Below are 43,926 nucleotides of genomic sequence, written 5' to 3'. Positions count from 1 at the left end.
CGCGGTCCGGAGACAGATCCTCGCCCTCCAGGTCGGCCAGGATGATCCGGGCCCGTTCGACCACGCTGCGCGGCAGACCGGCCATGCGCGCCACCTGGATCCCGTAGCTCCGGTCGCTCCCGCCGGGCATCACCTTCCGCAGGAAAACGATCTGGTCTTCCTGCTCCCGGATGGCCACGTTGTAGTTGGCGATGCGGTCGAGGCTCGACGCCAGTTCGATCAATTCGTGATAGTGCGTGGCGAAGAGGGTCTTGGCCGCCCGTTCCGGCGTGTTGTGGAGAAATTCCGTGACCGCCCAGGCGATGCTCAGGCCGTCGAAGGTGCTCGTGCCCCGGCCGATCTCGTCGAGAAGGACGAGGCTGTTCGGCGTCGCGTTGTTGAGGATGTTCGCGGTCTCGTTCATCTCGACGAGGAAGGTGCTCTCGCCCCGGGCCAGGTTGTCGGAGGCGCCCACGCGGGTGAAGATCCGGTCCACGATGCCGATCTTCGCGGAGCGCGCCGGGACGAAGGAACCGATCTGGGCCATGAGGACGATGAGGCCCACCTGCCGGAGGTAGGTGCTCTTGCCGGCCATGTTCGGCCCGGTAATCAGGGCGATCTGTTTCGTCCGGGTGTCGAGCTGGGTATCGTTGGGCACGAAGGCCTCGCCCTGCAGCAGCTGCTCCACGACCGGGTGGCGGCCGTCGTCGATTTCCAGGACCGGACCGTCCACGATTTCCGGGGCCACGTAGTCGTTCTGTACGGCCAGTTCCGCCAGTGAGGTCAGAAAGTCCAGCTGTGCGATCGCCCGGGCGTTGCCCTGGATCTCGCCCAGGCTCGCGGCCACTTCCTCCCGCAGTTCGAGGAAAAGCGCGTATTCCAGTTCGCCGATCTTCTCCTCGGCGCCCAGGATCTTCTCTTCGTACTCCTTCAGTTCCGGCGTGATGAACCGCTCCGCGTTGCGCATGGTCTGCTTGCGGATGTACTCGCCTTCCAGCCGGTGCAGGTTCGGTTTCGTGACCTCGATGTAGTAGCCGAAGACGCGGTTGTAGTCCACCTTGAGGGACTGGATCCCGGTACGTTCGCGCTCCTTCTGCTGCAGTTCGGCGATCCAGCGCTTTCCGCCCGAACTGATCACCCGCAGGTCGTCGAGTTCCTCGTTGTACCCTGCGCGGATGAGCCCGCCCTCCGTCAGCGAGAGGGGCGGATCGTCCACCAGGGCCCGCTCGAGTTTATCCGCCAGGGGCCTGAGCTCCTGAAGTCCGTCCCGGAGGTCGGCGGACAACCCGGCCTCCAGGTCCGCGAGCTTTTCCTTGATGACCGGGATCACGTGCAGGGCGGCCTTCAGCGCGATCAGGTCGCGGGCGTTGGCGCGCTCCGACCCGACCCGGGCGGCCAGCCGTTCCATGTCCCCCATGGACTTGAGCAGGCTGGCGAATTCGTCCCGCGCGCCGTGTTCACCGTGGAGTTCGCCCACCGCATCCTGGCGGGCCACGACGGCTTCGGCGGAGACCATCGGCCGGGTGATGGCCTGGCGCATGAAACGGGCGCCCATGGGCGTGTAGGTCCGGTCCATTACGGAAAGGAGCGTCCCCTCGCGGCCGCCGTCCCGCAGCGAGGTGATCAGCTCCAGGTTGCGCTGCGTCGCCGAATCCATGAGCATCGCGTCGGCGACGTCATGGCGCGCCATCGTCTTCAGGTGGGCCAGCCGGTTCTTCTGGGTCTCCCGCAGGTAGACCAGCATGCCGCCCGCCGCGCAGACGCCGGCGCTCATTTCGTCACAGCCGAAGCCCTTGAGCGTAAGCACCTCGAAGTGATCGAGCAGGGCCTGGTGCGCCTGGTCGAAGTCAAAGGCCCACTCCTCGAGACGGCTGATCGCGATGTCGGGAAAACGGGGCTTGAGGAGGGCCTCGGCCTGCTCCGCCCGGTCGTAGGACACGATCGCCTCGGCGGGGTCGAGGCGGCTCAACTCGCTGAGCAGGTCGTCCTCGCTCAGTTCCGCGGTCCGGAACTCGCCCGTGGACAGGTCCAGAAAGGCCAGGCCGCGGGCGTCCTCGTCGAAGGCGAGGGCGACCATGTAGTTGTTCTCGCCGGGATCGAGGGTCTGCGCCAGCATGGTCGTCCCCGGCGTGACGACTTCCACCACGTCCCGCTTGACCACGCCGCGGGCCTTCTTCGGGTCTTCGACCTGTTCGCAGACGGCCACCTTGTATCCCGATCCCACGAGTTCGGCGATGTACTTCTCCACCGCGTGGTAGGGCACGCCGGCCAGCGGCGTTTTCTCCGCGCCGCCGGTGCCGGAATTGCGGGCGGTCAGCGTGATGCCCAGGACGCGGGAGACCAGCCTGGCGTCGTCGTCGAAGGTCTCGTAGAAATCCCCCATGCGGAAGAAGAGAATCGCATCCTTGTGCCGATCCTTCATCCGGGCGTATTGCGCCATGGCGGGCGTCAGCGTTCCTTTGGATCGGGGCATGGGCGGGATTGGATTTTGGGGCGAGCGGTCGGCTTCCGGCCGGTGCATTTACGATGTTGAACGATAGCCATGCCAGGCCCTTGCGTCAAGGTGTTTCTCTTTCGCGAAACCGGCTGGATAAGGCCTTGCGGGATGGGGTGTAACGGCCGATGGGAGCACTGCCGCCGGGCGTTCAATCCGCCCTTGACTTTCGGGGCCCGAAACGCGACTATTCATTATGGCTTATGTACCCAGGATACTCGCGTTTGCGGGCAGTGCGCGGACCGGGTCTTTCAACCGGAAACTGGTCGGTATCGCGGCGCGCGGCGCGGAGGAAGCCGGGGCCGAAGTCGACCTGGTCGACCTGCGGGACTATCCCATGCCGCTGTATGACGGCGACCTGGAAGAACGGGATGGGCTGCCGGTTAACGCGGTCCGATTCAAAGCGCTGATGATGGCCAGCCAGGGCCTGCTGATCGCCGCGCCGGAATACAACAGTTCGATCACGCCCCTCCTGAAGAACACAATCGACTGGGCATCGAGGCCCGCGCCGGGCGAGGAGAGGCTGGCGGTCTTCCGTAACAAGACGGCCGCGCTGATGAGCGCGTCGCCGGGGTCGTTGGGCGGTCTCCGCGGACTCGTGCACGTGCGATCGATCCTGAGCAACATCCACGTGATGGTCCTGCCGGATCAACTGGCGCTACCGGGCGCGCACGGCGCGTTCACGGAAGACGGGCAATTGAAAGACGAGAAGCGCCAGGCGTCAGTGGAGGGATTGGGACGTAACCTGGCGGAGACGCTCGGGAGACTGCACGGCGCGACGCGGCCGTTTGCGACCTAGTTCGCCAGCAGGGGAAGCACGGCGGATTCCAGGTTCTCGTAGGACATCAGGCCAACGTGTTTCTTGTGTACCATCCCGTCCCGGTCAATGATGAAGGTGGTCGGGATGGCGTAGACGCCGCCGAAATTCGAGGCAGATTTCCCTGCGGTGTCGATGAGTGTCAAGTAGGTCATGTTGTGTTCCTCGACGAAGGGCTGCACGATTTCAGCGCCTTGTTCGTCGAGGGCGATGCCGATGACCTTGACTCCCTTGTCGCCGTATTCTTCATGGAAGGCCTGAAATTCGGGTATCTCGGCGACACATGGACCGCACCAGGTGGCCCAGAAGTTGACGATACGTACCGCTTCCAGCTTGCCGATGGTCACTTCGTTCTCGTCGAGGTCCGCCAGGGTAATATCCAGGTCGACCGAGTAGGGATTCGAAGATACGGCGCCATCCGCATCATACACGACGGCCACTTCAGGCGATCTCATTTCGCCCACTATGGCGGAGATCAGTCCGGCCAGTATCAGGATCGCGGCGAGGACGTAGATAATGCTGGCGCGGGATTTCGTTTCCATGGTTGTTTACCGCCTGGGAAGGGTGAATCCGGTGCGTGAAACGTTTGCGGATTTCAATGAAATATAGCAGGAAACCCCATGCGGGGCAAGGGAAATAGGGGACACGAGCGATGTGTAAAAGACAGATGCGCAAACGAGCAATGCGTACAGGAAAATGGAGTACCCTGATGACTGTTGCGCTGACGGCAGTCCTGTATACTGGAATGGCCGAAGCGCAGGGAGGTGGTATGGTGGATCACTCCGTGTACGACGGTCTGCTGAAGAAGTACGTCGACGACCGGGGCATGATCGACTACCGGACCTGGAAGGCCCGCGACGTGGGCACGCTGGACGGCTACCTGGAGATGATCAAGGGCGTCGACCCCGCCGGGCTGAAGGATCGGAACGAGGTCTTCGCCTACTGGATCAACACCTACAATGCGCTCACGATCCGCGGGATGCTGCACTTCTATCCCACCAGCAGCATCAGGGATCATGTCAGTCTGCTCGGATACAGCATCTGGAAGGATTACAAGATCGAGATCCAGGGCAGGGAATACTCGCTGGATGACATCGAGCACAACATCCTGCGCAAGATGGACGAGCCCCTGGTCCATTTCGCCCTTGTGTGCGCCTCCATAGGATGCCCGCCGCTCATGACCGAAGCGTTTACCGAGGATGACGTGCAGCGGCAGATGAAGGCGAATACCCTTGTCTTTTTCGCCGATCCCAGTAAGTTCCGAGCCGATCCGGAGGACAATACCGTCTGGCTTTCGCCGATCATGGATTGGTACAAGGACGACTTCGGGAAGAACCAGCGGGAAGTCCTGGATTACATCGCCCCCTACGTGCCCGATGACGCGGCCCGCGCGCTGCTGAATCGCAGGGACGTGGACGTGGATTACCTGCACTACGACTGGGGCATCAACGAACAGCCTGCGGAATAAGCGCACGGATTCATAAACCCATGAAAAAACCATACGCGCCGTGTCGCAGTTAGACCCCGGCGAGGGAACAGTCGAGGGTACCGGCGAAGCCGCTGTCGAGGACACAGGCGAGGGAGTCGTCGAGGCCACCGGCCAGAAGCGACAGTTCGTCAAGCCGGTCATCCTGCTCGCGATCGCCTTGTCCGGCTTTCTGGCCTACAGCTTCACGCCCCTGGGCAACTATCTCCAGCCCGTGGTAATGGAGGGATTCTTCGAGTCGATCGAGGGATTCTGGTGGGCGCCCCTGGTGTTCATCGGCGTCTATGTCCTCCTCACCGTGCTGGGCGTGCCGATGGTGATCCTGACCTTCTTCGCGGGTTTCACCTTCGGTGCGCTGGAGGGCGCGCTGTACGTCATGATCGGCGCGAACATCGGCGCCAACCTCGCCTTCGACCTGGCCCGGTACCTGGGCCGCGATTTCGTATCCCGCTACATAAAAGGGCCCATTGACCGGATCGACCGTCGACTCCGAAAAAAGGGGTTCCTACGCATGCTCCAGCTCCGGCTGATCCCGGTCATCCCCTTCAACGTGCTGAACTTCGCCGCCGGACTCTCCGGTCTACGCAAGCTCCACTTCGCGCTGGCGACGATGATCGGGATCACCCCGGGCACCTTCATCTACGCCTATACCGCGGCGTCGCTGATGCAGGTCTACCTGGCCGGCGCCGCACTCGACGAGGTGACGCGCGCCGCTCTGCGCACCTCGGCCCTGACCAACCTGGCCATCGCCCTCGCCTTGCTCATCACCATCTCCATGGCCCCGGCCATCTACCGGAAGCTTCGCGGAAAACCGATTCAGGCGGGTTAGGGCGAACTGGAAGTCGCTGGGTCCCAGCCAGAAGTGACGTCCCGTCAGGAATCCCCAAACCGGATGGAAAACAGGTCCGCGTCCTTCAGCACGAAGCGCAGACGAACCGGCGTGCCGTTCAGGCGGGACAGGTTGGACTGGCGGCCGCCCGGGTCGCCCGAGCCACCAAGGCCACCGCCCTGTGCGCCGCCCTGTCCAGCGCCCTCTTTCCACGCGATCGGGGCGTCGAGATCGTCGCCGAACAGCGGTTCCATGTCCCCCGCGGTGAATCCATCCAGGGGACGGCCCTCCGCGTCCTGGATCTCCACGGACACGCTGCCCACGGCCGACGTCGAGTAGTTGATAAACAATGTCGATCCGGTGAAGGTCACCGGCTTCGTGAGGAGCTCCCCGCCGTGGTAACCCGCCCGTACCGAGGCGAAGCCGTGGGGGCGGACGGTCACCCGACGCACGGCGTTGGTGTTCCAGCCGTAGTGCTCGGCGACGTACATGGACCATTCGTCCGGCGCGGTCGGAATGATCCCCGCGGCCGGCGTCTGGTTGCGATGGGTCCAGTTTCGCTGGTCCAGGCCCGCCCGCAGCCAGGCGTCCATGAACGTACGGTCCCACTGGACGCCGTCCCGGCTTGACATGAACACCGCGTCGGAGATCCCGCCGCCCGGGTAAACCATGCCCTCCGTATCCTTCGTCCGTTCCGGCACGAACCGCATGGGAAAAGACAGCAGGATGTGTTCCGCCCCGGGGCAGAGCGTAGTGGCGTTGGTGTAGAAATGCTCGAACGGAACGCCTTCGTCGTACACGTGATGCTCGGGCGTGGTCCAGTGGATGAAATCATCCGAGGTGCAGCTCTGTATGGCACGGACCCCGACGCCGTCCTCCCCGGTCTGTTCGAAGTAGCGGCTGAAGATGCGGTAGCAACCCACATAGTCGTCCCACATGGGCACGTTCACCGAATCGAAGGCGCCCTCTATCTTGAGGGGACCGTCCACGATGGATTCCCAGACGAGCCCATCGGGAGAAGTAAACCCGAACAGCCTGTTCCTGCCCTCGCCGCCGATGGCCTTGAAACGCTGTTCGGGCGGCGCGGACGGATTGCCGTCCAGAAAGACGCAGAAATTGTGCGCCTGGGCGCCACGGATGAGGATATTGTTGTCCGTGGATCCCTCCGCCTCCACCAGGCCCAGGCCGGGCCGCTCGAAATGGATGCCGTCGTCGCTGACCAGCAGGTTCGTCGTCTGCGTCTGCGCCCAACCCTCGGGCAGATCCTCGTGCTTCCCCGTGGGGTGATAGCCGCGGTAGTACACCAGGATCTTTCCGTCCACCTGTACCAGGTTGTAGCATCCCGTGCAGGCGTTCTCCAGGGGTTCGACTACCCGGAAGACCGTCTCCTTTCGGACGGGTTCGTGCAGGTGCAAGCGTGCACCGGAAAGACTGTCGATCAGGTAGGGATCTACAAAAAGTTCACGTTGCGATCCCAGGGCGATGGGAGTCATGGGTTGTCCTTTGTATGTTATATCTTAAGCGGTGCGCATTTACCGGTTTTAGTTGGAACGGGACTCGTTAAGCATTGACCTATCGTCACACTCAAAGTCAGGCGGATCGCGCATGGGCTCGCGTGGTGGGATCTCCAGATCAACGCCACCCAATGGTGCAAAACGGGCACGGATCGCCGATGCCAGGTTGGCTGGGGGATTGTCTTCGCCAACGTCATCGTTTGGTTTACTGTTCGTAATGTAACTCCTATTTGGGATGTATAACCACACCTTGGGATTCAACATCGCCAGACAATTAAACTTATACCTGAATAGCATTCAACAGTTGCGATCTGATGGTCTGTGTGTCAGCCGCAAGATCAACGGTTTTAAAGTGGATCCGATGACCCTGAATATCTACCCATTCATTGAACATCTCTCCCACCGACGGATGGAGAAACATCCCTTCTGCTTTGAAACTTATTGGCTCTCCATCTTTTTCCTGAGATCTCAAATAGGCGTAAATCTGGTACATGTATCCGCTTCGTATACCATCATTTCTATACCAACCCTTCGATAAAACCGAGTTAAATTTCGTGTCGATCACGATTCGACGACATTCATCGACATTATCTAACACGATGTCGGTCTGCATAGAGGGGAGTATCTCATCGACTCTTGAACTTCGCATCCCCTTAGGCCAACGAATTGTTTTACCGGAGTCCACCTTCCAACCCTGATCAGTTAGCACTAGATCATAAAAGCCAGCAACACCCTTTTCATAGAGTTTGCGTATCCAATATTCATCGCGGTCGGGTATGGGGAGGTGACTTAGACCAGCCGCCTCGGTCGGAATGGCCATTTCGAACGCGAGACGGGCAGCAGACACCATCTTGCGGTCTGTTGAATCATGCCGGCCGAATCGTTCAATAGAAGTCTCCTCTCGCCCAGGTCGTTCTCCAACGACTCCCAGTCGCCTTAGACTTACAGCCAGGGATCGGCAACGATGCGCGAGTTCCATACTTCGCACTATCTTGGATATCATCTCGAGTGCGGAGCGTACGTATCTGTTCCTTGGCGTGTCGACAGTCAACTCGTCAAATCGGCAAGCAACCATTCCCCGTTGCAGCAACTGATGACTCTCTGTGTAAAGAAGGTCTATGCGTCCGCGAACTCGTCCGAGTACTTCATGTCGATACTGGTAACCATAACTCAGATTGCGTTTTAACCGACGCTCGACCGCAAGCACGAGGATCTCGGCAATGAGATCTGGAAGGTCATCGGGATTATCTTCAAAAGAGCGCTTTTCTGACGTATCGAGTTGCCTGACAAGATCCGAGGCATAAAGCATGAGTAGCCACAGATTACGTATGGGAATCCGTCCAATGTGGCCAATGCTTTCAGATGAGTTACCTAATGTGCCGTCGATTGCGCCACTAACCACTAAAACCCCTCCAACAGTTTCTTTTTTGCCGAGTTAGACTTTTCAAGGTCGTCGTACCAGTATTCGTCAAGAAGGCGCGCGATTTCTGTGTCGACTGCTTGCCGAAACCAATCTCTCCCATCGTCAATCGGGGTATTCTGTTGAGGTGTGACAAAGCTGTGGCCTACACGGTACTGTGGGCCTAGAGTGGCGTCTTCTTTGATTGTTTGATTCAGATCAACAATACGATTCTCAATGTCCCTAAGTGTATTCATGTCAATGCCAAACTGCGAATGGACCCACTTCCGCCATGGCTCGCCAAGGCTGGGCTCAAGGTCGACAAACGCAAAACGGCGGCGAAGGGCCAAGTCTACAAGAGCAAGGGAGCGATCCGCAATGTTCATCGTACCAATAACATAAACGTTTTCAGGTATATGAAACTTTTCGTTGGAATCCCTTTTATAAACAAGCTCCAAGGCTTCGCTGGGAGTTCTTTTGTCTGCTTCCAGTAGGGTCAACATCTCTCCGAAAATCTGGGCCGGATTACCCCTGTTGATTTCTTCTATAACCATCACATACTTCGTGTCTGGGTCATTCTCTGCCTCATTCCGCAGGACGACGAAAGGGCCATCCACCAGAGTGAGTTTGCCATCTCCTGATGGCCGCCACCCGCGAACGAAATCCTCGTAGGAGAGATTGGGATGGAACTGTACCGGCTTTATCTTACTGTCGTCTTGACGGCCAATAAGGACAAACGCCAGTTTTTTAGCAAGCCAGGTCTTTCCGGTTCCTGGCGGACCCTGAAGGATCAAGTTTTTCTTCTTACTTAGACTTTCAATCATAGTCTTCAGTTTGCTTCTATCGATGAAGCAACCGTCCTTTACTATGTCGTCCAACGTGTATTCAGGCAAAGGTGGAGGTGGTGGAGGTAGAGGTGGTGGCGGTGAAGGAGGGGCGACTTTACGCTTCCAGATCTCATAGCCGAGGTGCGGAAAAGAATTGATAGGGTAGTTCTCTTCCTTGAACCTTGTTTCTAAAGAGTCTCGGACATTCAGATAGTCGTTCGCGTTGCAACGGTTTTTGGGGCCGTTATGACCGATTTCAGTATCAAGATCATTTTCTATGTAGTCCCTGGCCAGATTGTCGAGGGAAGGAAAAGACCAGGGCCGAATCCAATACAGACCAAATGATAGTTTCCAACCAACATTAGATACCTTTAATGCGGAGTCATAGGCGGAGAGGAATGCAGAACGCGAATTGGAATCTTCCGAATCTGAAAAGGAGATTGCACAGGAGAATACATCCCATAAGACATCAATATCGTCTGGATTCCTATCTTTTTCGTAGTTAAAAAACCACGAACTTTGATTGTGTACTACGGGGATGCCTTCGAATTTATCATCCGGTATCGTCTCAGGCACGCCCAGTTGGTTAGCCAGTTCTGTAGCAACGATATACCTATTGGAATTCGTTATTCCCCTGTTGAACATACCCATGATCGTAAACGGGCATATGTCTCTTAAAGGTCCAGACGTGCCATTAGCATACTGATCCTGCACCAGGTACATTGAGTTTTCTTTGGTAGCAACGGCATGTATCCTATTGATCAGATCGGTGCGCCTGTCTTTATATGCGAGCAACTTATTCGCGAAAGCCTCGTAGAAATCTGTCCAAGCGTATCCCTTGTATCTCTTCCCCCAGTAGTCGACCTTCAAGAACCGATCGATGTCCTGTTTAGCATTCTCGAATGCGAATCCAATCAAGGCATCGGAGTACCAGTCGCTTCCCGGTGTGACCTTCCAAACCGTTCTTATATAGGTGTTTAGGTACCATTCACGTATGGGATCGACTGGCGTCCAGTCGACCTTGACGGTATGGCCGTTGCCGACATTCTCCACAATCGTACCAATGGCTTTGATTGCCATCACAGATACAGGCCGACCGTTATTTTCAAATGGCAACCCCTTTCTACGAACGTAGGTTGCCTTTATCGCAATACGGTCACCAGTCTGCATGGTCTTAGTCATCGCGACAAACGGATGATCGTCGTCGAAATCGTTCTCCCAGATTCCATCCTGGAGGAACCGGTCGGTTTGATCTTCGGACCTGTTGTAACTTGCGCCTACGAACCAGCAGGGGCGGGTGCTGGATACATCCGAAATTGTATTCACTGGAATGACGTCCTTACTTTTAATCCTGATTCAGAGTGTTCTCATCAATCTCGTACAAATTGGGAGATAAACGATGTACACCTATCCCATGCTCCATTAGGAGTAGTACCAACTGTTTACCATTCATAAGGGCAATTGGAGTTTTGTCACTTTGGGCAGCTTCTTTTACTGCCCCTGCGCTGAAGTCACTGGTTGTTATGATTAATCCTTGTTCGTGGACACCTAAACTGCCTCTGACTTGTTGAACAACTGGAGCCTGTACGTTATGTTTCCAACGCTTGACCTGAACAGCTAGCTTCATTCGAACTACATCGCCAACAACTAGGATTCCACGTACATCAATACCACCATCACCCCCAGTTTTGGTTACCTCCACTTCGACAAACCCCATTTCCGGAAGCAACTGCGAAATCAACTCTTCAAATTCCTTGGGTTTCATACCGAGCAACCGTTCTCTCAGCGTCTTCCGTACTTTTTCATTGTACTGTTGAATCTGAAATGATAGCCCTCTTGCCTGCCATTGGCTCAAGCCGACATAACCACGTCCATGCTGTACAAACCTTGGAGATTCCCCTCGACTCTGTCGACGCTTTATCTCCGTGATTACCTGGGCATACATCGACGCTTCAGGCGTTTTCCCTTTAGTAACTAACCAACCTTTTTCTAACGCCTTTGATGTGATGTCTTTGTAGTGCATTGGGTTTTTACTACCGAATTCCTCAAGCACTTTCTCAGCACAGTCGGTGAAGGACATGCTCGAGGTGCCAGAAACGTGTTTAGTGGATTCCTCTGCAACTGAATCGACATCTGAATTCTCGTTATCGACCATGTTGTTTTCCAGGTTTTGCTCGTCGGCTTCGTAATCTTCACGCATAGCAAAAACCTGTGGTTTGACCTTCACAAACTGTGATGCATCACCATTACTCTTGATATCCGAATATAGGCGTGCACCTATAGTTGCGGTGGGTGTCTTTCCATTCGTTTGCCAGAGTTTCCTATCCATTATTTCCTTATATATCTGAATGACGTGCAGGGGTTTCTTGACGGTGCTAAGGACTTCAATTATGGCATTTAGAAGTGTCATATTATCTCCAAGGAGAACTCAATCGGTTATCATTAATAACAACTAAAAATACCACACCAGACAGCTACTACAACCGACGTGTTCTAAGTTCGGTTGTCGTTGTTGTTGGGTAGAATACCAGAAAATCACGTGGCAACAAGTATGGCAGAACCCACCTACACCACCACCCCACGCTTAAACCGCTGGCCATACCTGGCGTTCGGCGCCTCGAGGATCTGCTGCTGCCGTTCCGTCAGTCCCTCGTACTTTTCGGCTTCGTAGTACTCCGCGTACCAGGATACCGAGTTGGGCGAGTACTTGTAGAAGAGGGTGCGGCGTTCGTCGCCGTGCCAGGGCATGGTGCCGTGGGTCAGCGCTTCGGTGAAGATGACGGCGGTGCCGGCCTTGCCGGTCACGGCGCGGATGAAGGGCTGGTCGGTCTTGAGGTTGCGCCACTCGTCGGGGAACCGGAAGTTGGCCTTGTGGCTGCCGGGCACGCAGCCGAAGCCGCCGTCGCCGGGGTTCACGTCCTTCAGGTTGTAGGCGACCACGGACAGGCCGCAACGGATCTCCTGGTTGACGCAGGTGTAGGAATAGAGCGGGTCGAAGGGAATGGCACCGCCGTGGAGGGTGGTGCCGATGGGTCCGTCACCTTGGCTGATGATGTCGGCGTAGTCGTGGTCCAGCCGGAACCGCGGTCCGACGATGTGCTCCAGGTAGGGGACGATGCGCGGGTTGTCGATCAGGTCGCGGTAGGCGGGTCCCCAGTCGAGCAGCGTGAAACCGAACCGGTGCGTGGTCGCGCCGGGTTCCATGGCTTCGTCGATCTTCTCGTCGAGGATCCGGTTCAACTCGGCGAGCTGTCCGGCGTCGAGGGCTTCAGGGACCGCGATGAAGCCCTGCAGGTCGAAGAGGTACTGCTCATGGGGGGTCATGGGCTGTCCTCAGTCGTCATCCACCGCGTAGTCGTCGCCGTAGTACTTGCTCGTGGTCCGGGTGTGGAACTGGACGGCCGAGATGGGTTCGTACTTGGGCTCGCCCGTGTTGGGCAGCACCTCGAGCATCTCCTCCTCCCATACGTAGACGGCCATGGGGATGCTGACGCGGGCGGAGCCGAAGAGGCGGGCGTCCTGCGGCTTGCTGACCCGGTGCGTGGTGGAGGGCAGGCGGTCGTTGGTGATCCGCTGCATGTAGTCGCCCGTGTTGATGATGATGCTGCCTTCCGGGGGATTGAGGCGGATCCACTTCATGTTCTCGCGGTTGAGCACCTGCAGGCCGTCCACCCCGTGGGAGGGCAGGATGGTGAACAGGTCCACGTCCTCGTGGCCGAGCATACGGCCGGCCCCGGATTCGTCGTCCTCTTTGGTGATGGGCGGGTAGTAGTTGAGCCGGAAGCCGAAGTTCGTCCGCGTGAGCTTTTCGTCGTAGAGGGACGGATCGCAGCCCAGGTAGGTGAGGATGCTCTGCATGAGGGGCAGGATCAGCTTCTCGTGTTGCTGGATGACCTGCCGGAAGAACGGTTCGTACCCGGCCGCGGGCCAGTAGTCTGTCTCGCGGTAGTCCGGGTTCTCGCCCAGGTCGAAGGCCCGTCGGCAGAAGACCCACCCCTCGACGAGGTCGGGATGCATCCGGCTGGTCTGCTTGATCGGGAAGTACCCCTGGTTGACCGAACCGTGCCGCTCGGCCTCGTACTTCATCTTGTCTGCCGTGGGCGTGGCCGTGAAGAACTCGGCCACCTTGCGCTCGGCCTCCTCGTACAGGCCGGGCGGGATTTCGTGGTTCTCGAGGATCACGAAACCGATGCCCTCCATGGCCTCGCCGATGTCCCGGGCGAACTGTGCCCTGCCCTCCGGTCCGCCGTGGAGGAACAGGCTCATGTCGCAGGTCCTGATCTGCGTTTCCTCGTCGAATGCCTCCTCCGCCGCGCCCTCGGCCAGGTTGTAGGTCTGTTCCTTTTCCACCTGGTCGTACTGCGTGTATTCCTGGTTAACCGCCTTGATGCCATGTTCCTGTTTGGCCTGATCGGTGCTCATGACCATACTCCCGGCCCGGCCGGCCGCTGTTCCGGACTGCTGTCCGGGGCTGCCGCGAGCCTTGCTGTTCTCGCTGTTGAGGGTCGCTCGTCTGACTTGGTTTATACCGCCAATATCTCATATCACCGCGTGATCTGGCAAGGTTAAAATGGCTGTGGGAGCGCTACGGAGATCACCGTGGGAAGCACCGAGGCAGCGTCTTGGGGAGCACCGCGGATTAGCGCGACGGAGCGCCGGCCGGCGGTCTACAAAACAGTTGACACGTCGGCCGCGCGCCGGATACATATGGAGCATGGCCAACGCACGCTTCAACCCGCCCCAGCCCTACAACGAACCCGTCTTGGATTACGCGCCCAGATCGGCCGAAAGAGCGGCCGTCAAGGCCAAGCTCGCCGAGCTGAAATCCACCCCCGTAGAGGTCCCGCTGATCATCGGCGGCCGGGAGGTGAAGACGGGCAACACGGCGCCCCTTCGGGCCCCTCATGACCACGGGCTCGACCTCGGCGTCTATCATAAGGCCGGCAAAACCGAGGTCCGCATGGCCATCGACGCGGCCCTGGAAGCCCGGGCGGCGTGGTCGGACATGCCCTGGGAGCAACGGGCGTCGGTCATCATGAAGGCGGCCGACCTGCTGGCCGGGCCCTGGCGCCAGACGGTCAACGCCGCAACCATGCTGGGCCAGTCCAAGACGATCTTCCAGGCGGAGATCGACTCGGCCTGCGAACTGATCGACTTCTGGCGGTTCAACGTGAGCTACCTGGCGCAGCTCATGAGCGACCAGCCCGCATCCTCGCCGGGCGTCTGGAACCGCCTGGAGTACCGGGCACTCGAGGGATTCGTATTCGCCGTAACGCCCTTCAATTTCACGGCCATCGGCGGCAACCTGCCCACGGCGCCGGCCCTCACCGGTTGCGCGGTGCTCTGGAAACCGGCGTCCTCCGCCGTCTACTCGGCCTGGCACGTCATGGGGCTGCTGCAGGAAGCCGGACTGCCGCCCGGTGTGATCAACTTCATCCCGGGATCCGGGGCCGAGGTGGGCGACCCGGTGCTCGACAGCCCGGACCTGTCCGGCATTCACTTCACCGGATCGACGGCGACCTTCCAGCGGATGTACCGCACCGTGGCTGGCAACCTGGCGCGCATGAAGCACTATCCCCGCATCGTGGGCGAGACGGGCGGAAAGGACTTCATCTTCGTCCACGCCTCGGCGGACGTGGACGCCCTGGTCGCGGCGGCGGTCCGCGGCGCTTTCGAGTACCAGGGGCAGAAGTGTTCCGCGGCCTCCCGGATGTACGTGCCCCGCTCTCTGTGGCCGGCCTTCAGGGACCGGTTCACGGCGGAGGTATCGCAGATCAGGGTCGGGGATCCGGAAGATTTCTCGAATTTCATGGCGGCCGTGATCGACGAGGCGTCCTTCGACACCATCGCCGGTTACATCGAATACGCCCGGTCGGCGGACGACGCCGAGATCATCACCGGCGGCGGGTGCGACCGCAAGCGGGGCTGGTTCGTCGAGCCCACGACCATCGTGACGACGAACCCGCGGTTCAGGACCATGGAGGAGGAGATCTTCGGTCCCGTGCTGACTATATACGTTTACGAGGATGACCGCCTGGAAGAGACCCTCGCGCTTTGCGACACCACATCGCCCTACGCCCTTACCGGGTCCGTCTTCGCGCGGGACCGAGAGGCGACTGTGCGCATATCGGACGCGCTCCGCAACGCAGCCGGCAATTTCTACGTCAACGACAAGCCCACCGGGGCGGTCGTCGGGCAGCAGCCCTTTGGGGGCGCGCGGGCGTCGGGCACGAATGACAAGGCCGGCAGCCCCATGAACCTGCTCCGCTGGATGAGCGCCCGGACGATCAAGGAAACCATGGTCCCGCCGACGGACTGGCGGTATCCTTTTATGGACGAGGCGTGAATGCAACTTTGGGCGGACACCGTGCACTTAAGCCGACCGCCCACCGGCGAAAAGTCAGAAGCCCGCAAGACTTATCACTGATTCACAGAAAGTTAAACCGGAGGAACCAATGAGTGAGGGAAGACCCTTGAAGGTGCACGTAACGGGCGCATACGGACTGATCGGCAACCTGACCTACCGGCACCTGAGCGGAAAGGATGATTACGAAGTCTATGGCAGCGGCCGGCGTACGGTTTCTTCGGACCGCATCGACGATGAGGACCTTCTGCGGATACCCGATGACCGTTTCTCACTGGCCGACCTGACCGACCGGGACGCGGTGTCCCGGGCGCTGTCCGGCATGGACGCGGTGGTCCATCTCGGCGCGGTCCCCGATCCCGGCGCGTCCTTCGAGACCATTCTGGAATGCAACATCCGGGGCACGTACAACGTCCTGGAAGTCTGCCGGGAGGAGGGCATCAAGCGGCTGATCTACGCGAGTTCCGTCATGGCGAGTTGGGGGTACGGACAGTTCTCCGAACCGTACGTTTCCCTGAACGAGGGCCGGCTCGAAGGGCTGCCCGATCCCATGCCCATCGTGAAAGTCACCGACCCGCCCCGTCCCACCGAACCCTATTCGGCCAGCAAGGTCTGGGGCGAGGGCATCTGCCGCACCTACCACGACGCCCACGGCTTCTCCGTCGTCTGCCTGCGCATCGGCTGGGTCAACAAGCAGAACGAGGCCACCGAACCCTTCCTGAGATCGGTCTGGTGCAGCCAGGCGGACATTACGCAGATCATCGAACTGGCCCTGAAAGTCACGGAAAACCCGGTTTACGAGGTGTGCTTCGCCGTGACCGACGGACCGCACCGCTGGGTGGACCTGGAGCATACCCGGGACCGGCTCGGTCACGATATCTCAGTTTGATCGCGGCGACTGCATCTCGGCCGCGCGCCGGCTACATCCCGATCGCACCGGCTGCATCTCGGCCGCACACCGGCTGCCGGGGGTTGTTTTAACGACGTTTAATACATTGTCAACATTGACAACACTTGAAAGGAGCTTGTCACCATGCCGAAACTCACCGTAAACGGCGTAGAGCACGAGGTCGAATCGGGGCAGCGCCTCGTGCTGGCCATCGAGGGCACCGGCGTGAACATCGGACACCGCTGCGGCGGCAACGCCAAGTGCACGACCTGCCGCGTAAGTATTTCCGATGGCGAACCGGACAAAATGACCGCTGCTGAATTCGAAGTGCTGTCGGAGAAAGGGCTCGTCGGCGAGGTACGGCTGTCCTGCCAGATCATCTGCGATCACGACATGTCGGTCGAGCCGGGCTTCCTGCTGGAGAACGAGGCGGAATGGGACGACACGGGCCCGACGCCTGAGACGAGCATCACGCCCGACCCGGTCTGGATCGCGAAGCCGTAGTTTCGCGCGTCACCTCTCGGGCACCCCACCCCTCGAGCGCTCCACCAGTAGTTACCAGGCGTCACCCCTTCAGCGCCCCCACCGTAATCCCCTTCGTCACCTGGCGCTGGAGCAGGGCGTAGACCGCCATGGTGGGCAGCATCATGAGCACCAGGCCGGCGAAGGCCATGCCCCAGTCGCTGCGGTACTGGCTCACGATGGTGATGTTGGCCAGGCCGAGGGGAAGGGTGCGGAGGCTTTCGGCGTTTTCGCCCGACAGGAACATGAAGGCCATGAAGAACTCGTTCCAGGTGCCCAGGAAGGCGAAGATGCCCACGGTCACGAGGGCGGGCTTGGCCAGCGGCAGCATGATGTGCCAGAAGGCCCGCAGTTCGCCGGCGCCGTCCATCAGGGCCGACTCGTGGAGCCCCGACGGCAGTGACTTGAAGAAACCCGCCAGGATAAAGATGGCGAAGGGCATGCCGAAGGCGATGTAGACGAGCAGCAGCCCCAGCCGTGAGTTGAGCAGCATCAGGTCCTTCATCTGGAAGAAGAGGGGCACGATGGCCAGCTGCAGCGGCACCATCAGGCCCGCCAGGAAGAAGAAGAACAGGGGCCGTGCCCCGAAGAATCGGAACCGCGACAAAGCATAGGCCGCCATGGCCGCGAAGAGCAGCGACAGGATCACCGTCAGCACCGTCAGCATCGCGCTGTTCAGGAAGTAGTCCCCGAAGTGCCCCACCGTCCACGCCCGCGAGAAATTGATCCACTGCAGGTCCGCCCAGTCCGGTAGCGTGAATGGCGCCAGGAAGATCTCCCGGTCCGTCTTGAGCGACGTATACAGCAGCCAGGCCATCGGGTAGACCACGATGACCAGGTACCCGAGCAGGACCGGGTAGATCACGAGGTTCCAGGCCGACGTCCGGCTCTTAGATTCCGTCGGCTTCTCCGAGTCCGGCGATCTCGTTTGGTCCGGCGGTCCCGATTCGCCCGTCCGCTCGTTTTCTCCGGATTGGTTCATTTCTTCCGCCCGTGTCATCAGAACTCCACCGTTTCTCTTCGCATGAGCCGCAGTGTGGCGGCCGTGCCGAAGAACACCATGATGAACAGCAGCACCGCGATGGCCGTGGCTTCGCCGATCTTGAATTCGGTGAACATGTCCTGCACCATGAGCGTGCCGATGACGTGCACCTGCGTGGTGGGCGTCTGGTTGGTCAGGAGCCAGATGGTCTCGAAGGCCTTCATCCCGCCGATGACCATGAACACGATGGAGATGGACAGCACCTCCCAGATCAGCGGCAGGGTGATGGTCCAGAACTGCCGCCACGACGAGGCCCCGTCGATGTCCGCCGCTTCGTAGAGGCTCTGGGGAATGCTTTCCATGGCGGCCAGGAAGAGGATCATGTTGAAGCCGCAGGCGCCCCAGATGGACATGGGGATGAGCGCCCAGTACAGGTTGGACTGCGACAGCCAGGCGAATCCTTCCATGGCCTGTAGCCAGCTTCCCGCGCTCTCGAAGCCTAACGCGGACAGGATCAGGCCGAGTCCCACCAGTGCGGCGTTGATCGGTCCGCCCTGGGGATTGTAGAGGTGCATCCAGAGGAGCGTCGCGGCCACGGCCCCGAGGATGTTCGGGAAGAAGAAGGCGATGCGGAAGAACTTCGACCCCCGGATTTGCCGGCTGATGCACACGGCCAGGAAGAGAGAGAGGGGGATGACGAAAAGCGGGATGACGAACATGATGAACAGGTTGTTGTTCAGCGCGATCCAGAACCCGTCGCTTTCGAAGAGCAGCCGGCCGAAATTGAGCAGGCCCGTGAAGCGCATGTCGGTCAGCCCGTCCCATTCGTTCAGGCTCCAGAGGAAAGATTTCGCGCTCGGGATGATCACGAAGACCGCATAGAGCAGCAGGGCAGGCGCGATGAAGATGATCCGGTCAGTGCGCCCGAGGAATGGGAGACCGGCGACGTGTGATTTCCCCGCGCGGCGGCGGTCCCGGTAGCGTTTGTAGGTCGTGGCCGACCAGTAGCCGATGGCCAGAGCCATAAGGCCGATCAGCAGGCTGGGTTTCCAGACGTGCCGGATGTTGATCTCGTCCGGCGCGATGGTCTGCCGTCGAACGACGGCCGCGGCCGCTTCCAGTTCCGCGGCGGCCTCTGCGGGCGTGGTCTGGCCGGTGATCACCCTGAACCGGGCGTCGGTCCAGTACTGCGTCATGGCCGGATAACCCTCGCCGGGCGGCGTGCCGTAGGTGACGGCCGCGTTCTTCAACATGGCCGCCAGGTCCGCCATGTCCTCGGTCAGGTTCGCTTCGGATACGCCCGCCACGGACACGGGGATGTCGCGCATCCGGGCGAACAGGCCGGCCATGCGCCGCGAAGTCATGAAGCGCAGGAACTCGACCCCGGCCAGCGGGTTCTCGCTGTCCTTCAGGACGAAATAGTACCCGGACCCGCCGTAGACGGCCGTGGGATCCGCCCTGCCGGTCGGCGCCACAGGGATGTTGAAGGATCCCAGACGGAAATCGTCCGGGATTTTCCCCAGCATCTCGCTCTTGAGCCACGAACCGCAGAAGATCATGGCCGTGTGCCCCAGGAAGAACTCGAGCTGGGACTCGGTGTGACTCATGCCCATGGCGCCCGGTTGGAAGTAGTTCAGCGCGATCCGCTGTGCGAGGGAAAGGGCCTCGACGAATTCGGGGTTGTCGAAACTGCCGGGCACCAGGTTCTTCTGATCGAAGTACCGCTCAGGTCCGGCGAGGTGGTAGTAGCCGTGGTCGATCACGGCCTGCACGTAGCCCGGGTACCGGCCCTGGAAGGCGAGGGGCCACATCCCGGCGGCCTTGATCTCCTCGCACAGGTCGAGGAACTCCTCCCAGGTCGTCGCCGGTTCCCAGCCGTTTTCCTCGAACATGTTCTTGTTGTACCACACGGCGTAGGCCGACGCCATCAGGGGGATGCCGTAAGTCCTTCCCTCGTGGGTGTACTGGGCCAGGGTCCCCGGCAGGAACGATTCGCGCCAGGTGCGGTCCCCCTCCCAGTTCGGCTGGTCGAGGAACTCGTCCAGGGGCAGCAGGTCGCCGTTGCGGATGAGCGCCCAGTAGTTGAGGCGGGCGTTGGTGACCTCGGGGAAGGACCGTTCCAGGATGCGCACCCGCACCTTGTCGTGGATGCGGGGATCGCCGTAGAGGTCGATCACCACGTCTTCGTGCTCCTGTTCGTAGGTCCGTGCGCACGCGAGGAAGAACTCCAGGCCCTGGCCGCCCTCGAAGAGGGGGATCTCGACGCGGACCGGGGGCTGTGCCTGCGGTGCCCGATCCGGCCGCTGGTCTTGCGCTTCGGAAGCGGCCGCGAAAGACGTGAGTATGCTGAACAGCAGGAGGAATCGGAACAGGATCATTGTTGAAAAGCCGATGGATGCGACCTACAGGGTCAGGTAGGATCAATGTAGAATGCTCGGTATATCCTGTCAACGCCACCCACCTTGTCCTGTTGCACGTGCTCCGTTCCGTCGTCGATCCGCCGTCGATCCGTCGTCGATCCGTTGTCGATCCGCCCCTGATCCACGCAGAACCGGTTGACAGGCGCGGGACGGCCATCCTACATTCCGTGATCAACTTGCCTGTGCATCGAATAAAGTAAAATCCGCCATCGGCGTAACCGCCACCCTACAGGAGCAGGTCCATGCGTGAGATCAATTTCGGCGCGGGGAGGCCCGATCCGCTGTCCTTTCCTTCGGACGCGCTGGCCGAGGCCGCCGCGAAAGTCATTAGGGCCCGGGGCCCGGAACTGGTGAACTACCCGGACGGTCGCGGCTACGAACCCTTGCGGGCCATCGCGTCGGAGCGCTTCGAGCGCGGCGCGGGCAAGGCGGTGCCCCTGGAGGAGATCGTGCTGACGTCCGGTTCCATGCAGGCGCTCCAGTTGATCACGGAAGCCTTCGCGTCTCAAGGCGATACGATCGTCACGGAAGCCTTCACCTACGGCGGGTCGCTGAGCGTGTTCCGAAGCCGGCAGGTGCGCATCGCACCGGCGCCTATCGACGACCTGGGGCTCGTGCCGGATGAACTGGAGACCGTACTCAAAGGGCTCGTCGACGGGGGCACGCCGCCGAAGTTCATCTACACCATCCCCACCCATCACAATCCCACGGGTTCCATCCTGTCCCTGGAGCGTCGCAAGCGCCTCCTCGAACTGGCCCGGGAGTTCGACACGCTGGTCGTGGAGGACCACTGTTACGCCGATCTCGTGTTCCAGTCCGATCCGGTGCCGCCGAACCTGTACCACCTCGACGAAGACGGCCGGGTCGTGTACGTCGGCTCTTTTTCAAAGATCCTCGGACCGGGCGTCCGGCAGGGCTACTTCATGGCGCCGGAAGTGCTGCATCAGCGGATCATGGCGAACAAGATGGACGGTGGGACAAACGCGCTGGCGAGCATGATTGTGGCCGAATACCTGGGCGATCATCTCTGGGACCACATTCGCGATGTGAACGACGTCATGAAGGCGCGCAAGGACGCCGTGGTCGAATCGCTGGCGACCCACTTCGGCGATCTGGGCGAGGAGGTGTACTGGACGGATCCGCCCGGTGGCATGTTCGTATGGGTGCGTATCCCCTCGGCGACGGACACGCGGAAAGCGCTGCAACTGGCTGCAGGGCGCGGGGTTTATTACAGTCTTGGTCAGTCATTCAGCGCTGCGAATGAAGACATCCCCTACCTGCGCATCGCATTCGGGTTCCCCACGACAGAGGATATTCGCGAAGGCGTGCCCATCCTCGCCGAGTGCATCAAGGAAGCCCAGGGCAAGGGCCTGGCGGCGTAGGCTTCAATCGCTGTCGTTACCGGATACACGCAGATACCCCTCGACCCTTCCGAGTCGGGTATTGATGTTGTCGAGACGATTGTTCATATCTCTCATCGCCGCACGGATTTCTGTGAGGTCGGTTCGAATCTCATTCCTGAATTCCTGATCTTCCCGATCCAGGTAAGTAAGCGTCGCGATGAACAAGATGCCCAGGGTCACAATGAACATGCCTACGGCAGTTACGATCTGTGCGCCGAAGGTCAAGTTATCACGGGTCATCTCGGTCATCGTCTGACTCCTTGGACGTATAACGCCTTAAATTCTGTCCAGCCTCCCATTCAAATAGGTCTATACTTGATTCGTCGGAATTAAAACCCCCGATCTCGTTCCGGCTTCGAAAAAAAACAAAAAACACAAAACCCCGTGGATTCCTCCTACCCCGTGGATTCTCCCTACACCATCTTCCGCTCGCTGTTTTCGTACCTGACCTCGTAGTCCTCCTCGGGCACCGGCATGGCCCGCATGGCCAGTTCCCCGTCGGTCACCAGCGGATCGGTTTTCAGCAGCAGTTCGTCCAGGGTTTCCGCGGGTGACTTGTCAGTCGTATCCAGCGTGACCAGGTGGCCGTTACGCGTAAGGAGCGATCGGTCGACCTCGTCCTCGAAGCGTTTCTTGAGATCGGGTATGTCCTGCTCGTCGATGATCTGGTACTCGTGGGGGTCCGTGCGCATGCGCTCGCGGATCGCGTCGTCGTCGGCGGTTAGGTGGATCAGCACGACGTCAGGCAGCCGGGCTTCCAGGACCAGCACCTCGTAGTGCCGCTGGTTGTTCTGGACGTAGTTCGGATAGTAGGGATTTCCCTCCACGCTGCCGTACACGTCGCAGTAGACCTTCTCCTCGATGTGCCAGCCGGCGATCAGCGTGTGGGGGTAGTTGCGGATGACCTCCACGTGGTAGTGCAGCTGCATCCGCTGCATGCGTTCTTTCACGTCGTCGGGATAGTGGACGTACTGGGCCCGGGAAACGGGACTCAGGGAAGCGTCCGGGATGGTGAAGTGATCGTCTAGATGGGTCCGGCGCCGCCGTTTCTGGTAGTAGGCGTCCAGGTGATCGATCAAGGTAGACTTGCCGGCATACTCGATACCGACGAAAATGGACCGCATGTGTTGCTCCTTTCCACAGTTAAACGCTTCAATCAAACGCTTCGATTTGTATCAGCGCTGCAGTAGTTCGACCCACGCGTCGACGACCGCCTCGACCATGGCCTCCCCATGGGCCGCGTTGGCCGTCCAGCTGTTCCGTTCTTCGTCCTGTCGGCAATACCACGGCGCGTTCTCGTCCAGCTGCCCCTGGTCCACCAGTTCCGGGTGCGCGGCCAGCAGGAAGGAAGTCTCGTTGTACCCGGCGTGGTCGCCGCCGGCGGGCGGGGACGCGGCGGGAAGGATCATGGGGTGGACCTGGATCCTGCCGAAACGGAGTTCCTCCCTGGACATTTTGGCATCCGCCCACCATCCCCGCGGCTTGCCTTCGACCAGGACCATTTCGAAGGACAGTTCCGCCGCGGCCTTCTTGAAGGCCAGTGCCAGCGGGGCTTCCATGCCCTGGTGCATGATGATCACGTAGATCCGCCCGAAGCCCATCTCCAGGAAGTTGCGCAGGATCGACTTGACGTACGAACCGAAGGCATCGTAATCGGGGTCGATGGTGCCGTCCTCGGGTCCGCCCAGGGCGTAACCGGTGGGGCCGAAATCGAAGGGCGGCGAGATGACCGCGTCCAGGCGCTTCGCCACGCGCGCGCAGATCTCTTCCACGATGATCGTGTCGTGACCGATGGCCATGTGGGGACCGTGGGTCTCGATGCAGCCGGCGGGTACGAGCAGCGGGTCGCTTCGTTCCACGGCCTCGCGCAGTTGATGGGGAAGCATGTGCTTCAGGTACATGGATTCCTGCCGGGCAACGATTGGGTCAGGCTTCCGATCAGATTTCCACGGTATGCGTGTGCTGAGCCACGTCGAGTCCGTGCCGGTCGGCCCATTCCCGGATGGGCCAGTCGATGCCGTCGGGCGCTTCGCGTCCCTCGGAGTCCACCGTGGCGCCCAGTAACTGGCGTCCGATATCGTCGGTATCAGCGAGGAGTCCGGCGTCGGGCTGCTGAACGCCGCTGTAGAAGCGCATGTAGTGGTCCGGCTTGATCCATCGGTAGTGGTAGCCGTAGATGACGACCCTGGCGGTCTGTTTGGCGAAGTTCAGTCCGGCCGCGTGGTATGTCCGGTTTTCAAAGAGGAAGGCGTCGCCGGCCCGTAGGATCGGCTGCACGTATTCGTCGGGATGGACCTGGCCCTTTCTTATCGGCAGCGCGGATTTCATGTTGTTGCTGCCCCGGACGAACATGGTCGCCCCCGTGTCCGGTTCGGGGAAATCCGTCAGGCAGTAGCCGATCTTCAGGCCGACGAAGGGAAGCACCACGTGGCCCACGTCCAGCGAAACACCCACGTCGCGGTGCCAGTTGACCTGGCCGGTATCCCCGGGCGCCTCCGGATGCTTGTAGATGAGCGCGGTGTTCGTGATGTGGATGTTGAAGCCCATGAGGGCCACGATGAGCGGGACCGTGCGCTCGTTCGTAACGAGGTCGAGGAAAGGCCGCTCCTGCACGAGACCAGGACGGCGGTGGGCGTAGAAGTCGGGATACTCGAACCCTTCCATGAGCCGGTCGCCGGTCTCCGTGAGCGCTTCGATCTGGCCAGGATCCAGCGCGCCCGGAACGATCAAGTAGCCGTCCTCCTCGAAGGAACGGCGCTGGGATGGGGTCAGGGGCGTGGGATGCATGGGTCAGTCCTGGGTTTCTGTTCGGGTTGTCGTCAGTGAGGGTACAGGATACGCATATGTATTGTACAATTGTACAACTGAATACCGGCAACCGACACGGGAAGCGACGCACCGGGCGTACCGTTACTGCGGGGTGAAGCGCGCAGGGGAACCGTTTCCGTGAGACTTCCCGGCCTGCCAGATACTCCACATTATAAGCCAGTGAAACCCGGACGCAAGGCGGAAATGCCCGTTACAGCGGCATGCGCCAGATCAGTTGTAATTCGTCAGGAAACTCCGCGTAGGCGTTGGAAATGATCGCACCCAGGCGGCACCTCTGGCGGGCGTAGAACCGGCACGCGGGCACGTTGGTATTCTGGGTTTCGATCTTTATTTCGATGCAGCCGTGGCGCCGCCCCCAGTCCACCGCGGCCTCGAAGAGTTTTCGTCCCACGCCGGTCCCGCGATGGTCGGGGTGGACGCGCAGGTCCCACAGCACCAGGAGGTCGTCCCGGCCCTCCAGCATGTTCACGTTCGGCGTGCGGCGGGCCAGCAGCGCGCCGCCCACCCGCCTGGAACCGTCGAAGGCCGCGAGCAATCCCCACGCCGAAGTGTCCCACCGGCCGAGCCACCGGGCGGGCCAACGGGCAGGCCCTTCTTCTGATGTCTGATCGTAGTCCTTGACGTAGGGGGGATCCACCGGTTCTTCCACCAATGCGATACCCCCGAGGCCGCCGTTTACCTGATCGGCCCGGAAACGGGATCTCACCTCGTAGGCAATGGGTACATGGCCGTGTTCGGCCAGCCTGGTCAGGGGTTCTTCGACGATTTTCAAGCCTTGATGCCCCGCATTTTGCCTTAGCGGCAGTCGCAACGCGCCGCGCACTGAGCTACGCGCAATCCTTCGACCACATCGCGCCGCGCACTATGCCACACCTGGATCGAACGATCCGGTTCCTGGACGACGTGCCCGATCACAGGGTGGCGTGACGGTCCCGTTGAAACACGCTGCGCAGCGTTTCGTCGCCGGCCTGGGACAGCGCGAGCAGTTGGTCAGCCCGTACTCCGGGTACGTTCATACGCCGCTATGTCGTCCTCGAATTGCAGGGTCCAGCCGATTTCATCCAGACCCTCCAGGATAAAGTGCTTGAGGAAGGGGTCGACCTCGAACGGGTGGGACGCGCCGCCGGGCTCGGGAGCACCGTTGGGATCGGTTGGTCCGCCGGGCTCGGTGACGACCTGCCGTTCGAGGTCCACCGAGACGGAATAGGGGTGCTGCTCCGCCGCGTTCCGGAGCATGCGGTGCACGGTATCGCCGGGCAGCACGACGGGAAGCAGTCCGTTCTTGAAGCAGTTGTTGTAGAAGATGTCCGCGAAGGACGGCGCGATGATCACGCGAAAGCCGTAGTCCTGCAGTGCCCAGGGCGCGTGCTCTCGGGAACTCCCGCAGCCGAAGTTGTCCCCGGATACCAGGATCGTGGCGTCCCGGTAGCGGTCTTCGTTGAGCACGAAACCGGGATCGGGCGAGCCGTCGCCCGTGAACCGCCAGTCGTAGAACAGGAACTGTCCGAACCCGGTGCGCTCGATCCGTTTCAGGAACTGCTTGGGGATGATCTGGTCCGTGTCCACGTTGATCCGGTCGAGCGGGACGGTCAGGCCGGTGTGCGTGGTAAAGGGATCCGCCATGTTTGCTCCGTTTCCGATATGCTCCGTTTCGGTTTGCTCCGTTTCGGTTTGCCTCACCAGTCTCGCACGTCGACGAAATGGCCGGCGACGGCGGCCGCCGCGGCCATGGCCGGGCTGACCAGGTGCGTGCGTCCGTTCCGGCCCTGCCGCCCTTCGAAATTGCGGTTCGAGGTGCTGGCGCACCGTTCGCCGGGCTGCAGGATGTCCGGGTTCATGCCCAGGCACATACTGCAACCGGCCTCGCGCCATTCGAAGCCGGCCTCCAGGAACACACGGTCCAGTCCCTCGGCCTCGGCCTGCCGCTTGACCGCGTGGGACCCGGGCACCACCAGGGCGGTCACCCGCGGCGATACGCGGCGGCCCTTGATGACGTCCGCGGCCGCCCGCAGGTCGCTCAACCGGGAATTGGTACAGCTGCCGATGAAGACACGGTCGATCTCGATATCGGTGATCGACGTGTTGGGTTCCAGCGCCATGTAGGAGAGGGCCTTTTCGGCCGCGCGCCGGTCGTTCTCGCTGTCCATCTCTACGGGATCGGGCACGACGCCGGTCACGTCCGTCACCATGCCGGGGTTGGTGCCCCACGACACCTGGGGTACGATCTCGTCCGCCTTGAGCGCGAGTCGCTCGTCGAATTCGGCCCCGTCGTCGGTGGCCAGCCCCCGCCACTCCGCCACGGCCCGGTCGAACGCCGCGCCATCAGGGGCGAACTCCCGTCCCGCCAGGTACTCGAAGGTCGTGTCGTCCGGCGCGATGAGGCCGGCCCGCGCACCCAGTTCGATGGACATGTTGCAGATCGTCATCCTTTCGTCCATCGAAAGACCGCGGATCGTGCTGCCCGCGTACTCGATGACCGTGCCCGTGCCCCCGGCCGTACCGGTGCGGCGGATGATGTTCAGGATAATGTCCTTGGCCGTCACCCCCTCGCTCAACACGCCGTCCACGCGGATCTCGAAGGTCCGGGAGCGCTTCTGGAGCAGGCATTGCGTGGCCATGACGTGCTCGACTTCGCTCGTGCCGATGCCGAAGGCCAGCGCGCCGAAGGCGCCGTGGGTGGACGTGTGGCTGTCGCCGCAGACCATGGTCCTGCCCGGCTGCGTGATGCCCAGTTCCGGACCAATCACGTGGACGATCCCGTTGCGTGGCGAGTCGAGATCGTACAGGGGCACGCCGAACTCATTGCAGTTCCGGGCCAGCATGTCCACCTGCAGGCGCGCGATCTCGTCGGTCATGGGCAGGGAGCGGTCGGTGGTGGGCACGTTGTGGTCCATCGTGGCGTAGGTCAGGTCGGACCGCCTGAGCTTCCGGCCCGCGGCCCGCAGCCCTTCGAAAGCCTGCGGAGAGGTCACCTCGTGGATCAGGTGGGCGTCGATGTACAGGACGGTGAGCCCGTCGGGCATCTCCTTGACGACGTGCTGGTCCCAGACCTTCTCGTACATGGTTTTGGGAGGCATTGCTGTTTCCCCGGGATTCTCTGATTCAAAAACAGGCGTGGCGGCCTGTAAAGACCGTAAATTCATACGCTTACACCCGCGGTTCCGACTTGCGGCCCAACTGATCCAATATAGCCTGACAGCGGCCCCGCGGGCAAGTGAAAAGTCCGCGCCATTCAAGGGTTCCGGAACCCGCCAATACCCTTGACAGAAAGGGTCCGATTCTCTATATTTCCAAGGGTCGCAAATTGTTATATGTAGATACCTAAACGATTGCTTGTGATGACGCTTTGTTGTCATTGATATTTCAAAGTGTTAGGTGATATGCGGATAGAACAGGTGCGTCCGGACAGCATCGCGGAACATGTCGGCCTGGTCCCCGGAGACCGGTTGATCCGGATCAATCAAGCCCGGGTCAGGGATTCCCTCGACTACCGGTTCTGGTCCAGCGAAGACGTGCTGGAGCTCGACATTCTCCAGGCCAATGGAAACCGCGTGCTGATCGACGTGGAGAAGGATCCGGACGAGGATCTCGGCCTGTCTCTCCACGAACCGCCCTACCAGGCCTGTGCGAACAAGTGCGTGTTCTGCTTCATCCACCAGAATCCGAAGGGCATGCGCAAGGCCGTGTACTTCCAGGACGAGGACGTGCGCCTCACGTTCCTCTACGGCAACTACGTGACGCTGGCCTTCGCCTCCGACGCGTACCTCGACCGGATCATCGTGCAGCGCCTGAGTCCGATCTACGTGTCGGTCCACGCTACGGACCCGGAACTGCGCCGGATGCTGCTGGGCGCGCCCAAGGCGAAGGACGTCATGCCCATCCTGCGGCGGCTGGCGGACGGCGGCATCCTGATCGAGACGCAGATCGTCCTCTGTCCCGGACTCAACGACGGCCCCGCGCTGCGAAAGACCGTGGACGACCTGGCCGAACTGTATCCGGCGGTGGAGTCGATCTCCATCGTGCCCGTCGGCCTCACCGCGCACCGCCAGGGACTGTATCACCTCGAGCCGGTCACCGTGGACTACGCCCGGCGCATGATCGATACGGTCGGCGCCTGGCAGGAGGAACTCCGCGAACGGCTCGGGCATCCGCTGGTGTATCTGTCCGACGAATGGTACCTGATGTCTTCCACGCCCTTTCCTCCGCCGTCCTTCTACGAGGACTGTCCCGTCGTGGAGAACGGCGTCGGCATGGTCACGCAGTTCGAAACCGAAATGGGCGAACAGACGCGTTCGCTTCCCGATCGGGCAGCCGAACCGCTCCGGGCGACGCTGGTCACGGCCGAACTGGCACAGGACGTGGTCCGGACGTCGCTTGTGGAACCCCTGAACCGGGTGGAGCACGTGGAAGCGAAGCTGGTCGTGGCGGAGAACACGTTCTTCGGCCCGGGGATCACGGTGTCGGGACTGCTGACCGGCCGGGATATCCTCCATGCGCTGAAGGACGAGGAAGTGGGCGACCGCGTGTACCTTCCGCCGAATGTGCTGAACGACGACGGCCTGCTGCTGGACGACATGAACCTGCCCGGCCTGAGCAAGCGGATCGGGGTGCCGGTGGATCTCTTCCCCGGACACGTGCGGGACCTTCCCGGACTGGGAGGAGCGAACGGTTAGACAAACATGTCCCCTGTCATCGCCATCATAGGACGCCCCAACGTGGGCAAATCGGTGCTGTTCAACCGGATGATCGGCCGTCGCGATGCCATCGTGCACGACGCCCCGGGCATCACGAGGGACCGGCATTACGCCGACGCCGACTGGTTCGGGAAGAAGTTCACCGTGGTGGACACAGGGGGCCTTGTCCCGGAATCCGATGAACCCATGGAAGCGGCCATCGAGCAGCAGGCCCGGCTGGCCGTCAGCGAAGCCGACGTGATCCTGCTGGTCACGGACGTCCGCACGGGCATCACGCCCCTGGACCAGAAGGCGGCCGAAGTCGTCCGCCGGGCCGGCAAGCAGGTCATCGTCGTCGCCAACAAGGTGGACAGCGGCGCCCAGGAGAACCACGCTTACGAGTTCGGCGCGCTGGGGCTGGGCGAGCCCATGATGATCTCCGCCCTGAAGGGACGCAACACCGGCGACCTGATGGACCTGCTGGCGGAACGGATGCCCGAACCCGCGCCTGTCGAAGAAGAGGACGACGGCGCGATCAAGGTGGCGATCGTGGGCAGGCCCAACGTGGGGAAATCGTCTTTGGTCAACGCCATCGTGGGCAGGGACACGGTGATCGTCTCCGACGTCCCCGGCACGACGCGCGACTCGGTGGACACGCAGATCACCCGGCAGGGCGTGAAGTACAGCCTGATCGACACGGCCGGCCTCCGGCGCCGGTCCCGGATCAAGAGCGACATCGAGTTCTACAGTATCACGCGGACGATGCGGAGCATAGCGCGCTGCGACGTGGCGGTGCTCCTGGTGGACGCCGTCGACGGCCTGGCCACGCAGGAACAGCGGATCGTATCGCAGGTGGACGAGTCCGGGAAGGGGCTGGTCGTCGCCTTCAACAAGTGGGACCTGGTGGACCGGACCGAGCATCCGACCGAGGCCTACGCCCAGACGGCCAGGGAGTACCTCCGGTTCGCCGACTACGCGCCGATTCTGTTCGTGTCGGCCGAGACCCGCCGCGGGGTGACCCAGATCATGCAGAAGACGCGCCACGTCCACGAAATGCGTTCGCTCCGGGTATCCACCGGCGAACTGAACCGCGTCGTGGAAAGCATCACGGCCTATTATCCACCCCCGGCCGCGCCGGACGGGCGGGCGACCAGCATCCTCTACTGCACGCAGGTGCAGAACGCGCCGCCCACCTTCGTGTTTTTCGTGAACCATCCGGACGCGATCCCGGATTCGTACAGGCGGTACCTTTCGAACCGGCTTCGGGAGACCTTCGTATTCGAGGGTTCGCCCATACGCGTGTTGATCCGCGGGCGGGAAGGGAAACGATGAGCAAGCTGTACTATTCCAGCAGCGAAGTCTCGACCATGCTCGAACTCGAGCCGTCCGTACTCCGGTTCTGGGAAGACCAGTTCGGCCAGCTGCGCATCAAGCGGAACCGCGCCGGCAAGCGGATGTACCGGGAGAAGGACATCGAGCTGATCCGCACGATCAAGCAGCTCACCCGGGACGAAGGTTACACGATCGCCGGCGCCAAAAAGAAGCTCCAGGAATCCGCGGCGAACCGAGGCGCCGAGAAGGCGGGCCGAACCGCGGAAAGGGCGGACCGCGCCGCGGAACAGGCAGCGCCCAGCCCGGTGAAATCAGATCCTGGCGCGGAGTCGACGGCCCCGGGCGAGCAGGCGGCCCACGGCGAGCAGGCGGCCCACGGCGAGCGGAAGGCCCCCCCGACCGATACCTCCTCCCAATCCGAACTCATCCATTGGTTGCGGTCCCGCCTGATCGAGATACGGGATTCGATGGACTAGGGTCATGCATTCCGCGTTCAGGAAACGGTCATGATCGCCTTCCCGCCCCGTCCGTCGTCCCGGCTGTTGCCCGCTCTCCTGTCGGGCCTGCTGTTCAACCTCTTTTCCCTCCTATCCGATATCACGGACGTCCGTGCGGAGGTACCCAATCCTCAGAACGACGAAGGTCCGTCGGTCGTCGACCGTTCCGGCATCCCGGGCCCAGCCATCGAAGCGGCCCTGGCGGAGTTGTACCGGCAGCTGAATGGCCGGCGTATTGCCGAAAACCCCCTCGAAGAGATCCTCGACGACGGCGATCCTTCCTTGGCCGAACGGTACGGAGAAGCCAGGATCAGGCTGAGGGAACGGCACGCGTTGGACAGCCTCCTCGTCCGTCCCGAAGTACGGCTGAACGTTTTCTTCGAAGAGGAAGAGCGCCTTTCGGCCGAACTGTGGGACGTCCGTTTCGTGCGACATGCGGATGGCTGGAAAGCCGAACGGTTCGAGCCGCTGCTGGCGGCCCACCTCGGCTTCCGGTTCTCCCTGCGGGAGGAGGAGGTCTACGCTTTCGACCATCTGACGATCGAGCGGCCCGCCGGAGTATTCGAGATCGAAGACGGCCTGCTGATGCCCGGGTTCTCGGGAGATCGAATCGGACGCGCGGTCCTCGTGGGCGCGGGACGATTCACCTTTACGCCTTCGGACCGCGTTGAGCGTCACCAGATGAACAAGTACGCCCGAACGACCGCCGATACCTACACGACGGGCTTCGACCGGATGGTGCTGGTCCTGTCGCCCGGGGGATATGAGCACCTAGTGGAAGGCGTGGCGCTTTCGCGTGTCGAGGGCGGACGGGCATTCGACCGGGCGAAGGCCCTGCTGAACCGCGTCGACCGGGACTACCTGCTGGACATGAAACCCGCCCGGGAACGCTTCTCCCTCGCCCACACGCATCCTGGATTCTTGCAGGCGGAGATCGATCTCTCGGACTCGGACCGGTGGCTCGTCTATACGAACAGCCCCTATGAATCGGAATCGGTTAGCCTGGTCCGGAAGAGCGGTTTCCCCAGGAACCCGGATATCAGTCCGCCCGTGGTCTGGTGCCGTTTCTCGCCGGACCCGGAGGAACCGTCCGGCCGCGCCGACCGCGCCGGCCGCGCCGTGGAGGACGAGACGGTTCGGGATCCGCTGCTGTCCCTGGACCACTACGATATCGCGGGATCCCTGGAGAATGGCGGCCGGCGCATGCGCATGAAGACGACCCTGGAAATCACGGCCCGGGCGGACCCGCTCACCGCGGCAACTTTCACGCTGAACCCGGATCTGGATGTCTACCGCGTGGACTATGCCGGCGGCGAAGGCGCGCTGTTCACGCGGCAGGACACCTGGCTCACGGTTCCGTTCCGGCAACCGGTCCCTGGGGATAGCACCACTACGCTGACCCTCTGGTACGAGGGCGACGTCTTCCGGGAAGGGGGCGGCGGCTTCTTCGGCCTGTTGACCAACCAGCAGTGGCTTCCCGTTCATTCCAACGAGGATCTGTACACTTTCGATTTGGAACTGCGCTATCCGGAGAAACTGACCGTGGCCACGGTCGGCGCCCACGTGGCCAGTCATGGGGAGGGAGATACGCGTGTCACACGCTGGCGGCGGACGCGGCCCGTGTCCTCGCTGGGCATGACAATCTCCGAAAACCGTACCCGCACGGTCTCCGCGGGTGGCATCGACGTGATCCTCAGCGTGGACGAAGACCGGCGCGAGACCGAATCGAACACGGCGCGGATCCTTACGCACATCGGTCCCGCGCTGGACTTCTTCGGCGGCGTCTTCGGTCCCTACCCCTACGAGAAGCTCGACGTCGTGCAAATGCCGGACGATTACGCCTTCGGCAGGGCCCTGCCGTCGATGCTGATGCTGTGGGGACTGTACTTCCAGGATGCCTTCCGCCTGGACGCGAACCTGCACGCCCATATGTACACGGAAGTGCAGCACCTCTTCCGCGGATTCCTGGCCCACGAACTCGCCCACCAGTGGTGGGGCGGCACCGTGGTCCCGAAGACCTATCGCGACGCCTGGCTTTCGGAGGCGATGGCGACGTACGCGGCGGACCTTTACATCGAAAGCGAGACCGGTCCCGAAGCGTTACGCGAGATGCTGAAACGGCACACGGACCAGGCGCTGTTCGCCGACCGGCACGGTGCGATCGACCTGGGCATGCGGCTAGGGGAGCACTACCAGACCGTCGTCTACGAGAAGGGCGCCCTGGTACTCCACATGCTGCGGCGCACCATCGGCGACGAGCACTTCATGAACGTGCTCTCACGGTTCTGCCGGCAATTCAAGGGCAAGCTGGTTACGACGGCGGACTTCGAGGCCGCGGTGGAAAGGGAAACGGGCCGGGAGATGGGCTGGTTCTTCGATCAGTGGATCCGGGACACGGGCTTTCCGGTCTACCGGGTGTATTTCACCAGCAGCGAAGGGGGCGTCGGTGCGGTGTCCGGCGGTGCGGCATCCAGCGGCCCGGGTCCGGGCGGTTTAGATTCGGGTGGTGAGAGGACCGCCAGGGGGTTCACGGTGCGCGGACAGCTATTGCAGGAACAGGAAGGCCGCGTATTTCACGCGATCGTGCCCCTGGTCATCGAGTTGGAAAACGGCGACCGGATCGTCCGGGAGATCTGGAATACCCAGAAGCGTCAGACCTTCGAGTACGCATTGCCGGACAGGGCGAAGCGCATCGACGTCGCACCGGATTACTCCGTGTACTTCAAGGCCGCCCGGTAGTGCCGGTACGATGCTATTCAAGCAGGGGCCTCTCCACCCGGGCGCGGTTCGCCTCCGGTGAATCGGGATACCGCTTGATCAGCCGCTGGTACACGAAACCGGCCTCGACGGTGCGACCCGCGGCTTCGAGGCATTGTCCCGCCTCCCACAAAACCGCCTCCAGGCCTTCCACACCCTGAAAATCGATCTCGAACCTGAGGTACTGTCGGGCGGCTTCGATGAAATCCTCCTGCGCGCGGTAGCTTTCCGCTATGGCGAGACGCGCCGACTGCACAAGCGTCGAATCGGGCTCAGAAGCAAGCAGTTGCTGGAAGACCATGCGCGACAGTTCCGGCCGCCTTCCGGCAAGGAGCGCCTGCCCCAGCAGGAAGCGCGCTTCATCCTCCAGTTCCGAGTCGGGATAGGCCGACAGGAGCCGGTTGCCGGCGTTTACCGCGTCGTCGTGTCGTTCCAGGGCGAACTGAATGCGGGAGACCTCCAGCAGCGCGTCGTCCGCGAGTGCGTGTTCCGGGCCGTGCAACAGGACCTTAAGGAAATACTGCTCGGCCACTTCCCGGTCCGGATCCAGGCGTCCGAGGTGGTACAGGACCACCGGCTCTTCGGGCTGGTCGTCCAGTATCCGCAGGAAAGCCTTGCGCGCCTGGTCGCGCTGGCCCGACTCGTAAAGGGCAACGGCTTTTTCCAGCGATATGGAGGGGATTTGGGGCGGTACTGCGCCGGCGTTTGTGTCCTGTGGTGCGGCCTGGAGCGGACTCAGGCACAGCAGACATCGGAACAGATACAGGCGAGTGTGTTTGCTAATTGTCGACAAGATTGCGGGGGGGCTGCGGTCCGCTCTTTTTAGTCATCTAAGGGGACCCGCAGGGCTTCTTTCAACAGTTTTCCGGGTTTGAAACGGGTCTTCTTTCCAGCCGGGACGTAGACGATATCGCTCGTGCGGGGATTGCGCGCGGAAGTGCGGGCTTTCGTGTCCTTGACCTCGAACACCCCGAATCCCCTGATTTCGATCCGGTCTCCCTCGATCAGGGAATCCCGCATGGCCACAAACGTCTGGTCGACCACGGGAAACACCTGTTCTTTCTTAAGCCCCAGACGCTTGCTGATCAGTTCCACCAATTCTTTCTTGGTGGTGGTCATGAAGGCCTCCTCCCGGCAATCGGCACACCGGTACGCAACGGACGCTATCCCTTTGCATTAATTCAACTTAACAACGCCGCAAGTATTCTAAGGGGCGGTATTCGCCCTGTCAACGGATTTTGTCGCGAAGCTCAGTTCATCCCCGCCGGCGCCGTCTCGTGAAAGGGGAAGGACCCCTTGAAGGGACGGGGACTGGAGACGTACCACACGCCCTCGTACATCGGGCAGGTCTGGTAGTGGCAGACCACATTGCACCGTTCCATGTCGTCGTCTTCCTTGGCGCCCTGGTGGGGGATGTGGCTGAGGAAGACGACCGCGTCGCCGGCCATGGGGTGCAGCACGACGTGTTCCTGCGCGTAGCACCACTCTTCGAACGCGACGTGGTCGATCCGGGGATAGAGGTGGGGCGGCTCGGAGAGGTGGCCGTTCTTGACGAAGCGGAGATTGCCCTGGCCGGGGACGTTGTCCTGGAAGTAGAAGGTCGTGTTCACGCTGCTGGGCTGCACGGCCAGCCTGCGTTTTTCCGTTTCCCGCTTCTCGTTCCAGTAGCCGTAGAAGTCCATGTGCCATTCCTGGGTGTAGGCGCCGGGGTTGATGTGCGCCCGGAAACTGCGGAGCTGGCACTGCTTGCCCATCATGGCGTAGAGGAGCGGCGCCACGCTCGGATGGCCCACGAGCGGGGCGAAGATGTCGGGCTCCCGGTCCAGCAGGGTGTCGAACCACATGTTCCCGACGGCGTTCAGGCCTTCCTGCCATCCCTGCTCCTTGGCGTGGAATATGCGGGACCGCACCTGCTCGGTTTCCTCCGGGGACAGGGCGCCCTTGAGGAGCACGAAACCGTCCCGTTCCAGTTGATTCAGTTTTTCGTCGAGATCTTTCACCTGGTCTCTCCTTGTACGTCGCTGTCAAAGTACGCCGCTGCCTGATCCGGAAATCGGTGGTCCGGCCGGTCGCGCACCGGTCCCACATCGGTCGCGAACCGGCCGCTTCGGGTTCACCCGCGGATTTCGACAAGACCATAAACACGGGGACATCCGCTGTCAAGGCATACGGGCCGCCTCGCGAGACGACTCGTGGGCTGCGCGACGGCCTCCTCGACGCCCGGGCGAGGACCGGTTCCCTCGCATATACGCACCCCGCAGAATCCAGTCGCACCCCGCGGGATCATTCCTCGAACGGATAGAGCGGCCGCCGCCGGTACCGGAAGTCGAATCGCCGCATGTCCGCGGTCGTGGCGCCGGGCGTGTCCACCCGGATCAGCCGCTTGCTCACGGGCGCGTAGGCGGCTGTTGGCGCATGGACGCCCTTGGCGATGAGCACGTGGAAGTCGGCCGGGTCCAGGCCGATACTGGTCATCATACCCAGGCTGACCGGCACCGTCCGGAGCGACGTCAGGCTCACCGTCAGTCCGCTGTCCGTGGCCACGACAGCGGTCTGCCCCATATTAAACGATGTCTTGCCCCCGTGGCGAACAGCAGATTCGGTGAAGCGTCCTTCGTGGATCCCCTGCACCCGCACCTCGGTCCGGATGGGCGGTCCGTGCCGGTCGTCCGTCTTGCCGCCCATGTCCAGCGTGAGCCTCGCACCCACGCCCGCTGCAACGGCCCGTTCGACGGATCCGGGATCGAACAGGCAGAGGAAGGTCTTCACGTCTCCGCGGCTCAAGATCTCGTGGGCAATGAGCGTGCCGTCCGCGGCCGATCCGCCGCCCACGTTGTCACCCATGTCGAGCAGGCACACGGGCCCCTCGCCGTCCAGGGCGGAATCGACAGCCTCGGGGATGGAAATGAACTCGCCGACGAACTCGTCTCGGTGCGCGACCAGGTAATCGGCGAGATCCTCCGCGATGCGCCGGGCAAGTCCGGTGTCGCCGTCGGTCACGGCAATGAAGGCCGAACCCATTTCCGGCACGTCCGCGTACGGAAACCCGAGGACGACGCTGTTCGACAGGACGCCGGTTTTCTCCAGCCACGCGTCCGCTTTCTCATAAAGGGGCCGGCAGGGCGGCGAGGACGTGTCCTGGCGCTCGATGCCGATGGCCACCGGCGGAAAAGCCGCGGCCTGCACGGGCCGGACTTCTCCGCGCAGGGTCCGGGCCATGAGCGTAGCGGCCTCCAGGCCCCGCTGCTTCTGGTCCAGGTGCGGGTTGGTGCGGTAGGCGATGGTGGCGTCGCAGGCCTCGACCATGCGCCGGGAGAGATTGGCGTGGGGATCGATGGTGCAAATGATCGGAAGGTCCGGCCCGACCGTCCCGCGCAACCGGGTCAGCCAGTACCCGTCCAGATCGTGGTAATCCGCCCCCTCGCCGGCATTGGCGCCGTGGGGAGCGACCAGCAGGCCGTCGAGCGGCCCCGCGCCCGTGAGCTGCTCGAACATCATCTCGATCAGCGCGTCGCAGGTGTCTTGCGTGATCCGGCCGGACGGCGGGGTGGACGCGTAGAACAGCGGCACGGCGTCGATGCCGGCGTCGTCCAGTCCCTCCAGGAAGCCGCTGATCTCGTGGAATCCATCACTGAAATGATCGGCGACGGCTTCACCGGTCAGGATCCCGTCCCGCCGGAACAGGTCGAGGGTCGTCGGCGTGTGGCTGAACGTATTGGATTCGTGGATCAGCGAGAGGATGCCCACGCGCACGGAAGAGCGCTCCTTCGGCTGCGGACCTGCTGCGGCCCGCACGACAGTGGATCACGACAGCAAGTGCTGGAAGGATTTTCTGAACTTGTCCACCTTCGGGTCGATGACCATGAAACAGTAGGGTTGCCGTGGATTGTTGCGATAGTAGTCGTGATGGTATGTTTCGGCCTCGTAAAAAACCTCGAGGGGTTCGATCTCCGTAACGATCGCCGCGCTCCACAGGTCCGACCCGTCGGCTTCCGTCCTCGAATACTCGGCCGCGCGCTGCTGTTCGTCATCGTGGTAGAGGATGATCGAACGGTACTGCGTGCCGACGTCCCCACCCTGGCGGTTGAGCGTAGTCGGGTCGTGAATGCGCCAGAAGATGTGCAGGAGGTCCGCGTAACCGATCACGGCCGGATCGAAGTTGATCCGCACGACCTCGGCATGACCCGTGGCGCCGGTGCATACGGACTTGTAATCCGGATTGTCGACACTGCCACCGGCATAGCCCGACACCACGCTCGTCACACCCCTGATCTGCTGGTAGATCGCTTCCAGGCACCAGAAGCAACCACCGCCCAGCGTCGCCGCCTGCGTCTCTTGTGTCATGTAACCGTCCTCCATGGAGTGGGTGCGGAATCCTCAAATCCGTTCCGGCCGGGGTACTGGTTCCGCCGCGTCCGGTGCTGATTTCTGTGTGGCGCCTGGTCTTGTTTGCTTCGGCTCATCAGCGCGGTCTTCTCGTAACGCGCATGTATGAAAAAACGAAAATGGGTAGGGCGAGGGCCAGGAAAATCCAGATCAGCGCCCGGTCGTCCTCGATGATCCCCGTCATCGACAGCAGCGTGCTCACGCCCGCCGCGGGAATGGCCGCGGTGGCGGCGGAGACTGCCAGGCAGAACAGGAGATCCTTGATCATACGCTTCATGAGCCCGGCCGATTCACTAGTTTGCCGTCCACGTAGTCCAGCAGATCCCGGGTGACCGCGCCGTCGGGCTCCCGGTCGAAGGTCGTCCTGAAGTCCCGCATCAGGGCGGACGGCTCGAACCGCCGTCCTTCGCGCACGGTGCATTGTACGTTTTCGATATCCTCAATCCGTTCGAGAGGGTTCCCCCGGACCGCCACCAGGTCGGCCTGCAGGCCCGGCCGGATCGAACCGGTCCGGTCGTCGATGCCCAGCACCCGGGCGTTGATCGAAGTGGCCGATCGCAGCGCGTCCACGGCCGTGATGCCGGCGTCCGTGTACATGGCGAGTTCGTCATGCACGCTCATCCCGGGCACGAGGTGGGGGAAGGGCGTGTCGGTGCCGAGCGCCACGGTCACACCTCGCTGATGGGACCTTCGCAGGAACCGCTTCAGGTGCGCCATGGCGCCCTGGTATCTCAACCGGTATTCCGGCGGACCGAAACGGCCGAGATACCGCTGCCATATATCCAGGTGGCGAGGGTGTACCCAGGCCCTCCGGGTGTCGTGGTGAAAGGACCGGTCCAGGACGCGGCCGAGCCGGTCCCAGACCACCAGGGTCGGGTCGATGATCACGTCACGTTCAAGGAGCAGGTCGATCACGAGATCGTCCTCCGCTTCGGACGCCGCGCGCCAGGCCACGCCGCAACCGGCAAAGTGCTCGAATTCATCCAGTCCGAGCCGCGCGGCCTCCTCCGCGGTGGTCGTCTGAAGATGGGCCACCACGAATTTGCCCGACGCGTGGGCGGCGTCGACCGCCGCCTTCAGCAGCGGGGGTTCCACGCCCGCGTACAGCTTGATCTGGTCCACCCCGGCTTCCACGTGCCGCCGGACCGAATCGGCGATCTCGCCGGGTGTGCCGTGGGCCCGTCCCATTTGGGGCCAGTAGACCCTGGGTCCGTCGAGCAGGTGTCCGCAGCACAGGATGGCGGGACCGGCGGAAGGGTCTTTTGCGTGGCGCTCGCGCTCCTCCAGGATCCATGCCAGGTCGTTGCCCACGTCGCGGACCGTGGTCACCCCGGCGGCCAGGAAAGCGGGTCCCATGACGGAACTGTAATGCACGTGTGCGTCCATCAGCCCCGGCAGGAGCGTGCATTCCGGCAGGGCCGCGGTCTCCATGCCGGCGGGGACTTCGGAGACGGGCAGGACCGCGTCGATGAGGCGGCCCTTCACCACGACGGCGACGCCGCTTCGCGTCTCGCCGGAAACGCCGTCCCAGATGCGGTCCGGGGTCAGTGCGTACATGGCTTTCCGCTTGTCTGACTTCATGAAGGTATCCCGCGTGCCGGCCGCCGGTTGCCGGTCGCCGTCCGGAGCCCCGGACGGGTGCCTTTCCGCCTCGCTCGTTCCGGTATAAAACCCTTGCCCGCAACGTGCTTCGTCCTTTTCTTGGACCCATCGGTAATATCTAACGTCACCGTGGATTCTGTCAAAGGGCTAATGTCCAATCCCCTGTACACCGGATGGCAACGAATCCTGGAAGGCCAGGGTCTCGAAGTCGCCTTCACGGGCATGTTCATCGTGTTCCTGGCCCTCGCCGCGATCAGTTTCAGCATTGCCATGCTGCCCAGGGTCGTGGCGGCGCTGGGAGGCAAGCGCCCTGAACATCCGGACAACCCCGCCGGTACGGATGCCCCGCAAGACCACGAAGCCGTGGCCGCAGCGGTCGGGTACGTGCTCGACAAGAAGAACAACCATCGATAACCTGGCCATGCGGACGGACTAAATGACGATACTGTACGACTTTCTGTCGGCTTCCGGTCTGGCCGCGGCGACGTGGGGACATGCCGTGATGATCCTGATCGGCATGGTCATGATCGTGCTGGCGATCGTCCGCCGCTACGAACCGCTGCTCCTGGTGCCCATCGGTTTCGGCATCATGCTGGGCAACATCCCCATGATGGGAGGGGAAGGCCATGGGGTCTACGATGAAGGCAGCGTCCTCTACTACATCTACTTCGGCGTCAGGGAAGGCGTCTTCCCGCCCCTGATCTTCCTGGGCATCGGGGCCATGACCGATTTCTCGGCCATGCTGTCCAACCCCCGGCTCGTCCTCCTGGGCGCCGCCGCGCAGATCGGCATCTTCCTGACCCTCCTCGGCGCCATGGCCATCGGATTTACGCCCGCCGAGTCGGGCGCCATCGCCATCATCGGCGGCGCGGACGGTCCCACGGCCATATTCCTGTCATCGAAACTGGCGCCTCACCTGCTTTCCATGATCGCCATCGCGTCCTATTCCTACATGGCCCTGGTGCCCATCATTCAGCCGCCCATCATGCGGCTTTTCACCACGCGACAGGAACGGCTTATCCGCATGGCGCCGCCCCGGGCGGTCACGCAGCGGGAGAAGATCCTCTTCCCCATCGTCGCGTTTATCATCGCCGCGATGATCGCGCCGGATTCGATCGTGCTCGTGGGCATGCTCTTCTTCGGCAACCTGCTCAAGGAATGCGGCGTCACCGAACGGCTGGCCAATACGGCGCGGACCTCGATGATCGACATCGTCACCATCCTCCTGGGATTCTCCGTCGGCGCCAGCACGCAGGCCTCGGCGTTCCTTACGCTGGAATCGCTCTTCATCTTCACCCTGGGCGTGGTCGCCTTCTGCATCGCGACGTCCGGCGGCGTGCTCTTCGCCAAGTTCATGAACCTTTTCGTCAAAGACAAGATCAACCCGCTGATCGGTGCGGCGGGCGTCTCCGCCGTGCCCATGGCGGCGCGGGTAGCCCAGGTGGAAGCTCATCGCGAAGACCCGCGCAATTTCCTGTTGTTTCACGCCATGGCGCCCAACGTGGCGGGCGTCCTCGGCTCCGCCATCGCCGCGGGCATACTCTGGTCCGTCCTGGTGGGCGGGTAAGTGCGGTGAATACATCGAACCCTTAAAACGAGGGAACCAACGTGAAGAAAAAAGTCCATTTCATGTGCACCACGTTCCGCGACGGATTCCAGTCCGTTTACGGCGCGCGCGTCTTTACCCGCGACTTCATGCCCGCCGTGGAAGCGGCGCGGGACGCGGGGATCGACTACTTCGAGGCCGGAGGCGGAGCCCTGTTCCAGTCGCCCTATTTCTACTGTAACGAGGACGCCTTCGAGCGGATGGACGCCATCCGGGAGGCGGTGGGCCCGGACGCCAACCTGCAGACGTTGTCCCGGGGCGTGAACGTGGTCGGGCTCGACTCGCAGCCCAGCGACATCATCCGTCTGCATGCCGAGCTGTTCAAGAAGCACGGCATGACGACCATCCGGAACTTCGACGCCCTGAACGACGTGGAGAACCTCGTGCACAGCGGCCGGTGCATTACGGAAGCCGGTCTCAGGCACCAGGTGTGCGTCACCGTCATGGAACTGCCTCCGGGCTGCGCGGGTGCTCACGACGCGGCGTTCTACACGGAAACGTTCCGGAAGATCCTCGACGCCGACATCCCCTTCGACTCGGTGTGTTTCAAGGACGCGTCGGGCACGGCCGTGCCCTCCAAGGTCTTTGAATCCGTCAAGGCCGCCCGGAAGCTGCTGCCCGAGGGAACCTGGATCCACTACCACACCCACGACACGGCCGGCATCTCCGTCGCGGCGTACCAGGCGGCGCTCGAAGCCGGCGCCGACGCCATCGACCTGGCCTTCGCGCCCGTTTCGGGCGGCACTTCCCAGCCCGACATCCTCGTCATGTGGCACGCGCTCCGGGGAACGGACTACGACCTGGACATCGACCCGGACGGCGTGCGCGAAGCGGCAGAGATCCTGAAGGAATGCATGGAGGACTATTTCCTGCCGCCCGAGGCCGTGGCCGTCGAGCCCCTGCTCCCCTGGAGCCCCATGCCGGGCGGCGCCCTGACCGCCAACACGCAGATGCTCCGGGACAACGGGATCATGGACCGCTATCCTGCCATCATCAAGGCCATGAGCGAGGTCGTGGAGAAAGGCGGGTACGGCACGTCCGTCACGCCCGTTTCCCAGTTCTACTTCCAGCAGGCTTTCAACAACGTGATGATGGGCCCCTGGAAGAAGATCGCGGAGGACTACGGCCGGATGGTGCTGGGCTATTTCGGCCGGACGCCCGTGCCCCCGGACCCGGTGGTCGTGAACATCGCCTCGGAGCAGCTCGGCCTGCCGCCCAACCGGCGGCCGGTGCTGGAACTCAACGACAACGACCCGAAAAAGGGTGTCGAAGCGGCGCGCAGCGCGCTGAAAGAAGCCGGGATAGAGGATACGGACGAGAACATCTTCATCGTCGCGGCATGCGGCGAGCGGGGGCTGGCCTTCCTCAAGGGCGAAGGGTTCATCGGCGTCCGCAAGAAGTCCCCGGCCGACCAGGAGGTGCTGGAAGAGGACGCGATGGCCTCTACGAACGGCCCCCGTGGATACCAGGTGACCGTTAACGGCCGGAGTTACGCGCTGCGGATCGAAGGGAAGACGGCGATCGTGAACGGCAAGGCCTATGACGTCGACCTCCAGCCCGATATGTCCGAGGCCGCGACGGAGGCGGCGGAACGCGCCGGGACCACGCCGGTCATCGCCCCGATCCCCGGGAAAGTGCTCAAGGTGGCGGTCACGCCCGGACAGGCCGTCGAGGAAGGAGACGTCATCGTGGTTCTGGAAGCCATGAAGATGGAAATGGAGGTCACCGCCGACGTGGCCGGAACCGTGACCCATGTCTCCATAAATCCAGGCGTCCAGGTGATCGCGGGCCAGACGCTGGCCTACCTCGGTTGAGTTCCCCCGATCTGGATCCCCAGGGTTGGAGCGTCGCATGGCCGGATTCCGAATTCACCGCGTCCGCGTCACGAACAGTTTGATGAACGCGGTCTGTGTGGCGTGCGCCCGTGTGTTGAACGCGGCCCGTGTGCCGACCGCGGTCCGCATATTGCGCCGGGCCGTTTCCTGCGGCCTGTTGATGTTCGTAATCCCCGCTTATCCCGCCTTTCCCCAGTCCCCGGCCACCGGCCCCTTCATGCAGCGCGACCAGTTCCCCGTCAGAATGTTGTTCCTCGGACTGCGTCCCGAGACCGGGGACCTCCTGCCGCGGAGATCGATCCAGTGGGCGGTGCAGTTCGACTACGCCAATACCTATGCGAGCACCCTTCCCGTGGGCGATACCTTGATCGCCGACGACTACTACCGGGCCGCGCCGCCAGACGAGTACCGGCTTTTTGTGGATACGGAATCCCTGCGCCTGTCGGTGGATCTGGACTGGCGGATCGCGTCGAGGCTGCAGTTC

Annotated in this window: 40 protein-coding genes; 15 read left to right on the top strand and 25 right to left on the bottom strand. The window is 61.9% G+C overall.

Annotated features, from left to right (window positions below; all coding sequences use genetic code 11):
• The coding region (mutS, locus tag F4Z81_09495; protein ID MXW05285.1) for a DNA mismatch repair protein MutS at positions 1-2,500 on the bottom strand (2,500 nt) is incomplete at its 3' end.
• 169 nt (positions 2,501-2,669) lie between these two features.
• Between mutS and F4Z81_09490 the strand changes: the two genes are divergently transcribed.
• Complete coding sequence (locus F4Z81_09490) at positions 2,670-3,272, top strand: NAD(P)H-dependent oxidoreductase (GenBank protein MXW05284.1); 603 nt, start codon at positions 2,670-2,672, stop codon at positions 3,270-3,272.
• Here F4Z81_09490 and F4Z81_09485 read toward each other — a convergent pair.
• Positions 3,269-3,832 carry a TlpA family protein disulfide reductase gene (locus tag F4Z81_09485; protein ID MXW05283.1) on the bottom strand — a complete coding sequence of 188 codons (564 nt, stop codon included), beginning with the start codon at positions 3,830-3,832 and terminating at the stop codon, positions 3,269-3,271. The two genes, F4Z81_09490 and F4Z81_09485, sit on opposite strands and share 4 nt — an antisense overlap.
• A 110-nt stretch (positions 3,833-3,942) precedes the next feature.
• On the opposite strand from F4Z81_09485, the gene F4Z81_09480 reads away from it, so the two are divergent.
• Positions 3,943-4,758, top strand: a complete 816-nt coding sequence (locus F4Z81_09480) for a DUF547 domain-containing protein (GenBank protein ID MXW05282.1) — start codon at positions 3,943-3,945, stop codon at positions 4,756-4,758.
• Positions 4,759-4,798: 40 nt separating this feature from the next.
• Entirely contained in the window at positions 4,799-5,605 is an 807-nt protein-coding gene (locus tag F4Z81_09475; GenBank protein MXW05281.1) for a TVP38/TMEM64 family protein, read from the top strand.
• Between the two features lie 44 nt (positions 5,606-5,649).
• On the opposite strand, the gene F4Z81_09470 is transcribed toward F4Z81_09475, so the two are convergent.
• The 7 genes from F4Z81_09470 to F4Z81_09440 all read right to left on the bottom strand — a co-directional run bounded on the left by F4Z81_09470 (position 5,650) and on the right by F4Z81_09440 (position 13,773).
• Positions 5,650-7,098 (bottom strand): glycoside hydrolase family 32 protein, encoded by a 1,449-nt coding sequence (locus F4Z81_09470; GenBank protein ID MXW05280.1) that lies wholly within the window; start codon positions 7,096-7,098, stop codon positions 5,650-5,652.
• A 48-nt stretch (positions 7,099-7,146) separates the two neighbouring features.
• Entirely contained in the window at positions 7,147-7,338 is a 192-nt protein-coding gene (locus F4Z81_09465; protein MXW05279.1) for a hypothetical protein, read from the bottom strand.
• Positions 7,339-7,399: 61 nt separating this feature from the next.
• On the bottom strand, positions 7,400-8,428 hold the full coding sequence (gene mcrC, locus F4Z81_09460; GenBank protein MXW05278.1) for a 5-methylcytosine-specific restriction endonuclease system specificity protein McrC: 1,029 nt from the start codon (positions 8,426-8,428) through the stop codon (positions 7,400-7,402).
• 92 nt (positions 8,429-8,520) lie between these two features.
• Positions 8,521-10,068 (bottom strand): AAA domain-containing protein, encoded by a 1,548-nt coding sequence (locus F4Z81_09455; protein MXW05277.1) that lies wholly within the window; start codon positions 10,066-10,068, stop codon positions 8,521-8,523.
• A gap of 622 nt (positions 10,069-10,690) precedes the next feature.
• Positions 10,691-11,755 (bottom strand): restriction endonuclease, encoded by a 1,065-nt coding sequence (locus F4Z81_09450; GenBank protein ID MXW05276.1) that lies wholly within the window; start codon positions 11,753-11,755, stop codon positions 10,691-10,693.
• 155 nt (positions 11,756-11,910) lie between these two features.
• Positions 11,911-12,669 carry a phytanoyl-CoA dioxygenase family protein gene (locus F4Z81_09445; GenBank protein MXW05275.1) on the bottom strand — a complete coding sequence of 253 codons (759 nt, stop codon included), beginning with the start codon at positions 12,667-12,669 and terminating at the stop codon, positions 11,911-11,913.
• A 9-nt stretch (positions 12,670-12,678) separates the two neighbouring features.
• Positions 12,679-13,773, bottom strand: a complete 1,095-nt coding sequence (locus F4Z81_09440; GenBank protein ID MXW05274.1) for an isopenicillin N synthase family oxygenase — start codon at positions 13,771-13,773, stop codon at positions 12,679-12,681.
• Positions 13,774-14,059: 286 nt separating this feature from the next.
• On the opposite strand from F4Z81_09440, the gene pruA reads away from it, so the two are divergent.
• The 3 genes from pruA (at position 14,060) to F4Z81_09425 (ending at position 17,102) form a co-directional block, all read left to right on the top strand.
• Positions 14,060-15,691 (top strand): L-glutamate gamma-semialdehyde dehydrogenase, encoded by a 1,632-nt coding sequence (gene pruA, locus F4Z81_09435; GenBank protein MXW05273.1) that lies wholly within the window; start codon positions 14,060-14,062, stop codon positions 15,689-15,691.
• Positions 15,692-15,800: 109 nt separating this feature from the next.
• Positions 15,801-16,598 carry an NAD-dependent epimerase/dehydratase family protein gene (locus F4Z81_09430; protein ID MXW05272.1) on the top strand — a complete coding sequence of 266 codons (798 nt, stop codon included), beginning with the start codon at positions 15,801-15,803 and terminating at the stop codon, positions 16,596-16,598.
• A gap of 144 nt (positions 16,599-16,742) precedes the next feature.
• Positions 16,743-17,102 carry a (2Fe-2S)-binding protein gene (locus F4Z81_09425; GenBank protein ID MXW05271.1) on the top strand — a complete coding sequence of 120 codons (360 nt, stop codon included), beginning with the start codon at positions 16,743-16,745 and terminating at the stop codon, positions 17,100-17,102.
• Between the two features lie 61 nt (positions 17,103-17,163).
• Here the strand turns inward: F4Z81_09425 and F4Z81_09420 are convergent, their stop codons facing one another.
• Positions 17,164-18,120, bottom strand: coding sequence for a carbohydrate ABC transporter permease (locus F4Z81_09420; protein MXW05270.1), 957 nt, complete (start codon positions 18,118-18,120; stop codon positions 17,164-17,166).
• On the bottom strand, positions 18,120-20,480 hold the full coding sequence (locus tag F4Z81_09415; protein MXW05269.1) for an extracellular solute-binding protein: 2,361 nt from the start codon (positions 20,478-20,480) through the stop codon (positions 18,120-18,122). The genes F4Z81_09420 and F4Z81_09415 overlap by 1 nt, the downstream gene beginning before the upstream one ends.
• A 284-nt stretch (positions 20,481-20,764) precedes the next feature.
• Here F4Z81_09415 and F4Z81_09410 point away from each other — a divergent pair, with 284 nt between their 5' ends.
• Entirely contained in the window at positions 20,765-21,904 is a 1,140-nt protein-coding gene (locus F4Z81_09410; GenBank protein MXW05268.1) for a PLP-dependent aminotransferase family protein, read from the top strand.
• Positions 21,905-21,907: 3 nt separating this feature from the next.
• Here F4Z81_09410 and F4Z81_09405 read toward each other — a convergent pair whose 3' ends face one another.
• From F4Z81_09405 to leuC, 7 genes are all read right to left on the bottom strand, one after another.
• Positions 21,908-22,174: a hypothetical protein gene (locus tag F4Z81_09405; protein ID MXW05267.1), complete on the bottom strand. Its 267-nt coding sequence runs from the start codon at positions 22,172-22,174 to the stop codon at positions 21,908-21,910.
• A gap of 164 nt (positions 22,175-22,338) precedes the next feature.
• Complete coding sequence (locus tag F4Z81_09400) at positions 22,339-23,049, bottom strand: hypothetical protein (protein MXW05266.1); 711 nt, start codon at positions 23,047-23,049, stop codon at positions 22,339-22,341.
• 51 nt (positions 23,050-23,100) lie between these two features.
• A complete protein-coding gene (locus F4Z81_09395) occupies positions 23,101-23,826 on the bottom strand; it encodes a creatininase family protein (protein MXW05265.1) in 726 nt (241 codons plus the stop codon).
• Between the two features lie 37 nt (positions 23,827-23,863).
• Complete coding sequence (locus F4Z81_09390) at positions 23,864-24,712, bottom strand: phytanoyl-CoA dioxygenase family protein (GenBank protein ID MXW05264.1); 849 nt, start codon at positions 24,710-24,712, stop codon at positions 23,864-23,866.
• A gap of 232 nt (positions 24,713-24,944) precedes the next feature.
• Entirely contained in the window at positions 24,945-25,592 is a 648-nt protein-coding gene (locus F4Z81_09385; GenBank protein MXW05263.1) for a GNAT family N-acetyltransferase, read from the bottom strand.
• Positions 25,593-25,744: 152 nt separating this feature from the next.
• Complete coding sequence (gene leuD / locus F4Z81_09380; GenBank protein ID MXW05262.1) at positions 25,745-26,377, bottom strand: 3-isopropylmalate dehydratase small subunit; 633 nt, start codon at positions 26,375-26,377, stop codon at positions 25,745-25,747.
• Between the two features lie 53 nt (positions 26,378-26,430).
• Positions 26,431-27,831, bottom strand: a complete 1,401-nt coding sequence (leuC, locus tag F4Z81_09375) for a 3-isopropylmalate dehydratase large subunit (GenBank protein MXW05261.1) — start codon at positions 27,829-27,831, stop codon at positions 26,431-26,433.
• 303 nt (positions 27,832-28,134) lie between these two features.
• On the opposite strand from leuC, the gene F4Z81_09370 reads away from it, so the two are divergent.
• Genes F4Z81_09370 through F4Z81_09355 form a run of 4 tightly spaced genes read left to right on the top strand, consistent with a single transcriptional unit; the run spans position 28,135 to position 33,995 of the window.
• A complete protein-coding gene (locus tag F4Z81_09370; GenBank protein ID MXW05260.1) occupies positions 28,135-29,427 on the top strand; it encodes a DUF512 domain-containing protein in 1,293 nt (430 codons plus the stop codon).
• Positions 29,428-29,433: 6 nt separating this feature from the next.
• Positions 29,434-30,759 (top strand): ribosome biogenesis GTPase Der, encoded by a 1,326-nt coding sequence (locus F4Z81_09365; GenBank protein MXW05259.1) that lies wholly within the window; start codon positions 29,434-29,436, stop codon positions 30,757-30,759.
• A complete protein-coding gene (locus F4Z81_09360; protein MXW05258.1) occupies positions 30,756-31,235 on the top strand; it encodes a MerR family transcriptional regulator in 480 nt (159 codons plus the stop codon). The genes F4Z81_09365 and F4Z81_09360 overlap by 4 nt, the downstream gene beginning before the upstream one ends.
• A gap of 30 nt (positions 31,236-31,265) precedes the next feature.
• Positions 31,266-33,995, top strand: a complete 2,730-nt coding sequence (locus tag F4Z81_09355) for a M1 family metallopeptidase (GenBank protein MXW05257.1) — start codon at positions 31,266-31,268, stop codon at positions 33,993-33,995.
• A gap of 13 nt (positions 33,996-34,008) precedes the next feature.
• Here F4Z81_09355 and F4Z81_09350 read toward each other — a convergent pair whose 3' ends face one another.
• From F4Z81_09350 to F4Z81_09320, 7 genes are all read right to left on the bottom strand, one after another.
• Positions 34,009-34,806: a tetratricopeptide repeat protein gene (locus tag F4Z81_09350; protein ID MXW05256.1), complete on the bottom strand. Its 798-nt coding sequence runs from the start codon at positions 34,804-34,806 to the stop codon at positions 34,009-34,011.
• 29 nt (positions 34,807-34,835) lie between these two features.
• Positions 34,836-35,132: an integration host factor subunit beta gene (locus F4Z81_09345; protein MXW05255.1), complete on the bottom strand. Its 297-nt coding sequence runs from the start codon at positions 35,130-35,132 to the stop codon at positions 34,836-34,838.
• A gap of 131 nt (positions 35,133-35,263) precedes the next feature.
• Positions 35,264-36,013: a phytanoyl-CoA dioxygenase family protein gene (locus F4Z81_09340; protein ID MXW05254.1), complete on the bottom strand. Its 750-nt coding sequence runs from the start codon at positions 36,011-36,013 to the stop codon at positions 35,264-35,266.
• A gap of 283 nt (positions 36,014-36,296) precedes the next feature.
• A complete protein-coding gene (locus F4Z81_09335) occupies positions 36,297-37,766 on the bottom strand; it encodes a M81 family metallopeptidase (GenBank protein MXW05253.1) in 1,470 nt (489 codons plus the stop codon).
• 51 nt (positions 37,767-37,817) lie between these two features.
• Positions 37,818-38,357: a peptide-methionine (S)-S-oxide reductase MsrA gene (gene msrA, locus F4Z81_09330; GenBank protein MXW05252.1), complete on the bottom strand. Its 540-nt coding sequence runs from the start codon at positions 38,355-38,357 to the stop codon at positions 37,818-37,820.
• Positions 38,358-38,475: 118 nt separating this feature from the next.
• Positions 38,476-38,676, bottom strand: a complete 201-nt coding sequence (locus F4Z81_09325; GenBank protein MXW05251.1) for a hypothetical protein — start codon at positions 38,674-38,676, stop codon at positions 38,476-38,478.
• Positions 38,673-39,980 carry an amidohydrolase family protein gene (locus tag F4Z81_09320; protein ID MXW05250.1) on the bottom strand — a complete coding sequence of 436 codons (1,308 nt, stop codon included), beginning with the start codon at positions 39,978-39,980 and terminating at the stop codon, positions 38,673-38,675. The genes F4Z81_09325 and F4Z81_09320 overlap by 4 nt, the downstream gene beginning before the upstream one ends.
• A 171-nt stretch (positions 39,981-40,151) precedes the next feature.
• Between F4Z81_09320 and F4Z81_09315 the strand changes: the two genes are divergently transcribed.
• From F4Z81_09315 to F4Z81_09300, 4 genes are all read left to right on the top strand, one after another.
• Positions 40,152-40,415, top strand: a complete 264-nt coding sequence (locus tag F4Z81_09315; protein ID MXW05249.1) for a hypothetical protein — start codon at positions 40,152-40,154, stop codon at positions 40,413-40,415.
• Positions 40,416-40,437: 22 nt separating this feature from the next.
• The gene (locus F4Z81_09310; GenBank protein MXW05248.1) at positions 40,438-41,568 is read left to right on the top strand and encodes a sodium ion-translocating decarboxylase subunit beta; all 1,131 of its coding nucleotides are present in this window, start codon (positions 40,438-40,440) and stop codon (positions 41,566-41,568) included.
• 41 nt (positions 41,569-41,609) lie between these two features.
• Entirely contained in the window at positions 41,610-43,421 is a 1,812-nt protein-coding gene (locus tag F4Z81_09305) for a biotin/lipoyl-binding protein (GenBank protein MXW05247.1), read from the top strand.
• A gap of 37 nt (positions 43,422-43,458) precedes the next feature.
• A partial coding sequence (locus tag F4Z81_09300) for a DUF3187 family protein (protein ID MXW05246.1) occupies positions 43,459-43,926 on the top strand: 468 nt, incomplete at its 3' end.

Source organism: Gemmatimonadota bacterium, from assembly GCA_009835325.1.
Classification (GTDB): Bacteria; JAAXHH01; JAAXHH01; order JAAXHH01; family JAAXHH01; genus JAAXHH01.
The sequence above is the reverse complement of the archived record's forward strand: the minus strand, read 5'-3'. Positions and strand labels throughout refer to the sequence as shown.

Coding starts and splice junctions, on each gene's coding strand:
- F4Z81_09490 (MXW05284.1), top strand. CDS start 2,670: ATGGCTTATGTACCCAGGATACTCGCGTTTGCGGGCAGTGCGCGGACC.
- F4Z81_09485 (MXW05283.1), bottom strand. CDS start 3,832: ATGGAAACGAAATCCCGCGCCAGCATTATCTACGTCCTCGCCGCGATC.
- F4Z81_09480 (MXW05282.1), top strand. CDS start 3,943: ATGTGTAAAAGACAGATGCGCAAACGAGCAATGCGTACAGGAAAATGG.
- F4Z81_09470 (MXW05280.1), bottom strand. CDS start 7,098: ATGACTCCCATCGCCCTGGGATCGCAACGTGAACTTTTTGTAGATCCC.
- mcrC (MXW05278.1), bottom strand. CDS start 8,428: ATGCTTTATGCCTCGGATCTTGTCAGGCAACTCGATACGTCAGAAAAG.
- F4Z81_09455 (MXW05277.1), bottom strand. CDS start 10,068: ATGTACCTGGTGCAGGATCAGTATGCTAATGGCACGTCTGGACCTTTA.
- F4Z81_09450 (MXW05276.1), bottom strand. CDS start 11,755: ATGACACTTCTAAATGCCATAATTGAAGTCCTTAGCACCGTCAAGAAA.
- F4Z81_09445 (MXW05275.1), bottom strand. CDS start 12,669: ATGACCCCCCATGAGCAGTACCTCTTCGACCTGCAGGGCTTCATCGCG.
- F4Z81_09440 (MXW05274.1), bottom strand. CDS start 13,773: ATGGTCATGAGCACCGATCAGGCCAAACAGGAACATGGCATCAAGGCG.
- pruA (MXW05273.1), top strand. CDS start 14,060: ATGGCCAACGCACGCTTCAACCCGCCCCAGCCCTACAACGAACCCGTC.
- F4Z81_09430 (MXW05272.1), top strand. CDS start 15,801: ATGAGTGAGGGAAGACCCTTGAAGGTGCACGTAACGGGCGCATACGGA.
- F4Z81_09425 (MXW05271.1), top strand. CDS start 16,743: ATGCCGAAACTCACCGTAAACGGCGTAGAGCACGAGGTCGAATCGGGG.
- F4Z81_09420 (MXW05270.1), bottom strand. CDS start 18,120: ATGACACGGGCGGAAGAAATGAACCAATCCGGAGAAAACGAGCGGACG.
- F4Z81_09415 (MXW05269.1), bottom strand. CDS start 20,480: ATGATCCTGTTCCGATTCCTCCTGCTGTTCAGCATACTCACGTCTTTC.
- F4Z81_09410 (MXW05268.1), top strand. CDS start 20,765: ATGCGTGAGATCAATTTCGGCGCGGGGAGGCCCGATCCGCTGTCCTTT.
- F4Z81_09405 (MXW05267.1), bottom strand. CDS start 22,174: ATGACCGAGATGACCCGTGATAACTTGACCTTCGGCGCACAGATCGTA.
- F4Z81_09400 (MXW05266.1), bottom strand. CDS start 23,049: ATGCGGTCCATTTTCGTCGGTATCGAGTATGCCGGCAAGTCTACCTTG.
- F4Z81_09395 (MXW05265.1), bottom strand. CDS start 23,826: ATGTACCTGAAGCACATGCTTCCCCATCAACTGCGCGAGGCCGTGGAA.
- F4Z81_09390 (MXW05264.1), bottom strand. CDS start 24,712: ATGCATCCCACGCCCCTGACCCCATCCCAGCGCCGTTCCTTCGAGGAG.
- leuD (MXW05262.1), bottom strand. CDS start 26,377: ATGGCGGATCCCTTTACCACGCACACCGGCCTGACCGTCCCGCTCGAC.
- leuC (MXW05261.1), bottom strand. CDS start 27,831: ATGCCTCCCAAAACCATGTACGAGAAGGTCTGGGACCAGCACGTCGTC.
- F4Z81_09370 (MXW05260.1), top strand. CDS start 28,135: ATGCGGATAGAACAGGTGCGTCCGGACAGCATCGCGGAACATGTCGGC.
- F4Z81_09365 (MXW05259.1), top strand. CDS start 29,434: ATGTCCCCTGTCATCGCCATCATAGGACGCCCCAACGTGGGCAAATCG.
- F4Z81_09360 (MXW05258.1), top strand. CDS start 30,756: ATGAGCAAGCTGTACTATTCCAGCAGCGAAGTCTCGACCATGCTCGAA.
- F4Z81_09355 (MXW05257.1), top strand. CDS start 31,266: ATGATCGCCTTCCCGCCCCGTCCGTCGTCCCGGCTGTTGCCCGCTCTC.
- F4Z81_09345 (MXW05255.1), bottom strand. CDS start 35,132: ATGACCACCACCAAGAAAGAATTGGTGGAACTGATCAGCAAGCGTCTG.
- msrA (MXW05252.1), bottom strand. CDS start 38,357: ATGACACAAGAGACGCAGGCGGCGACGCTGGGCGGTGGTTGCTTCTGG.
- F4Z81_09325 (MXW05251.1), bottom strand. CDS start 38,676: ATGAAGCGTATGATCAAGGATCTCCTGTTCTGCCTGGCAGTCTCCGCC.
- F4Z81_09320 (MXW05250.1), bottom strand. CDS start 39,980: ATGAAGTCAGACAAGCGGAAAGCCATGTACGCACTGACCCCGGACCGC.
- F4Z81_09315 (MXW05249.1), top strand. CDS start 40,152: ATGTCCAATCCCCTGTACACCGGATGGCAACGAATCCTGGAAGGCCAG.
- F4Z81_09310 (MXW05248.1), top strand. CDS start 40,438: ATGACGATACTGTACGACTTTCTGTCGGCTTCCGGTCTGGCCGCGGCG.